46 protein-coding genes, 2 tRNA genes and 3 pseudogenes are annotated in these 55766 nt (G+C 47.1%); 26 read left to right on the top strand and 25 right to left on the bottom strand.

Annotation, left to right across the window (positions count from 1 at the left end):
• Nucleotides 1-281: 281 nt before the first annotated feature.
• From H528_RS0107300 to H528_RS0107250, 10 genes are all read left to right on the top strand, one after another.
• Nucleotides 282-1559, top strand: coding sequence for an NfeD family protein (locus H528_RS0107300; RefSeq protein ID WP_022853674.1), 1278 nt, complete (start codon nt 282-284; stop codon nt 1557-1559).
• A 2-nt stretch (nt 1560-1561) separates the two neighbouring features.
• Nucleotides 1562-2668, top strand: a complete 1107-nt coding sequence (locus H528_RS0107295; protein ID WP_022853673.1) for a radical SAM protein — start codon at nt 1562-1564, stop codon at nt 2666-2668.
• A gap of 417 nt (nt 2669-3085) precedes the next feature.
• Nucleotides 3086-4303: an ammonium transporter gene (locus H528_RS0107285; protein ID WP_022853671.1), complete on the top strand. Its 1218-nt coding sequence runs from the start codon at nt 3086-3088 to the stop codon at nt 4301-4303.
• 62 nt (nt 4304-4365) lie between these two features.
• Nucleotides 4366-5466, top strand: coding sequence for an SPL family radical SAM protein (locus tag H528_RS0107280; protein ID WP_022853670.1), 1101 nt, complete (start codon nt 4366-4368; stop codon nt 5464-5466).
• Nucleotides 5454-6785, top strand: a complete 1332-nt coding sequence (locus H528_RS0107275) for a cytochrome c3 family protein (protein WP_022853669.1) — start codon at nt 5454-5456, stop codon at nt 6783-6785. The genes H528_RS0107280 and H528_RS0107275 overlap by 13 nt, the downstream gene beginning before the upstream one ends.
• Nucleotides 6748-7902, top strand: coding sequence for a class I SAM-dependent rRNA methyltransferase (locus H528_RS0107270; protein WP_022853668.1), 1155 nt, complete (start codon nt 6748-6750; stop codon nt 7900-7902). Before H528_RS0107275 ends, H528_RS0107270 begins: the two co-directional genes overlap by 38 nt.
• 203 nt (nt 7903-8105) lie before the next feature.
• Nucleotides 8106-8540, top strand: coding sequence for a nucleotidyltransferase domain-containing protein (locus H528_RS0107265; protein WP_022853667.1), 435 nt, complete (start codon nt 8106-8108; stop codon nt 8538-8540).
• A 95-nt stretch (nt 8541-8635) separates the two neighbouring features.
• Nucleotides 8636-10375, top strand: coding sequence for a DNA polymerase/3'-5' exonuclease PolX (gene polX, locus H528_RS0107260; protein ID WP_022853666.1), 1740 nt, complete (start codon nt 8636-8638; stop codon nt 10373-10375).
• Nucleotides 10351-11193, top strand: coding sequence for an exosortase/archaeosortase family protein (locus H528_RS13095; RefSeq protein ID WP_022853665.1), 843 nt, complete (start codon nt 10351-10353; stop codon nt 11191-11193). Before polX ends, H528_RS13095 begins: the two co-directional genes overlap by 25 nt.
• A complete protein-coding gene (locus H528_RS0107250; RefSeq protein ID WP_022853664.1) occupies nt 11187-11804 on the top strand; it encodes an exosortase C-terminal domain/associated protein EpsI in 618 nt (205 codons plus the stop codon). Before H528_RS13095 ends, H528_RS0107250 begins: the two co-directional genes overlap by 7 nt.
• Here the strand turns inward: H528_RS0107250 and H528_RS0107245 are convergent.
• The 8 genes from H528_RS0107245 to H528_RS0107210 form a co-directional block, all read right to left on the bottom strand.
• Nucleotides 11801-12352, bottom strand: coding sequence for a DJ-1 family glyoxalase III (locus H528_RS0107245; RefSeq protein ID WP_022853663.1), 552 nt, complete (start codon nt 12350-12352; stop codon nt 11801-11803). The two genes, H528_RS0107250 and H528_RS0107245, sit on opposite strands and share 4 nt — an antisense overlap.
• A gap of 126 nt (nt 12353-12478) precedes the next feature.
• Complete coding sequence (locus H528_RS0107240; protein ID WP_022853662.1) at nt 12479-13156, bottom strand: uracil-DNA glycosylase; 678 nt, start codon at nt 13154-13156, stop codon at nt 12479-12481.
• A 45-nt stretch (nt 13157-13201) separates the two neighbouring features.
• Nucleotides 13202-16294: an efflux RND transporter permease subunit gene (locus tag H528_RS0107235; protein ID WP_022853661.1), complete on the bottom strand. Its 3093-nt coding sequence runs from the start codon at nt 16292-16294 to the stop codon at nt 13202-13204.
• Nucleotides 16295-16297: 3 nt separating this feature from the next.
• Nucleotides 16298-16612: a cupin domain-containing protein gene (locus H528_RS0107230; RefSeq protein WP_022853660.1), complete on the bottom strand. Its 315-nt coding sequence runs from the start codon at nt 16610-16612 to the stop codon at nt 16298-16300.
• Nucleotides 16599-17714 carry an efflux RND transporter periplasmic adaptor subunit gene (locus H528_RS0107225; protein WP_022853659.1) on the bottom strand — a complete coding sequence of 372 codons (1116 nt, stop codon included), beginning with the start codon at nt 17712-17714 and terminating at the stop codon, nt 16599-16601. Before H528_RS0107225 ends, H528_RS0107230 begins: the two co-directional genes overlap by 14 nt.
• Nucleotides 17701-19005: a TolC family protein gene (locus H528_RS0107220; protein ID WP_022853658.1), complete on the bottom strand. Its 1305-nt coding sequence runs from the start codon at nt 19003-19005 to the stop codon at nt 17701-17703. The genes H528_RS0107225 and H528_RS0107220 overlap by 14 nt, the downstream gene beginning before the upstream one ends.
• Nucleotides 19002-19643 (bottom strand): CerR family C-terminal domain-containing protein, encoded by a 642-nt coding sequence (locus H528_RS0107215; RefSeq protein WP_022853657.1) that lies wholly within the window; start codon nt 19641-19643, stop codon nt 19002-19004. Before H528_RS0107215 ends, H528_RS0107220 begins: the two co-directional genes overlap by 4 nt.
• A gap of 232 nt (nt 19644-19875) precedes the next feature.
• A complete protein-coding gene (locus H528_RS0107210; protein ID WP_022853656.1) occupies nt 19876-20784 on the bottom strand; it encodes a YfdX family protein in 909 nt (302 codons plus the stop codon).
• Between the two features lie 198 nt (nt 20785-20982).
• Here H528_RS0107210 and H528_RS0107205 point away from each other — a divergent pair.
• The 3 genes from H528_RS0107205 (at nt 20983) to H528_RS14065 (ending at nt 24034) form a co-directional block, all read left to right on the top strand.
• Nucleotides 20983-21058, top strand: a tRNA-Thr gene (locus H528_RS0107205).
• Between the two features lie 201 nt (nt 21059-21259).
• Nucleotides 21260-23164: an anaerobic carbon-monoxide dehydrogenase catalytic subunit gene (gene cooS, locus H528_RS0107200; RefSeq protein ID WP_022853655.1), complete on the top strand. Its 1905-nt coding sequence runs from the start codon at nt 21260-21262 to the stop codon at nt 23162-23164.
• 180 nt (nt 23165-23344) lie between these two features.
• Nucleotides 23345-24034, top strand: a complete 690-nt coding sequence (locus H528_RS14065) for a LytR/AlgR family response regulator transcription factor (RefSeq protein WP_022853654.1) — start codon at nt 23345-23347, stop codon at nt 24032-24034.
• Between the two features lie 167 nt (nt 24035-24201).
• On the opposite strand, the gene H528_RS0107190 is transcribed toward H528_RS14065, so the two are convergent.
• Nucleotides 24202-24288 (bottom strand) — tRNA-Leu (locus H528_RS0107190).
• Between the two features lie 80 nt (nt 24289-24368).
• Here H528_RS0107190 and H528_RS0107185 point away from each other — a divergent pair.
• Complete coding sequence (locus tag H528_RS0107185; protein WP_028845842.1) at nt 24369-24761, top strand: secondary thiamine-phosphate synthase enzyme YjbQ; 393 nt, start codon at nt 24369-24371, stop codon at nt 24759-24761.
• A gap of 24 nt (nt 24762-24785) precedes the next feature.
• Nucleotides 24786-25202 carry a single-stranded DNA-binding protein gene (locus H528_RS0107180; protein ID WP_022853652.1) on the top strand — a complete coding sequence of 139 codons (417 nt, stop codon included), beginning with the start codon at nt 24786-24788 and terminating at the stop codon, nt 25200-25202.
• Nucleotides 25203-25235: 33 nt separating this feature from the next.
• Here the strand turns inward: H528_RS0107180 and H528_RS14890 are convergent.
• From H528_RS14890 to H528_RS0107140, 8 genes and pseudogenes are all read right to left on the bottom strand, one after another.
• Nucleotides 25236-27005, bottom strand: a pseudogene (locus tag H528_RS14890) (ribonucleoside triphosphate reductase); the annotation flags it as partial.
• A gap of 228 nt (nt 27006-27233) precedes the next feature.
• Nucleotides 27234-28859, bottom strand: a pseudogene (gene nrdD, locus H528_RS14885) (anaerobic ribonucleoside-triphosphate reductase); the annotation flags it as partial.
• Between the two features lie 150 nt (nt 28860-29009).
• Nucleotides 29010-30542: an ASKHA domain-containing protein gene (locus H528_RS0107165; RefSeq protein WP_022853651.1), complete on the bottom strand. Its 1533-nt coding sequence runs from the start codon at nt 30540-30542 to the stop codon at nt 29010-29012.
• A gap of 40 nt (nt 30543-30582) precedes the next feature.
• Nucleotides 30583-31008, bottom strand: a complete 426-nt coding sequence (locus tag H528_RS0107160; protein ID WP_022853650.1) for an archease — start codon at nt 31006-31008, stop codon at nt 30583-30585.
• On the bottom strand, nt 31005-33389 hold the full coding sequence (locus H528_RS0107155) for a DNA internalization-related competence protein ComEC/Rec2 (protein WP_022853649.1): 2385 nt from the start codon (nt 33387-33389) through the stop codon (nt 31005-31007). The genes H528_RS0107160 and H528_RS0107155 overlap by 4 nt, the downstream gene beginning before the upstream one ends.
• The gene (locus H528_RS13080; RefSeq protein ID WP_022853648.1) at nt 33365-33667 is read right to left on the bottom strand and encodes a chaperone modulator CbpM; all 303 of its coding nucleotides are present in this window, start codon (nt 33665-33667) and stop codon (nt 33365-33367) included. Before H528_RS13080 ends, H528_RS0107155 begins: the two co-directional genes overlap by 25 nt.
• A 68-nt stretch (nt 33668-33735) precedes the next feature.
• Entirely contained in the window at nt 33736-34434 is a 699-nt protein-coding gene (locus H528_RS0107145) for a YggS family pyridoxal phosphate-dependent enzyme (RefSeq protein WP_022853647.1), read from the bottom strand.
• On the bottom strand, nt 34431-34832 hold the full coding sequence (locus tag H528_RS0107140; RefSeq protein WP_022853646.1) for a hypothetical protein: 402 nt from the start codon (nt 34830-34832) through the stop codon (nt 34431-34433). Before H528_RS0107140 ends, H528_RS0107145 begins: the two co-directional genes overlap by 4 nt.
• A gap of 375 nt (nt 34833-35207) precedes the next feature.
• Between H528_RS0107140 and H528_RS13075 the strand changes: the two genes are divergently transcribed.
• The 4 genes from H528_RS13075 (at nt 35208) to H528_RS0107120 (ending at nt 39225) form a co-directional block, all read left to right on the top strand.
• Nucleotides 35208-36620, top strand: coding sequence for a UDP-N-acetylmuramate--L-alanine ligase (locus H528_RS13075; RefSeq protein ID WP_022853645.1), 1413 nt, complete (start codon nt 35208-35210; stop codon nt 36618-36620).
• Complete coding sequence (locus H528_RS13070) at nt 36596-37276, top strand: endonuclease V (protein ID WP_022853644.1); 681 nt, start codon at nt 36596-36598, stop codon at nt 37274-37276. The genes H528_RS13075 and H528_RS13070 overlap by 25 nt, the downstream gene beginning before the upstream one ends.
• A complete protein-coding gene (gene ispD / locus H528_RS0107125; RefSeq protein WP_022853643.1) occupies nt 37236-37919 on the top strand; it encodes a 2-C-methyl-D-erythritol 4-phosphate cytidylyltransferase in 684 nt (227 codons plus the stop codon). The genes H528_RS13070 and ispD overlap by 41 nt, the downstream gene beginning before the upstream one ends.
• A 79-nt stretch (nt 37920-37998) precedes the next feature.
• Entirely contained in the window at nt 37999-39225 is a 1227-nt protein-coding gene (locus H528_RS0107120) for an aminotransferase class I/II-fold pyridoxal phosphate-dependent enzyme (RefSeq protein ID WP_022853642.1), read from the top strand.
• On the opposite strand, the gene H528_RS0107115 is transcribed toward H528_RS0107120, so the two are convergent.
• A complete protein-coding gene (locus tag H528_RS0107115; protein WP_022853641.1) occupies nt 39212-39919 on the bottom strand; it encodes a ubiquinone/menaquinone biosynthesis methyltransferase in 708 nt (235 codons plus the stop codon). The genes H528_RS0107120 and H528_RS0107115 overlap by 14 nt on opposite strands.
• Between H528_RS0107115 and H528_RS0107110 the strand changes: the two genes are divergently transcribed.
• Genes H528_RS0107110 through H528_RS0107100 form a run of 3 tightly spaced genes read left to right on the top strand, consistent with a single transcriptional unit; the run spans nt 39918 to nt 42525 of the window.
• On the top strand, nt 39918-40883 hold the full coding sequence (locus H528_RS0107110; protein ID WP_022853640.1) for an ADP-ribosylglycohydrolase family protein: 966 nt from the start codon (nt 39918-39920) through the stop codon (nt 40881-40883). The genes H528_RS0107115 and H528_RS0107110 overlap by 2 nt on opposite strands.
• Nucleotides 40880-42124, top strand: a complete 1245-nt coding sequence (locus tag H528_RS13065; RefSeq protein WP_022853639.1) for a cation:proton antiporter — start codon at nt 40880-40882, stop codon at nt 42122-42124. The genes H528_RS0107110 and H528_RS13065 overlap by 4 nt, the downstream gene beginning before the upstream one ends.
• The gene (locus H528_RS0107100) at nt 42082-42525 is read left to right on the top strand and encodes a hypothetical protein (protein ID WP_022853638.1); all 444 of its coding nucleotides are present in this window, start codon (nt 42082-42084) and stop codon (nt 42523-42525) included. Before H528_RS13065 ends, H528_RS0107100 begins: the two co-directional genes overlap by 43 nt.
• Here the strand turns inward: H528_RS0107100 and H528_RS0107095 are convergent.
• The 7 genes from H528_RS0107095 to H528_RS0107060 form a co-directional block, all read right to left on the bottom strand.
• Nucleotides 42522-43136, bottom strand: coding sequence for a P-loop NTPase family protein (locus H528_RS0107095; RefSeq protein WP_022853637.1), 615 nt, complete (start codon nt 43134-43136; stop codon nt 42522-42524). The genes H528_RS0107100 and H528_RS0107095 overlap by 4 nt on opposite strands.
• On the bottom strand, nt 43137-44024 hold the full coding sequence (locus tag H528_RS0107090) for a formate dehydrogenase subunit gamma (RefSeq protein ID WP_022853636.1): 888 nt from the start codon (nt 44022-44024) through the stop codon (nt 43137-43139). It abuts the gene before it with no gap.
• Nucleotides 44025-44099: 75 nt separating this feature from the next.
• Nucleotides 44100-44651 carry a formate dehydrogenase FDH3 subunit beta gene (fdh3B, locus tag H528_RS0107085; protein WP_022853635.1) on the bottom strand — a complete coding sequence of 184 codons (552 nt, stop codon included), beginning with the start codon at nt 44649-44651 and terminating at the stop codon, nt 44100-44102.
• A gap of 55 nt (nt 44652-44706) precedes the next feature.
• Nucleotides 44707-47466 carry a molybdopterin-dependent oxidoreductase gene (locus H528_RS0107080; RefSeq protein WP_084677675.1) on the bottom strand — a complete coding sequence of 920 codons (2760 nt, stop codon included), beginning with the start codon at nt 47464-47466 and terminating at the stop codon, nt 44707-44709.
• A gap of 14 nt (nt 47467-47480) precedes the next feature.
• A complete protein-coding gene (locus H528_RS0107070; RefSeq protein WP_022853634.1) occupies nt 47481-47663 on the bottom strand; it encodes a hypothetical protein in 183 nt (60 codons plus the stop codon).
• Nucleotides 47664-47684: 21 nt separating this feature from the next.
• A complete protein-coding gene (locus H528_RS0107065; RefSeq protein WP_022853633.1) occupies nt 47685-48296 on the bottom strand; it encodes a TorD/DmsD family molecular chaperone in 612 nt (203 codons plus the stop codon).
• Nucleotides 48296-50098, bottom strand: coding sequence for a 4Fe-4S binding protein (locus tag H528_RS0107060; protein ID WP_022853632.1), 1803 nt, complete (start codon nt 50096-50098; stop codon nt 48296-48298). Before H528_RS0107060 ends, H528_RS0107065 begins: the two co-directional genes overlap by 1 nt.
• Before the next feature lie 223 nt (nt 50099-50321).
• On the opposite strand from H528_RS0107060, the gene H528_RS0107055 reads away from it, so the two are divergent.
• From H528_RS0107055 to H528_RS13820, 4 genes and pseudogenes are all read left to right on the top strand, one after another.
• Nucleotides 50322-53552 (top strand): SNF2-related protein, encoded by a 3231-nt coding sequence (locus H528_RS0107055; RefSeq protein ID WP_022853631.1) that lies wholly within the window; start codon nt 50322-50324, stop codon nt 53550-53552.
• A 293-nt stretch (nt 53553-53845) separates the two neighbouring features.
• Nucleotides 53846-54088: an AbrB/MazE/SpoVT family DNA-binding domain-containing protein gene (locus H528_RS0107050; protein WP_022853630.1), complete on the top strand. Its 243-nt coding sequence runs from the start codon at nt 53846-53848 to the stop codon at nt 54086-54088.
• On the top strand, nt 54057-54470 hold the full coding sequence (locus H528_RS0107045; protein WP_022853629.1) for a type II toxin-antitoxin system VapC family toxin: 414 nt from the start codon (nt 54057-54059) through the stop codon (nt 54468-54470). The genes H528_RS0107050 and H528_RS0107045 overlap by 32 nt, the downstream gene beginning before the upstream one ends.
• A gap of 315 nt (nt 54471-54785) precedes the next feature.
• Nucleotides 54786-55766 (top strand): annotated as a pseudogene (locus tag H528_RS13820) (ATP-binding protein); the annotation flags it as partial.

Below are 55766 nucleotides of genomic sequence, written 5' to 3'. Positions count from 1 at the left end.
AGGGCCTAAGACGTTATGGCCTGGAAGGGCGGTGCGAGAGATGATGTGATAAGCAGCCTCTGGGTTTTTGATGAACTTTCTAGGTATACGCGCCATGATTAGCCTCCTTCCAAAATTTGCCTGTCCCTTTCATTTGGATCGGTTGAAAAGAAAGGGGACTTTAAAAAATTTTAACAATTTGCCTGTCCCTGTTAATTGTCTGCCCTGCAATGACAAAGAAAAAAGGTCTCATTTTGTTAAAAACCTGCTATGCTTTTTAAAGGCTCCCTGAGGAGGCGACCATGCTAAAAAAATTTGTGCTTCTTTTGGCAATTTTCTGTATAAGCGCAAGCCCTTGTCTTGCGGCAAAAGAAGCCCTGGTGCTTTCTATTCAGGAAGCCATCACACCTCTTGCAGCTTCAAAAATTAGCCTTGCCATCAAAGAAGCCGAAAGGAAAAAGGCCTCTTGCCTTATAATTGAGCTTGATACACCAGGAGGTCTTGTCAGCAGCACCCGCAAAATCGTAAAGCAAATACTTGCAGCCGAAGTCCCAGTAGTGGTTTACGTGTATCCCTCAGGGGCACGGGCAGCATCTGCTGGAACCTTCATCACCCTTGCCGCCCATGTAGCCGCTATGGCCCCTGGCACCAATATCGGCGCGGCCCATCCGGTAACCATGGGTGGTAAACAAGACAAAGAAATGATGAAAAAAGCGGCAAATGACCTGGCTGCCTTCGCCAGGTCCCTCGCCAAGCTGAGAGGAAGAAACGCTGACTGGGCGGAAAAGGCTGTGCGCGAAAGCGTTTCTGTCCCCGCAGAAGAAGCCCTTAAACTAAAAGTAATTGACGTTATCGCAGAAAATTTAAGCGACCTGTTGGCTAAAATAGATGGGCGCAAAGTTAAGCTGGCAGGGAATAAAGAAGTCACCTTGGAAACCAAAAACGCCAGGATTGTAGTGCTTAAAGAGGGCCTGCGTGACCGACTCCTGCGCTTTATCACTGACCCTAACATCGCCTACATCTTGCTCATGCTAGGCATGGCAGGTCTTTATTTTGAGCTTGCCAACCCCGGCACCGTGCTTCCCGGAGTGGTCGGGGCAATCTGCCTTATTCTTGCCTTCTATTCCATGCATATTCTACCGGTTAATTATGCCGGGCTTTTATTAATCGTGCTCTCAGGCATTCTCTTTTTCCTGGAAATCAAAATAACCAGCTACGGGCTTTTGAGTCTCGCAGGGCTTTTAAGCCTCATCTTAGGCTCCCTTATGCTTTTTGAAAAAAGCCCTGAAGGGCTTAAGCTTGCAAGGGAAGTTCTTTTCCCTGTGCTTGGGAGCATGGCCATCTTTTTCCTTGGCATAACTTATCTTGCGGCCAAAGCGGCTTTAAGCAAACCAACCACCGGAAGAGAAGGCCTTATCGGTGAGAAGGGAAAGACCCTCAGTAAAGTTGGCCCCAAAGGCGGGCAGGTGTTTGTCCACGGCGAGATCTGGCAGGCCGTAAGCGATGAAGAAATACCGCCTGAAACTGAAATTATCGTAACTGGCATAGAAGGTTTTAAGCTAAAGGTTAAAAAACTTTGATTATGGGTGTTTGTGGCCACTGTGGAAAAAGCGCCCCTACTATCTCTCAAAAAATCGGCTTTTGTGCTTCCTGCCTGCGCAAATACTGGGAAGAACTAAAAGAAGAGATACAAAAGATTCACGCGGCCACAAGAAAAGCTTTTGGTCTGCCTGAAGAGCCACCCAAAGCTAAAGAGGGCGTGCCCTGCAACTTGTGTTTTCATCGCTGCCGCATTCCCGAAGGGGCCTTTGGTTATTGTGGCGTTTGGCAAAATCAGGCTGGCCGCTTAAAAGGCCCAGGCCCAAAAGCTGCCCAGGTATCCTGGTATCTTGACCCCTTACCTACCAATTGCGTGGCTGATTTTGTTTGCCCTGGAGGCACCGGGGCGGGATACCCTGATTTTGCCTATGTGCCAGGGCCTGAAAGGGGCTATGCCAATCTTGCGGTTTTTTACGAGGCCTGCAATTTTAACTGCCTTTATTGCCAGAACTGGCACTTTAAAACCCGCAGCCTCAAACAACCGCCTATTCCTACAGAGAGAATGCTTGCCGACGTAAAAGACCACGTAAGCTGCATTTGTTATTTTGGGGGAGACCCAGGGCCGCGGGCCCCGCACGCTCTTTCCTTTGCCAAGGCTGCAAGAGCACAAAAAACTGGAAAAATTCTTCGCATCTGCTGGGAAACAAACGGCGCCGAAAATCCCCGCATTGCCCAGGCCATGATGCGTCTTTCCCTTGTCTCAGGAGGCTGTATCAAAATCGACCTCAAAGCCTACAGCCAACCCATTCATGAGAGCCTTTGCGGTGTGGGCAACGAACAGACACTTGCCAATTTCCGCATGCTAGCAAAGCTTGCAACTGCACGCCCAAATCCACCGGCCCTGGTGGCCTCGACACTTCTTGTGCCTGGCTATGTGGATGAAGAAGAACTAGAAGCCCTTGCCAGTTTTATCTCTTCGCTTTCGCCAGAGATCCCCTGGTCACTCCTTGCTTTTTATCCGACGTTTTATCTTGATGATCTTCCCTGCACCTCGCGACGCCATGCCCAAATGGCCCTAAGTATTGCCCAAAGCCACGGCCTTAAACACGTAAACCTTGGCAACCGGCATCTCCTTTCAGATGCTTATTAGCTTTTTACCTTCCGAGCGTCCTGCTTTTTTGAATCAAAGGGAGACCTTCCCTGTCTTGTCATCGCGTGAGCGTCCCTGCCCCGTCATTGCGAGCGAACAAAGTGCGAAGCAATCTCAGGGAGCAAACAAGGCAATCATGTGAGATTGCTTCGGAACTTTTCCCAAAAAACATACATTTGAGCTTTGCAAGACACCTGGGATCCGTTCCCATTTTTTGGAACGAAAAATAGGAACGGATCCTGAAATGGGCCTTAAGAGAAGGTATTTTGCAAAGGTCTCACATTTTTGTAAAAACCCTCCAGGGCAGCATCACATTTTTGTAAAAATTTTGAAATTTTTGTCTGTTTTTTAAGGAAAAGGCCTTGGCCTCTTTTTTGCTTTGCAGACAAGCCCAAATTTTAAAGCAGGAGGGGTAAAGTGATAAATGCCGCTGACACCGCTTTTTTGCTTGTAGCTGCAGCCTTGGTCCTTTTAATGACTCCCGCCCTTAGTGTTTTCTACGGCGGACTTGTGCGCCGCAAAAACGTCCTTGGTACCATCATGCAAAGCCTTATCTGTATTTTCCTCATCACGCTTGTTTGGATTTATCTGGGTTATTCTTTAGCCTTTGGGCCGGATATCATGGGCATTATCGGAAGCCTTAAGTACGCTGCCTTGCGCGGTGTAGGCCAAGCACCAAGTCCTGATTATGCACCAACTGTTCCACACATTGTTTTTATGATTTATCAGTGCATGTTTGCCATTATAACCCCTGCCCTTATCACCGGTGCCTTTGCAGAAAGGATGCGCTTTAGAACTTTTGTGGTCTTTGCGGTGCTCTGGTCTTTATTGGTTTACAGCCCAGTTTGTCACTGGATCTGGGGCGGTGGCTGGCTTGCCAAGCTTGGAGTACTTGATTTTGCAGGCGGACTAGTAGTGCACCTCACCTGTGGGATTGCAGCTCTGGTGGGAGCCATAGTCGTGGGCCCAAGACGTGGGTTTAGGCGCGAGGCCTTCATGCCCCACAACCTTCCCCTAACGGTAATTGGCACAGGACTTCTCTGGTTTGGTTGGTTTGGGTTCAATGGTGGCTCAGCCCTTGCGGTAAACGGCATTGCCGCCCAGGCCTTTATCAATACGCACATTGCCGGGGCCATGGGACTTGGAAGCTGGATACTCCTAGAATGGATACATCAGGGAAAACCAACAACCCTTGGCGCTTGTAGTGGCGCTATCGCAGGCCTTGCCACCATCACCCCGGCAGCAGGTTTTGTAGGCGCAAACAGCGCCGTGCTCATCGGGCTGCTAGCTGGTGCTATTTGCTACTGTGCCGTGCTCCTCAAGAACAAACTCGGTTACGACGATAGCCTTGATGTAGTTGGTATCCACGGAGTGGGTGGGTTGCTCGGAACTTTTTGCCTGGGGCTTTTGGCAAGCAAGGCCATTAACCCTGACGGAGCAAACGGTCTTCTCTTTGGCGGAAGCTCTTTCTTGGTGAGTCAGCTTATCGGGATCTTGGCCGTGGGAGTTTACACTTTTGTCATGACCTTTGTTATCTTCAAGGTCGTTTCCGTACTCGGCTTAAGGATTGAACCTGAAGAAGAAGTCGCCGGACTTGATGTTACTGAACATAGCGAAACCGCCTATAACATCTAGCCTTAAAGGGCAGGCAATACCCCTTTTGCCTGCCATTTTCTTTTGCAGTACATTTCCCTTTGATGTGGCCAGAAGTCAAAAATCTCTTTGTCTCAGAAGAAGTAAAAGATCATCCCTATACCCGGGAAATCATTGCCAGGCTTGGTATAAAGCCGGCAATCATCCCCGAAGGGCAAAAACCCGCTAAGCCCCTGGCTCCTTGGCCAGAGATCCTTTCCTGGGGAAAAAAGACCCTTTTCCTTACCCACTTTAAAGGACGCTTTTTTCGCCCCTGCCCGGGGACAAAGTCCTATCTTTGCTGCGGGTACCGAATTTTTCACATAGGGCAAGGGTGCCCCCTTGATTGCACTTATTGCATTCTTCAAGCTTACTTCAACGAACCCTGGCTTACCTTTTTTGTGAATGTGCTTGAAGACGGCTTAAAAGAACTAGAAGAAGCCTTTGTTAAGCGTGAGTTTTCCCGTATTGGCACCGGAGAATTTACCGATAGCATGGCCCTTGAACCCATAACTTCTCTTAATCCCAAATTAGTCACCTTTTTTGCCGCACGGGATAAGGCCGTGCTTGAACTCAAAACCAAAACCGTGCTAATTGATGACTTAGCAGGTCTTAAACACCGGAGACGCACGATTATCGCCTGGTCTTTAAACGCCAAAAGCATTGCCCGAAACGAAGAAAAAGGCGCTCCAAGCATTGACGAAAGGCTCCTGGCCGCAAAAAAAGTTTCATCTTGGGGCTACCCTGTAGCTTTTCACTTTGATCCTTTAATCCGCTTCCCTGGGTGGCAGGACGAATACCGCGAAGTGATAGAAAAGCTCTTTGCCCATGTGCCCTACGAAAACATCGCCTGGATAAGCCTTGGTAGTCTTCGTTTCATGCCCCAGCTTAAAGAAATAGCCTACGGGCGCTTTAAAGAGACGGCCATTTTTAGTGACGAGTTTATCACCGGCCTTGATGGAAAAAAGCGCTACTTTCGCCCACTAAGGGTAGAGCTTTATCGTTTCCTTTATCAGGAGATAAAAAAACATGCCCAAGAGGTGTGTGTTTATCTTTGCATGGAAAGCCCTGAGGTATGGCAAGAGGCCTTTGGCTTCACTCCACATGCTCACGGCGGGCTCCACAAAATGTTAGACAAGGCGGCTAAACGCGTATGTGGTTTTTAGCTATTTTTCTCTTGCTTACGTTAGTTTTGCCGGGCTTTGCCCAAAAAAAGCCGTCACAGTTTACCTGTGTTTCCTGCCACCCGTATGAGCTGGACGAAAAGCATAAGCTCCCCTGCACCCGTTGCCACCAAGGAAAAAGCCCTGCCCAAAATCAAAAAGAAGCCCACCAGGGCCTTATCAGGCATCCTGCTTCTCCTGAGAACTATCAAAAAACCTGCGGGACCTGCCACCCAAAGGAAATAAAAAAACTTTCCCAAAGCCCCCACCTGACCCTAAAAAACATGATAAATGGCGTGCTTACGGCCTTTGGACTTAAACCCGTTTCATCCATTGCAGAACTTCCTTCCCCTCAAAAAATCAAAACCAAAGAAGACCTGGTGATAGACCTTTTGCGTCGCAGATGTCTGAGGTGCCATCTTTACTACCAGGGCGATGATTATGAAGAAACCAAAAGAGGCCTGGGATGTGCCGCCTGTCATCTTTATTTTGCCCAAGGGGAAATGAAAACACACGAATTTTTAAAAACCCCGCCTGATAGGCTTTGCCTTCACTGTCATTATGGAAACAAAGTGGGCTTTGATTATTACGGCATGTTTGAGCACGACTACCCTTACCAGTTTCGCAGCCCTTTGATTGACGGCGAACTGCCGCCAAGGCCCTGGGGGGTTGAGTTTCACGAGATGAGTAAAGACGTGCACCTGAAAAACGGCATGCCTTGCATGGCTTGCCATACCGGTGAAGAACTGATGGCTGGAGGAAAAAGACCAAGTTGTCTTTCCTGCCACAAGCTTTCTGAAAAAGACTACTACCATCGGCAGGAAGTCCTTGCCAAAGCACGCTGCAGTGCCTGCCACGCGCGCTTTTCTTTCCAGGACAAGGACACCTACCTTATGCTTCAGGAAGACCCCGACTGGGATGACTGGATTGAATTTTACGTGCAAGGCTCATCAGAAATAGAAAAACTCATCGCCACCTATTACCTCAAAGGCGAAGCCAAAGCCCTGATGCTTGACAAAATCTCAAGTAAACTGCGGCCAGGGGTATGGTTTAAGGGCTTTGATAGCAGGCGCTTTGAGGAAATCCCCCTTGGGTTTGATGAAAACGGCAAGGTCTCGGTAATGCGTCCTGTTCTTGATCTTCATCTAAGCTACGTGGATGCCTATGACGAAGTGGTTTTTGACGATCTAACCCCGGATAAAACGAAAGTTTACCGGGCGTATAGCCCGCACACCATTGGTAGGGCCGATTATTTCCGCACCCAAAAAGTCTTAAAGATGATCTATGAAAACCGCTATCCTAAACCCAAAGGGCACCGCTAAGCTCCTCTCAGGGAAGCTCTGGCTCTTAAAGAAAAACTTCGCAAGGCTTCCTGACTTTGAGCCAGGAGAGATTGGCAAAATCGTGAGCGAAGAAGGCCTTTTCCTGGCAAAGGCGTACTTCAACCCGAAGAGCCGCATTTTGGCGCGTGTGCTCACCCGCGCAGACGAAGAAATTGACACGCGTTTCTTTGTGGCCCGTTTTAAAAAGGCCCTTTGCAGGCGGAAAGAGTTTTTCCGCGGAGAGACTTGTTTTCGGCTGATACACGGAGAAGGGGATCTTCTCCCCGGGCTTACCATCGATATTTTTGATAAAGTTGCCGTGCTCCAGCTTGCCACCCAGGGCATGGAAAGGCTCAAAAACTTTATACTGCCGGCGCTAAAGGAGACCTTGCCTGTAGCCGGCCTGGTGCTTAGGTGTGATCTTCCGGTACGCAAGGAAGAAGGCCTTGAGCTTTACGTAGCCCACGAAGGCAGCGTAGCGCCTTTTTGGGTAAAAATAGACGGGCTATATTTTCTCATTGACCCGCTTTCTGGGCAGAAAACCGGCTTTTTCCTTGACCAGCGCCTGAACAGGCGCAAAATCTCAGGCTTTACTCCTGACAAGATGGTCTTTGATCTTTTCTGTTATAACGGAGCCTTTGCCCTTTATGCTGCTAGCTCCGGGGCTAAAAAGGTTCTTGCAGTTGACCGCTCGAAAAAGGCCCTTGAGCTTGCAGAGGAAAACGCCCGCAAAAACAGGCTCCTTGACCGGATTACTTTTATCCAGGACGACGTGGAAAACTTTTTGCGCTATGCACCTGAGGCCGAGGTAGCTATTCTTGACCCCCCGGCCATTATCAAGCACGAAAAGGCCAAAAAGGCTGGACTTAAACGCTACGAAGCCTTAAACGTTAGGACCATTAAAAAGCTTGGCCGCGAAGGAGTTTTTCTATCTTGCTCGTGTTCGCAATTTTTAAGCCTTGAAGAACTCCTCACCATTACCCAAAGAGCTGCCCAGAAAAATAACCGTGCGGCCTTTCTCTTTGAGATCGGGCTTCAAGCCCCTGACCATCCGGTTTATCTTCCCATGCGCGAAACTCTTTACCTCAAGGCCGTATTCTTAAGGATTGAGGCTTGAAAAAAACTTTTCTCAAAGTTGGCTATCAGGATACGTTCTCAGTTGTCGAAACAAAAAGTTTTTGATCTTAAAACTATGTTATATTTTTTCCGAGACCTTTGCGAAATTGCCGAGATCAGTATTGCAAGTAAAAACATGGGATCCGTTCCTATTTTTCGGCAAAAAAAGTACTTTGCAAAGGTCTCTTTTTTTCCATAAAAGCTATGCAAAAGAAAATAAAAGCGCTTAACAAAATCAAAGACCTTGAAACACGCCTTATTGCCACGCTTCAAGGCATCCCAGAAATTGGGGCTGCCATTCTTTTCGGCTCTATACTGAAAGCGCCTGAGCTTGCTCGTGACGTAGACATTCTTTTAGTTCTCGCCCCAAAGGCAGATGTTGACGAAGTTCTTACAAAAACAGAACAAGCGCTAATAGAGGCTTTTCCTGAAGTATCAGTAGAAAAGTTCGATCTTGTTCCCTTTCTCCCTGGGCCGGTTGACCCCTATATCATCCTTGAGGCCACAAGACAAGGCAAAATCCTTTTTAATCGAAACAATGCCTATCAGAAAGCCCTTGAACGGTTATCACGATATTTTACTCTTAACGAAATAGTACTCAAACCCCAAGAAAGAGAACTTTATGGAATTGAACCGTAGATACCTAATTGGACATAATAAGCGAATTCCAAAAATTCCTGACTCTGATGGAACGTTTTATAACTTCTTCAAGAAACTAAAAAGAGAGTAGCGCTATGAAAAATAAAGAAGTGGCAGAGATATTTCGCAAAGTGGCCGCGCTTCTTGAAATAAAAGGCGACAATCCCTACCGCATCCGGGCTTACCAACGCGCCGCCCAAAACATCGAAGCCTTAACCGTAGATGTAGAAGAGCTTGCTGCTAAAGGTAAGCTTGAACGCATTCCGGGCATTGGTAAAGACCTTGCCCAAAAAATAAAAGAAATCCTTGAAACCGGCACACTTCAAAAATACGAAGAATTAAAGCGTGAAATCCCTCCAGAACTTCTAAAATTTTTAGAAATCCCGGGCTTTGGCCCGAAAAAAGCCAAAATCGTCTATGAAACGCTAGGCATAAAAACCATTGAAGAACTAGAACGGGCCTGCCTTGAACATCGGCTGGCACGCCTTCCTGGTTTTGGACCCAAGACCGAACAAAACATTTTAAAAGGAATCAAGCTCCTAAAACAAAAACGCGGGAGACTTCCCCTTGGGCTGGTGCTCCCCTGGGCCGAAGAAATAGTTGCCCTCCTCAAGAAAAAAAGCCCGGTTGAACGCATTGATATTGCAGGGAGCATCCGCCGCCGCCGGGAAACCGTTAAAGACATAGATATTCTGGTAACAGCCAAAGACCATCTCAAAGTAATGGATATGTTTGTGTCTCTTCCCATGGTGGACGAAGTGATTGCCAAGGGAGAGACCAAGACCAGTGTGCGCCTAAGCCAGGGGATTCAGGTTGATCTAAGAGTGGTTGATCCAGAATGCTATGGTGCGGCCCTTGCCTATTTCACAGGCTCAAAGGCCCATAACATCCGCATCCGCGAGCTAGGCGTTCAGCGTGGTCTAAAAATAAACGAATACGGCATATTTCGTGGGCAGGAACGCATTGGTGGCAAGGAAGAAGACGAAGTCTTTGCCGCGGTGGGGCTTCCCTGGATTCCCCCCGAGCTTCGTGAAGATCGCGGCGAGATCGAAGCCGCCCTTGAGGGAAAGCTCCCTAAACTTGTAGGGTATGACGAAATCCTTGGTGACTCCCACGTGCACTCCAAGTTCAGCGATGGAAGCTCCACTATCGAGGAAATTGCGGCCTACGCACGCAGGATTGGGCTTAAGTGGGTGGGGATATGTGACCATTCGCAAGGATTAAAGGTTGCCGGCGGTGTGCCGATGGAAAAAATAATAGAAAAGAAAAAAGCCATCGAAGCCTTTAATAAGCGCTCAAAAGATGTCAAACTTCTCTGTGGCACAGAAGTTGACATCTTGGGAGACGGAAGTCTTGATTATCCAGACGAAATTCTTAAGGAATTTGACCTGGTGATAGCCTCTATTCACAGCGGATTCAAACAAAGTGAAGAAAATTTAACCAGCCGTATTGTCGCGGCCATGAAAAATCCCTTTGTGCACTGTATAGGGCATCCTAGTGGCCGCTTACTAGGAGAACGAGAGCCCTACCCCCTGGACCTCGATAAAATCATCCAGGTTGCCAAAGAAACCCATACCGCCCTTGAAATAAACGCTTACTACAAAAGGCTTGATTTAAACGACGTTGGCGTGCGGGCTGCTAAAGAAGCAGGAGTTAAGCTTCTCATTGGAAGCGATGCCCATATCCTTGATCAAATGAACTTCTTACACCTGGGGGTGGCCACGGCAAGGCGTGGCTGGTGCGAAAAAAAAGACATTTTAAATACCCTTGATTACAAGGGCCTCAAAAAACACCTACAGGAAATCACCTCATGGAAACTAAAGCAAAAGGCCTAGCCCTTCCCAAGGAACTCCTTGCCGGCCTTTTCGTTTTTGCGGCCTCTCTTATCTATCTCTACTTTCCCGTGTTAAAAGGCCTTGTTTACGACTGGTGGCACGATGAAAACTACTCCCACGGTTTTCTTTTGGTGGCCTTTTCTGGCTATCTTATCTGGATAAAACGCGAAGAACTTGCCCAGACTGAAATCAAAACGAGCCTGTGGGGGGTAGGCGTTATTTTGGCCGGGCTTTTTCTCTTTTTGCTTGGCTGGGTGGCAGGCGAACAGTTTACCCAGCGTGTTTCTTTTCTTGTGGTGCTTTACGGAGGGCTCATCTTTTTGCTTGGCTGGCCCCTTGCCAAAAAACTTACCTTCCCGGTGTGGCTAAACATCCTGGCCATACCCATCCCCTACGTAATTTACAATGCGCTGACTTTTCCCCTGAAGCTTTTTGCCTCGAAAATCGCCACCGAGGCCCTTCAATTCTTTGGCTTTTCGGTTTATCGCGATGGTAACATCATCATCTTGCCCAACATGGTGCTTGAGGTGGTGGATGCCTGTAGCGGCATTCGCTCCCTTATCTCACTTCTTGCGGTGTGTAGCATCCTGGCCTACTTCATCCCCAAAAACCTCTACCGGGTTATCCTTGTTTTGTCGGCTATACCCATTGCCATCGGGGTAAATGTCTTGCGTGTTTTTGTAACGGGCATCCTCTCGTATAAGATCGGTCCCAAGGCGGCCCAGGGTTTTTTTCACACTTTTTCAGGGCTTTTGGTGTTCATGCTTTCTATTTTTTTGGTTTTTTTGGTGCATAGGATGGTGTCTAAACGATGCTAAAAAGGGCCATTTTCTTAGCCGTAGTTTTTGTTCTTTTTTCTTTTGTTTTAAGGGCTGTTAGCACCCAGCATCCGGTCCCCATCAAGAAAGACCTTATCTTCTTTCCAAGAGAGATCGCGGGCTTTAAAGCCGTACGGGACAACCAAATGCCTGAAAAGATCGTAAAGGTGCTGGGGGTTGATAACTACCTGATGAGGGATTACTGCAACAATCACCTTTGCATTGGGCTTTATATTGGTTTTTTCGAACAGCAGCAGGAAGGCGCCATGATCCATTCTCCCAAACATTGCATGCCCGGCGGGGGCTGGCTCCCAATCTCAGATAGTATTATCGAAATCAACACCCCCAAGGGTAAACTAAAATTAAACCGCTACGTACTCCAAAAAGAAGACGAAAAACTCCTTGTCTATTACTGGTACCAGGGGCGAGGGCGCAAGCTGGCCAGCGAATTTGAAGACCGACTTTATCTCCTTCTTGACCGCTTGCTAAAAAGGCGCTCAGACGGAGCCCTGGTGCGTCTCACGGTGCCTCTTAAAAATGGCTCTGAAAAAGAATTAAAAGAATTCACCAGGGCCCTTGTGCCTATTCTTGATGAATTTCTCCCATCTTAGGGCCAGTTAATAAGCATGGCCTTGGCAACTTCTTTGGCATTTTCTTCTCCTGCCAGAAGCTCAAGGAGTTTGAAAGCAAAGGCAATGGCGGTGCCAGGCCCTTGGCTGGTGATGATGTTTTCATCCACCACCACTGGTGCGTCGATAGGAGTAGCGTCTTTTAATTCAGACTTAAGCGAGGGATAAATCGTGGCCTGCCTGCCTTTTAGCAAACCAAAGGCTGCAAGGGCCCCTGGCGCCGCACAAATCGCTGCACACTTTTTGCCCTTTTCCTGCATCTTGGTAAGAAGCTCCTTTACCCGGGGGTCTTTTTTCAGGTTCTCTACCCCAGGAAGCCCGCCGGGCAAAATCACGAGCTCAAGCTCTTCGGGGTTAAGTTTGTCAACCGTGGTGTCCGGGACGATTTTCACGTTTCTGGCACTGGGAATGGGCGCGTCTTCAAGACCGGCAATGATAAGATCAACACCCCCACGCCTTAAAACGTCGATAACGGTAACAGCCTCAAGCTCTTCGTAGCCCGGGGCAAGCAAAATTGCTACCTTTGCCATATTCTCCTCCTGGTTGGGTTTTATTACCGGGAACATTTTATTACTGCTCCCCGGGATCCGCTCCCATTTTTCCTTCCGAAAATAAACCGGTTGCTTAACAACGTCGGGTTTTTAATGTCCCCATTACTAATTTCCCAACTCATCATAAAGTTTTTTTAGCAGTTTAAGGTCTTCAAAGGCCTTTCTCTTGTTAACAGGAAAACGTAGCAAAAAAGCAGGATGATAAGTTACCACCACTTTTATGCCGTCAACTTCATGAATCTTCCCCCTAAGCTCAGCAAGGGGGCTTTGGGTAGCAAGGACGGTTTGCGCTGCAATTAGCCCTAAAGTACAAATAATGGCAGGCCTTATGAGTTTGATTTGTTTGGTGAGATAAGGAAGGCAGGCTTCGATTTCATCTGGTTCCGGGTTACGGTTTCCCGGAGGGCGGCATTTTACCACGTTGGTGATATAGACCTCGCTTCTTTTGATGTCTATAGCAGCAAGCATTTGGTCAAGAAGTTTGCCAGCCCTACCCACAAAGGGTTTGCCCTCAAGGTCTTCGTCCCTGCCGGGGGCTTCACCTACAAACATAAGCCTTGCGTTTTCAGGGCCATCTCCCAGGACGATGTTATTCCGCATGCGGCTTAACTTGCAGCGCTTGCAATCTTTTATCTCTACGTAAATGTCATCAAGGGATTTAGGCGGTGGAGTGAGGTCAAGTTCAAGGAAACGCTTGATATTTTTGGTTTTTGGCAAGGCATTTACCCCCAAGATTCTAAGAAAATGAAGATAGCTTTCAAGTTCATCCCAAAAGTTCGTCATCAGGTTTCAACTTTTAACCAGAAGCACTTTTTCCGCAAGGTGAATTTAGCTTTTCTTGGCAAAAAGCCCGCGGAGTTTTTCAAGGAGCACGTAAAAAAGTGGTACGTAAACCAGGGTTAAGACCGTGCCTACCAAAAGCCCGCCAATGGCCACTACCGCCAGAGGCGAAAGCCGCTCAAGCCCGATGGCCCTCTCCATGGCAATGGGAAGCATGCCTGCCATGGTAGAAAGGGCCGTCATGAGAATGGGGCGCGTCCTGGCGCGGATGGCCCCTTCTATGGCCTGGTAAATGTTTTGCCCGGCCTTGCGGGCCCGTTCGATAAAATCAAGCAAAAGGATAGAATTGTTCACCACCACCCCTGAGAGAAGAATCATGCCCATGGAGGCAGGCATGCAAAAGTGTCTGCCCACTATAAGAAGCCCCCAGATGGCGCCGATAAGGGCAAGCGGTATGGCTACCATAATGGTCAGCGGGTGTCTGAAAGACCGAAAAGTCGGTACCAGCGAAAAATAAAGCAGGATAAGCGAGAGGATAAGGGCGTTTTTCAAGCGCCCAAAGGACTCCTTCATGGGCTTTATCTCGCCTTCCTGGGATATTTTGACCCCTTCCGGGATGGCAAGGCCTTTAAGGGATTTTTCCACCCCTGCCATAATGTGGCTAATGGCGGCCTTGCGGCGGTACCCCAGGACATCGATAACGGGATTTAAATCCTGGCGCACAATTACGCTTCGCACAAAGTCTTCTTTTACGTGGGCCACTTCCCTTAAAGGCACAGGCCCTTTGGGCGAAGGGATAAGATAGTCCAGGAGGTCTTTTAGTAAGGCGCGCTCATAAGGGGCAAAACGCACGGTGATGGCGTAAGGGTGTTCTTCAGGGATGCGCCAGAGCGAGGCCTTACTTCCGGCAAAGGCCGCAGAAAGCTCCCGGGCTACCACCGCAGGAGTTAGCCCCCATCTGGCAAGCTTTTCGTGATCAAGAAAGAGATGAAATTCTTCCCGGTCAAAATCCCAGGTATGAGAGACACTGGCAAGCCCGCGCACGTGGTAAAGGCGGTTTTCGATTTCTAAGGCAAGCTGATGAATGAGCCGTGGGTCTTTGCCAGAGACCATTACGTCCACCGGGGCGGCGATAGAAGAAAGGGGCGTGGCCCCAAACTCAAAGACATGAAGGGTCTTGATCCCGGGGATCTTCAAAAACTTGGCATAGATTTCGTCTTCCATTTGCCAGATAGTCTTTTTACGGTGAAAGCGGTCCACAAAATGCACGGTGATCACTCCCTGCCGGGGGGTACGGTCAGCCCCAAAGCTTATCACCCCGGGCTCAGAGCCCATGACTGTGGCCATGCGGATAAACCCTTCGGTCTTTAAGAGCTCTTTTTCCATGCGGGAAATAATGCTTTCAGCTGCTTCCACCGGAGTGTTGGGGCTAAGCTCAAAGGAGACTTTCATGATGCCGGTGTCCATGGGAGGCATGAGGTCGCGGCCGGCAAGGGGCATGATTTTTTTTGCACTAAAGGCAAGGAGCATGATGGCCGGCATAATGAGCAGCACTTTATAGCGTACGCCAAACCGAAAAAGGGCCACGTAAAAGTTGCGTAAATACTCCAAAAAGCCATCGCTTAAGCGAAAAAGGACCTTTTCCACCCGCGAATTGCTCTTGCTCCTTAGCACGTAGGGCGCAAGAAGGGGAATAATGGTGACCGAGACCACGTAGGAAGCCGAAAGAGCCATGGTGAGCACTACGGCAAGCTCGCGCAGGATCTTTTCCACGTATCCACCCACAAACATGATAGGAATTAACACAAGGATCGTGGTAAAGGTGCCTGAGAGATCAGCAAGCATGATCTCTTGCGTGCCTGAAATAGCTGCCTCTTTGGGAGAAAGCCCTTTTTCGCGCAGGTGGCGTTCGATATTTTCCGCCACCACAATGGAATCATCTACCAGCAGACCAACTGCCAGAATGACCGCCGTCATGGTGACGATGTTTAGCTCCATGTGAAAGAGCTTCATGAGGAAAAAGGTAAGAAAGTAGGTGACCGGGATGGAAACCGCTGCCAGCAAAGTAGCCCGCACCCTGGCCATGAGCAGAAAGATCACCGCCACCGTGAGGATGATGGCGTCTCTTAAGGCCCCGATGAGGTTTGAGACCGAGGTCTTGATTATGTTTTCCTGGGTATCCACAATGGCAAAGGAAAGCTCAGGATACCTGCTGGTAAGTTTTTGCAGGGCTTCCTTGGCGGCCCTGATGGTTTGCATGACATTTCCGTTTTCCGGCCTAAGGATGTTAAGGGCAATGGCGGGTTTTCCGTTGCCGTGAAAAAGGCTTTGTGGGTCTTTGCTCCCCACGGTGATACGGGCAAGGTCTCCCAGACGCAAAGTGGTTCCATGGTAGGGGATGGTTATCTGGGAGAGCTTTTCTGGCTCAACGATCTCCCCGGGGATCTTGATAAAGATTTCGTGTTTGCTGGTGCGCACGATGCCGGCGGGAAAGTTATTGTTCTGGGAGGCAAGGGCCGCCACGATATCTGCAAGACTCAATTTGTAGCGTGCAAGGGCATCGCGGTCTATTTCAAGGCGCACTTCTGGGGTGTGCCCGCCAAAGACCTCTGCATCCCCGATGTCAGGGATGTTTAAAAAATAAGGCTTTAAGTATTCTTCAGCCAGACGCCGCACTTCCATCAGGCTTAAGTTTGAGCCCTCCCTAGGGCGAACGGCAATGGTCATGACGGGGTTGGTGGCATCACTTATCTTAAAGATCCGCGGCGGGGAAGTGCCTTTGGGTAAAGCCCCGGAGATGCGGTCTAAGGCCTGGGAGACATCTACCTGGGCGGCAGAAAGCCCTTTTTCATATTCAAACTCCGTGGAAAAAACCGCTACCCCGTCACGCGAGACCGAACGCACCTTGCGCACCAGGGAAAGGGTAGCCAGTTCTTTTTCCACGGGAAGGGCCACCTGGCGCTCAACGTCTTTGGCCGAAGCCCCGGGATACTCAATCACCACCACAATGGTGGGATAATTGGCATCCGGAAAAAGATTAAGCGGAAGCTCCCGAAAACTTTTAATCCCGAGCACCACTCCCAAGATGAGCAGCGCAAGGATTAAGTGCGGAAACTTAAGATAGCGTTCCACAAAACCCATGGCTTATAGCGGCGGGGCAATGGTAACTAGGATGCGCATGTTAGTCTTGGCCCGCATACCATGAGGCTCATCAATGCGGCAGATAAATATGTCGCCGGCCTTGGCTGGCGTTGCTGCTTCCTCGCCCCCAAGGAACTCGCCCTCGCCTTCAAGCACCAGGATGCTTAATTCACCTTCTACAGGATGCGAGTGCACCGGAAATACTTCGCCTGCTTTGATGTTGAAGTTGATAATGCGAAAATAGGCGGAGTCGTGTACCAAAAACTTGTTTAAATCCCTTTCGAAAATGTTTGTCTCGTTTAAATCAAATACTTTCATTGGTCTTACCTCCTTTGGCCATGATTACTTTTTGGCCGGGCTTAAGCCTTAAAAGAAGCCCAGGGTCTCCCACTACCACGGGCATGTTTTCGCCAAGCTTCCCGGTGACCAGGGCCTTATCTTTGCCTATGGCAAGCACCGTTACCGGAAAGAATACAAGCTTATCTTCCTTAACCACGAAAAGGCCTTTGGTTTTGCCTGGCACAAGCGCGTTAAGGGGCACGAGGAAGCCTTTTCTTTCGGAAAATACCAAGTTTGTCCCGATTTGGGCCCCTGAGGGAAGGCCAAAGGGCCGCCTGGGTGTTCGTATTTCTACCAGGGCCAGGGCATTCGGCCCGACCGCTGGATAGACCTTATAGACCTGGCAGGTCTTTTGCTGGCTGCCGAAAATCAGATAGGCCTTAGCTTTCGAGGGCAACGAAGCAGCCTTTTCCTGAGGAATTTTAACGAGGATTTTGTAGCCTTTTGCGGGATTTTCTATGGTGAGAAGTGGTGCCCCTGGCATGGCCAAATCCCCGGGGTTTTTAAAGCGCTTGGTCACCACACCGTTAAAAGGAGCCTTTATCAAGGCATAGGAGAGGTCTTTTTCCGTGGCGCTTATTTCTTGTTTGAGCTGTTTTACCCGGGCAAGAGCGTTTGCCAACGCACTTTTGGAAAGCTCAAAGGCCTCTTGGGAGATGGCCTCGTGTTTAAGAAGGACCTTGTTGCGCTCAAAAATACTTTTTCGGGTGAGGTATTCGGTTTGGGCCGCAGAAAGAGCAGCTTTCAGCGATGCAAGCTTGGTATAAAGGGCCTTGGCTTCTATTTCCACCAGTAGCTCGCCCTCTTTCACCTCATCGCCTTCGTATTTGGTAACGCGCAGAATGTATCCAGAAAGCCTGGTTGAGAGATTTGCTTCTTCCACGGGAAGGATGGTGCCCAGGTAGTGTTCAGAGATCTCAAGGGTCCCGTAATGCACCAGGGCTGTTTTTACCGGAAGGGGTGCTTTTTGGGGAGTAGGGGCCTTTTTTAAGACCTCTTTTTTGCTTTTTACCAGGCGGATAGCCCCAAAAACCAAAAGGGCCACTGCCACGATGATTAAAACGGGTTTAATCTTTTTCATCTAAAAACCCCTTGGAGATGGTTCCTGTTGCCAGTTCAAAGGCGACCTCAGCGCTTTTTAAGTCGTAGTAGGCCTTAAGCAGCCCGGCCTTGATGCGCAACCAGGCCTCTTGCGTCTGGAGGAGTTCGGTAATAGTGCCTGCACCTGTTTGATAGCGGACAGCTTCGCGTTCATAGGCGCTGCGGGCGTATTCCTCCGCAGCTTTATATTTTTCGATTTGTTCACGGGCGGTTTTGACCCTGGTCAGGGCAGAGGTGATTTCCTGGCGCGCCTTGAGCCGGGTGGCTAAAAGATTTTCTTTAGCCGCAAGGAAAAGCGACTTTTTTTCGCGAAGCCTCTCACGCCTTACCCCGGAATCAAAGAGACGCAGGTCAAGCCTTAAGCCTGCCACCCAGATCTCTTCGTCATGGTGAAATCCGCTTCCGGCTTGTCTGCCGTAAGAAGAAAAGGCCGAAACCTGGGGGTAGTAGTCTTTTTTTATGCGGGCCATGGCGGCCTCGGCCTTTTTAACGTTCAAAAGGGCAAGGCGTACGTCAGGGCGCTGGTTAACCAGGGTTTCTATCTTTAGATCCTTGGGGTACGTGGTGCCTTTAAGGCTTCCGGTGACTTCGAATCGGGCTTTATCTTCGCCCATAAGAAGTGCCAGGAGGCGCTTGGCCAGGGCCAGGTTTTCGCGGGTGGTAAAAAGACTTGCCTCTTGCTCTTGCAAGGCCCTTTGGAAGTGCAGGAGATCAAGCCTAGGAATCTTTCCCAGTTGGTACTTTAACTTGGCCTCGTCGTAAAGCTTGCGCAAAAGATTGGTGATTTCTTGGTCTGCCTGGTAGAGCTCTTTTAAGAACAATATTTGCAAATAAAGTTGTTTGACATTGGCAATGAGGTCTTCTGCTGATTGCCGCAAAAGGCTTTTAGCCATTTGGCCTTCAAGTTTTTTAAGCCTAACTTCTTGGGCCACGCGACCACCTTCGTACAGAGGAAGCGTAAAGTTTAGCTGCCAGGAGTAGAGATCCCGACTAAAAGGCGGGAAAAGCCCAGGGCCTTTGAGAGGGGTGACTGTTACCGGATCACTGTGGCGCGTGTACTGGGCGGCAAAATCAACCTTAAGCCAGCGGTTAGCCCTGGCGGCCTTGCGCGCATAAGAGGCGGCTTCGATGTTTTCCTTACGGGCCTTAAGGGCAGGATGAGTGTCTAAAGCCTTACGAATAGCAGCGTTAAGGGTAAGTGTTTCTGTGGCAAAGGAAAGGCCAGTCAAAAGGCAAAACAGGGCTACCAGGCTTATAAAAAACACCCTCATGGCCAAAGCCCCTTAAGCCCTTTTAAAGAAAAGAGAACAATGTGTTCCACAAGCTCTTTTTTGAAGGAGTGGTCGTAGGTGCGCTCTGTACTTGCTTCGATTTTGGGCCGGGCGAAGTTGAAATAAAGCACCTGGGCAAAGATGCTTAAGACAGCAAGCCTTAACCTTTGAGGCGGGACATCCTTGAAATGCGGCCTTAAGGCCTCTTCTACCAGGGCGACAAAGGGTCTTATGCCCTCTTTAACGATGAGGTCAAAGGCCTTGGTGGGGGAGGTGATTTCCCGCACCAGGAGATGATAATGGATAAGGCGCTCTTCCTCAGAAAGCGGCCCCAAGATTACCGCCTCGGCAAGGGCCCTGATGATGTTTTCCGGAGAAGGATCGTAAGCCTTAAGACGCTGGGTAAAGGCGTCTTGCAAGCGTCTTGCCCTTTCCAGGAAACGCGTCTGATAAACCGCAAGGTAAAGCCCCTCTTTTGAACCGAAGTGATAATTTACAGCGGAGAGATGGGTGTGCGCGGCGTTGGTAATTTCGCGTACACTAACGCCATTAAAACCCTTTTCGGCAAAGAGCTTTTCGGCAGCCTTGATAAGCCTTTCCCTAGCGTCGGCATTTTCCGCGATTGAGCCATCTCTCATACGAACATTTGTATCAAACATTTGTTCGAATAGCAAGAATAAAAAAGAGGCGGGTAAAGTCCGCCTCTTTTTATCCGTCCGACAAAGTATCTCGCGAGGCGACTAGCGCCCGCGCGATCCCAGCTACACCGTCATCACTTCGGCGTGCTATGGCACGCCGAAGTGATCTCTTGAGATTGCTTCGTGCCTCGCAATGACAATGTTCAAAATGTCATCTGTTTCAAGCTACTGGTTATTTCTTTTCGTTAGGCTCGAAGTGTTTGCGAAACGCCTTGATTTTTTCGAGAAGATCTTCAAACATCTTCTTGCTCTCGTTTTTACCTTTGATTTCTTTCTTAAGCGCTTCAATACGCTTTAAAAGATCTTCGTATTCAGCGCCATATTCTTTTCCGTAGCCCAAGAGTTTAGCTACTTTTAGCTGTTTTTCCGCACGGTTTAAAAGTTCAATTGCCTTTTCTTTTTCGGTTTTGGCAATCTTAGAAGCAGCCTGAATGAGTATATCAGCCCTTACAATAGGTAGGGGAATGACAATAACATCCTGGACAATGGATGAGAGGGCGGCAGAAAGGATAGCTTTTGCTTCTTCGATCTTTCCGTTAGCAATGTATTTAACCGCTAACTTGATGCTATCAGGATAAGTAGCCAAGGGAAGTTTTTCAACGATTATGTCTATTTCTGACTGTAAGGTATTGAGCAATCTACGAGCGTCTTGAACCCTTCCTTCGTCAAGGAGTTTTTTAACCTCTTTGAGGGTCTTTTTAATGGTATCAGGTTCGGCAACCAGATCAAAGGCCACGGTGGAAACATTTATGGGCACGTAGGCGAGATCAGGATTTGCGCTTAAAACGACTTCTAGCTTTCCTATGGCGTCCTGCAAAACTTTGACTGCTTCATCCACTTTTCCTTGATCAAGTAACGTTAGAGCTTTATGAGTGTCGGCAACAGCTTCAATGGCTTCCTGACTGAGCTTAGCTTGGATGTCTTGGGCTGTCTGTTTAGCTGAAGCAACCGCGCCTCGTTTAATTTCGCCAGCAGTTGGAGCCTTTTCACCTGCCAAAGTAAGGCTTGGCACAAAAACTAAACAAGTAAGCAACCACAACACCGCAACTTTGCCAACAAACTTTCTCGTAATCCCGTACATCTTAAACCTCCTTTAACTTTTTTGTTTTGAGATTGTTTACAAAAATGTCTAAATCTGAAAGGAAAGTAAGTTTTGAAAGCGACGTTTCAAGTCTTGAAATTGTTTTAAAAAAGTCTTATCTGATTAAGATTTCATTTCCCTTGCAAAAATCACGGTAGATGGTTAGACTTCTTTTCTACCAGACACTTCAGCCATATAGCCGGCGTAGCTCAACCGGCAGAGCACGGGATTTGTAATCCCGGGGTTGAGGGTTCGACTCCCTCCGCCGGCTCCAGTTTTCTCAGCCGGGCTCAAGGTGCCGACCTTCCCCCAAGAGATGTTTTTTGGTGCTGAACGGTTAAGTTTTTTTGAACTATTTCATTTGAATATTTGACTATTCATCCGCAAATAGGCCCCTTCGTCATTTTCTTCCCCTAAAGCCTTAAAAGATATTCTAGCATTTTGATAAGAAATTATTCATCAAAGGAGGGGCAAAATGGCTCGCAAAGAGATCCCTATCGAAGAATTAAGTATTGATCCAGCCGTAATAGATGTTCTGAAACTGGCCAAGGAAAAAGAATATGAAACTGTTTGGGACCGCCTTAAGCGTCAGTCTCCTCATTGTAAGTTTGGGGTCCAGGGTGTTTGTTGTCGCAACTGCATTATGGGGCCCTGCCGTATCACAGAAAAAACCCCAAGAGGTGTTTGCGGGGCAGATGCTTCGGTCATTGTTTCTCGTAACTTGATAAGGGCCTTGGCCGCAGGAGCTGCAGCACATTCCGATCACGGACGAGCGGTAGCCGTCCTTTTTAACGAAGTGGCTCATGAGGAAAACCAGGACTACCGCATTACCGACGAAGCTAAACTAAAAGCTGTTGCCAAGCGTTTGGGCGTTGATACCGAAAAACCAATTTTAGAGATTGCCAAAGAAGTTGCCGCACAGGCCTTAGCAGACTTTGGCAAACAAGACGAAAAGGCCCTTAATTTTTTAAAAGCCTATGCTCCTTCTAAAAGAAAGGAGACCTGGCAAAAGTTAGAAGAAGCCCTTTTTTCACAAACAGGCAAGAAAATGGGGGTTTTGCCCCGAAATATTGACCGAGAAGTGACTGAATGCATGCACCGTACCACCATGGGGGTTGATAACGATGCGGTGTCACTCCTTATCCACGGAGTAAGAACAGCTCTTGCTGACGGCTGGGGTGGCTCTCTCATCGCCACCGAACTTCAGGACGTTCTTTTTGGAACCCCGAATAAAAAGACCATCCGCGCCAACCTTGGGGTACTTTCTAAAGACAAAGTAAACATCATCGTCCACGGCCACGAACCCATTCTTTCGGAACAGGTCGTCGAAGCCGCTATGAGTGAAGAGATGCAACAAAAGGCCAAGCAAGCAGGGGCCAAGGGTATAAACGTGGCAGGCATTTGCTGCACCGCTAACGAAGTCCTTATGCGGCGAGGGGTTCCTGTGGCTGGCAATATGATTCATCAGGAGCTAGCTATTATGACTGGCGCGGTAGAAGCTATGGTAGTAGATGTCCAGTGTATTTTCCCTGCTTTAGGCAGACTTGCTAAGTGTTTTCATACCCAGTTCATTTCAACTAGCGACAGGGCCCGCTTCCCAGGAGCCGTGCACATTCAGTTTGATGAGAAACGGGCTCGTGAGACTGCCAGAAAAATTGTTGAGACCGCCATTGAAGCCTTCCCAAAAAGAGACAAGAGCAAAGTTCATATACCCGGGGTGGTGGCAGAGGCCGTAGTGGGCTTTAGCGTGGAAGAGATCCTCAACATGCTTGGTGGTTCTCCTAAGCCCTTGGTTGACGCCATCCTTGAGGGCAAGATAAAAGGGGTGGTTGGTATTGTAGGATGTAATAATCCCAAGGTAAAACACGATTCTTTTCATATTGCGCTTACCAAAGAACTCATCAAGCGGGATATTTTAGTGATTGGCACGGGATGTTGGGCGATAGCAGCAGCCAAAGCAGGGCTTATGCAGCTTCAAACACAAGAGCTTGCCGGCGAGGGTCTTAAAGCTGTTTGCAAGCTTTTAGAGATACCACCTGTGCTTCATATGGGTTCATGTGTTGATTGTTCGCGTATGTTGGTGCTTGCCGGGGCGCTTGCCGATTATTTAAAAGTAGACATTTCCGATTTGCCTTTGGTTGGTTCTGCCCCTGAGTGGATGACGGAAAAAGCTGTCTCTATCGGGACTTATTTCGTAGCTTCTGGGGTTCCTGTGCACCTGTGGCCTGCTCCTCCCATTGGCGGGAGCCCAGAAGTTGGCCATATTCTTACCGAGACTATTAAAGACTTACTTGGCGGTTATTTCTTTGTGGAAGAAGATCCCCAAAAGACGGCTGAAATTATGGAAAATATTATTCTTGAAAAGAGAAAAGCGTTTTAGCTATTTAATGAGGGAGTGAAAATCCTGACGTTATTAAGGATCCGTTCCCATTTTTCGTTCCGAAAAATAGGAACGGATCCCGAAGAAAAATGTTGACTGAAAAAGCTCTTATTAATAAGTATTCCAAAAGGGCTGAGGAAATGTTATGTTTGGAAAAATATTTTCTCAGCCTTGGCAACAATGATTCAACTATTTCTCGATTTATGGCGCAAATTCGAAATAGGTCTGGTTATTTTCGACGAAGATTACAATATCCTTTGTACTAACAAGTTTGTTTTAAATGAGTTTGCTCTTCCGCGTAACACTTCACTAAATTTATTAACACTTCATGGCAAAGATGCTGCTAAAAAGATAGAAAAGATGGTTGATGAAGCCCGTTTATACGGGCAAAGTCATAGCTATATTCTCAAGATAGTACACCAGAAAAGTAAAAAGGATCATATTCTCCTTGGCAAAGTTTTTGTTTTAGAAGGAGAATGTAGCGCAAGATTTTTAGCAGTACTTTTTGATATAACTTCTCTTACTGTGGAAGGGCAAACTAAACTTGTTAAAATTCCTGTCTATGATGGCGATTCTCTTTTGTTTCTTTCTGTTGAAGAAATAGAATTTTTTAAAGCTGCTGGCAATTATACGGAAATTTTCCATAAGCATAAGCTTTATTTGTGTCCTCTTTCTTTAGCAAAGATTGAAAAATTTTTAGATGATAAATTTTTCTTTCGAGTACACCGGAGCTTTATTGTAAATCTTTCCAAAATCAAAAAGCTTCTCAAAGAAGAAAGCCAGCATCTTCTTTATATGGAAAGCAGACAAATTATCCCAATTAGCAAGGCCAGAGTAAGGCCTTTTTTGGAAAAATTTGGCTTAAAGTAAATTTTCTGGAGAAAAAACCCCTAGTTTGAGATTAAGGATAGGATCCGTTCCCATTTTTCGATACGAAAAACGCGACCGATCCCTTGCGCTTTCAACTTTTATCTCGGTAGTTTTGCAAAGGTCAGTATAAGCAAATGGAAATGTAGATGTAGATTGAACGGAAAAGATGGTGCCGAGGGCGGGACTCGAACCCGCACGGGCTTACGCCCACTGCCCCCTCAAGACAGCGTGTCTACCAATTCCACCACCTCGGCAGCACCTACTTATTTAAAGCCTCTTCCCGATTTCGTCAAGATGTGCCAAAATATCTTTTTAATCAAACCAAGGGAGGAGCCTGGTGAAAGTTATCACCGTAAAAACCAATCGCCAAACCGAGCTTGTAGATATTACCCCCAAGGTGGCTGAGGCTATCTCAGGAGTTCAAGAAGGAATTTGTTTTATTTATTGCCCTCATACCACGGCTGGGATTATCATAAACGAAGGCGCAGACCCAGCAGTGGCTGAAGACATCCTTTCTGTCTTTAATCATGTTATCCCCTGGAAGTTTTCCTACAAGCACCTTGAAGGCAACTCTCCGGCACATGTGAAAGCCTCTCTTACTGGCCCGGAGACTTTTGTCTTTATAGAAGATGGCCGCCTTAAATTAGGCACCTGGCAGCGCATCTTTTTTGCTGAATATGACGGCCCGCGTACCAGAAAAGTCTACGTGAAGGTTATCGCGGGCTAATCCTAAAGAAAGGAGTCCGAACTGATGAGTGTTAATAAAGTTATTTTGATCGGAAGGCTGGGAGCAGACCCTGAGATTCGCTACACTGCTGATGGTCAGCCAGTGGCTACTTTTCGTATTGCCACCTCTGAGCGCTGGACAGATAAGGCTGGTAACCGCCAAGAGCGCACTGAGTGGCACCGCATTGTGGCCTTTGGAAGGCTTGCAGAGATTTGCGGGGAATATCTTTCCAAAGGGCGCCAGGTGTATATCGAAGGTCGCCTGCAAACAAGGTCTTATGAAGACCGTGATGGTGTAAAACGCTATGTTACCGAAATCATTGCGCAAAGTATGCAGATGTTAGGAAGCAGAAACGATATAGCAGATCGGCCGGCGCAAGGCCCTTCTCAAGAGCCTGATTTCGTTGACGAACCCCCACCAGAAGAAGACTTGCCCTTCTAAATACGAAAAAGGGGCCATTCGGCCCCTTTTTCTTTAACGGCAGCAGCCAGAAATCTTACTAAACGGGATGTGTTTACGGTCACTGAATTCCTGTTGTTTTCCTTTGTTCCAGTTTTGAACCGGACGAAAGTATCCCACCACCCGGGAATAGACCTCTACCGGAACAGCCTTTACTTTTACCTTGGGCATTTGGGGAGTTTTTTCCATGGGTTTCCTCCTCACTTAGTTTAGTTTGCGATAGGCGTTTTCCGCCAAAGTCGCTAGATCAAGTTCGTTAAGTTCCACTTCGCGCCCGAAACGGGCAAGGTCTTCATCGCTATGGGGATAAGGACAGACCACGTGTTTGCCAGGAATGTAGCCATGGACCGGACATACTGAAAAAGTAGGTGTTAGGGAAAAATAAGGAAGCCTGAAGCGGTTCACAATGGTGCGCACCAGTTGCTTTACAATGCCGGTATCAGGGATTTCTTCACCAATGAAAAGATGCACCACCGTGCCGCCGGTAAAAAGGATTTGTAAGTCATCCTGATGGGAAAGGATTTCAAAGATGTCGTCGGTATAGTTCACTGGAAGATGCACGGAGTTGGTGTAATAGGGAACGTCTTTAGTGCCTGAGGCAATAATGCGGCTGAATTTGGCTTTGTCTATCTTGGCAAGACGATAGCTTGCCCCTTCAGCAGGGGTGGCCTCAAGATTATAGAGGTTCCCTGTTTCTTCCTGGAATTCCATGATTTTTTCTCTCATGAAAAGAAGGACTTTTTTGGCCCATTCTTTTCCGGCTTCGGTATAGATGGGCTCGCCAAGGAAATTAAGGCAGGCTTCGTTCATGCCTATTATGCCAATAGTGGCAAAATGGTTGGTCCAGTATGAGCCTGTTTGCTCTTTAACGCCGGCAAGGTAAACCCGAGAATAAGGGTAAAGCCCTTTTTCGGTGAAATCTTCAATGACCTTGCGCTTTATTTCCAAGGAGACCTTGGCAAGTTCCATAAGCCTTACCAGGCGGTCGAAGAAATCTTCCTCACAGGTTGCCAGATAAGCAATACGGGGAAGATTCAGGGTTACCACGCCAATTGAGCCAGTAAGTGGGGCAGAGCCAAAAAGCCCACCAAGCCTTTTGCGTAACTCGCGGTTATCAAGCCGTAGGCGGCAACACATGGAACGGGCGTCACTGGGATCCATGTCAGAGTTAACGAAGTTTGCAAAGTAAGGGATGCCGTATTTTCTGGTCATCTCCCAGAGGGGTTCTAGGTTCTCATTTTCCCAGTCAAAATCAGCGGTGATGTTATACGTGGGAATGGGGAAGGTAAAAATGCGCCCCTTGGCATCGCCTTCCATCATGAGCTCGCAAAAGGCACGGTTTAGCATGTCCATTTCCGGCTGGAATTCCCCGTAAGTTTCCTTTTGGAGTTTTCCTCCAATTACCACGGCCTGGTCTTTAAAGGTCTCAGGGACTTTGAGATCCATGGTGAGGTTGGTGAAAGGGGTTTGAAAGCCCACGCGGGTGGGGACGTTTACGTTAAAGAGAAATTCTTGAAGGGCTTGTTTTACTTCGCGGTAAGAGAGCTTGTCGTAGCGGATAAAAGGCGCAAGCAAGGTGTCAAAATTTGAAAAGGCCTGGGCCCCTGCAGCTTCGCCCTGAAGGGTGTAGAAGAAGTTTACAATCTGGCCAAGGGCAGTGCGAAAGTGTTTGGCAGGGGTTGATTCCACTTTGCCTGGCACTCCGCCAAACCCGCGCAAAAGAAGATCATAAAGATCCCAACCAACGCAATTATGATTCCACATCCCGTTTACTACCAGAGTATGGGTTTCAGTAGTTATGTCGTAGATGTATTCGTCTGGTATTTCTACAGGATCGTTATTCAGAACCTTGTGCCAGGCACTGCGGTCTTCATCATGCCAGGCCTTCGAAGAATTTTCTGCTGCTTGATATTTCTTAGAAGGCAAATCAAGACCTTCTATCTTGCGAAAGGACAAACCATAAATGGGGTATCTTTGCTGAATTTTACGTCCCTTGTAAAAACGCGTTTGTCCCTGACCTTCAAGAGCTCGATCACGTGGAGTAAAGCCCAGAAGCGATAACACCGTAGCCAGAGATTGAAGCATGCTACGAGATGCAATGCGGATGGTGATGGTAGTTTTGTTTGAGTCAATACTTCCATCTCCGTCAATAAGTCCTGCTACCAGTCCTTTCACAAAGTCGCGGCTATAGTGGAGGATTTCAAGGGGTAAGCTTTTTTGTCGAGCACCTGGAGTTATACCAAAGATGCTTTCAAAAACAAACCTTAAGAAGGGATTCCTTACACGAAGTTCAAAAAAGCGGCCTTTAGGGGCAATACAGCCAAAAAATCCAATTTTACGCAATTTTTCATTAAGAGTTATAAGGGGTTCGATCTCTGATTGGACGACAGAGATGAAGCGGGAGTTTTCATCATCGTAAGAAAGATAACCTTCTGCTAGTACAAAACCTACAAAATAGCCAAAATTTTCGTCAAGCACAAGGTATCTTGGAGCTGCAAAACTTAAGGTATGAATAAGTCCGTCTTCAGGGGTATTCCAAAAAGTAGTTTTTATTCCCATGTTACCGCAAGAGAGGTTTATTCCAGATAGATATCCTGCACATTGATGCTTGCCTTGCAAGAAGACGATAGGCGGGACGGCTTCTTTAGAAAAAATGGGAAGCCCGTTAAAATATACTTGTTCCTTAAAAGGCCAGCCTCTTTGCTTTATTTCTTCCAAAAGATCAAGCTTTTCCAAGCTGAATAAGTTTTCGTGTGCCAGGAGATTAACAAGATCTACCGTATAAAGATAGTCTTCTTGAGATACCTTCAAGGCTTCTTTTTCGCCCCTTTTGGTAATCATAGGATGGTCTTCGGTAACGATAACACTTCTTCCCCCGCGGTTTTTAATAAAACGCATCGGCTTGTCTTTTTTCTTGCGGACTAGACGCGTTACTTTGGTCCAACCATTTTTATCCAAGACGAAGAGATTCTCAGGTATTTTGGCAAAGGCACATACCTTCTGATTAAGCACAAATTCGTTTTCTTCCACCAAGTTGTAAAGGCTCTCAAATGAGGTGAGAATGATTTTATTTTTATATCTGGCTATAATCGTCTCTTTTCCAAAATAGGTATATGGGCCAAGTATTCCCAGGTCGTGAATATGAAAATCCCCCTCCCGATGACCCTCTCCGATTTCAGCAGGATAAAGCTTGGTAAGCCAATAGCGGGCTACCACTGAAGATGAGATGTGGAAGTTAAGGCCCTGCAAAGAATAATTCATGTTTGAGTTTTCCTGCACCCGCCAGTCTTCCTGGGTGAGGTAGTCCTCAATAAGGTTTATGCCATCTACAATGGCCTTTCCGATTTCGCGGGCCTGTTTGCGCTTTTCACGATAAAGGATGTAGGCCTTGGCAATGTCGCCATGCCCATGGGCAATAAGGGTGTCTTCGATGAGGTCCTGAATCTGCTCAACATGGGGAACGTTTCCGTACTTGAAAAAACTACGGTAAAGCTTAAGGGCAACCTCGTCGGCTACTTCTTCGGCGATCTTGCGATCGTCTTTTCCTACGGCCTTTACCGCCTTAAAAACAGCGTTGGCAATGCGCCGCCTGTCAAAGGGCACAAAGCTTCCGTCTCGTTTGCGCACTAAAGGTTCCATTTAAGACCTCCTCACGGCTTTTCCCTCGCCACCATAATTACCCCATCTTCTTGGGGGTGTCAAACACAAATAGCACAATATCTTGTGTTCCTTGGCGTCTAAAGGGTTTACGATGCATGGATAAGTTGGGAGTCATTTTTTAAGTTGCGCTTAAGAAGCTGTCAATTTTTGGGCAACATTTGGAAAAAGAGAAAGATTTGTATGGGGCAGGAAAAGGGCCCCTGTCAAGAGTTGCATGAACTCAGGCCTTACGTTCATTTCAAGGTAAGTCAGGCTTTCAAGGATATTTTTAAGTTCGCTAAAAGAATTTTTATTTTTAAGGAAAACGATAGTTCCCTTGCCCGCAGCGTTTCCCAGGGGCACAAAGCGTTCAAGGGGCCCATCAGGGAGCATGCCGATGGTAATAGCCATTTCCGGGTCAATGTAGTTGCCAAAGCTTCCTGCAATAAAAAAATGGGCGATATCATCAAAGCTTAAGCCCACACTCTGGCAAAGCACGGTGAGAATCGTGTACATGGCTCCTTTTGAACGCACAATGCTTTTCACCTCTCCCTGGGTAACGTAAATAGGGCTTCCCGTAGCGCTTTTTTCTCCCGGGACTAGGATAAAGGCAAGTTCTCCGTCAATAGTTTGAAAACGTTCAGGGAGTTTTTCAGGCACGAATTTCCCGCGCGGATCAATAAGGCCTGCCAGAAACATCTGGGCCAAGAAGTCAATCACCCCTGAGCCGCATATCCCTTTCGGCTTCTCACCTCCAATAGTTTTGAGTTCAATGGTAAGGCTTTGGGGGTCAATCCGTACTCGTTCGATGGCCCCTGGAGCTGCCTGCATGCCACAGGAAAGAATACCTCCTTCAAGGGCAGGGCCTGCGGCGCCTGCGGTTGCCAGCAAAAATTCTTGGTTCCCAAGCACCACTTCGGCATTGGTGCCCACGTCAATGAGTATACTTATCTCTTCCTGACGGTGAAGCCCTGAGGCCAGGATGCCTGCCAATAGGTCTCCGCCAAAATAAGCACCCCGGTTGGGAAACACGAAAAGAAGCCCCTCGGAATGGCCAGGGAGCCCAAGATCTTTAAGGTGCAAGGTGTCAATCCAGTTAACCGCAGGAATGTATGGTTCCCGATAAAGGTAGCGTGTTTCAAGGTTCAGCAAGAAATGGACCATGGTAGTGTTCCCGCAGAGGGCCACGTAATAAATGCTATCTTCAGGAAGGCCTGCAAGGAGTTTTTTTATCTCCTGCTGAAAGGCGCTTATGGTTACCTCGTGAAGTTTTTGGCGCTTTTCAGGTTTGTCAGCAAAGTGCAGGCGGTTGAGAATATCTTCCCCAAAGGGGATTTGCGGGTTTTTGAAATGATGCTCTTTAACTACTTCTCCGCTGTGAAAATCAAGGAGATAGATAACAACGCCGGTGCTTCCCAAATCAATACCAAGGCCCAAAAAGGGCTTTTCATCATCAGGGGATAAAATATCTGCCAGGATCCAGTCTTTCCCATCAAAAAGCACCCGGGCCTTAATTTTAAAATTAGTATCGCGCAAAAGCCGCGGGGCTTTACGCAGGGTGGAAATAGGGACTTTGGGCTCTTTTTCCAAAATTTCTTCGAGTTTTTGCCTTATTCTTGCTTCGTCTGCGCGTTGGTCATCAAGGGAAGGTAAAGGCAGTTCAAGGAGTATTTCTTCAGCCACAAAACCCTTTAGCATTTAAGAAAGAAAACCCTAAATAAGCTTAAACGTCAACCACGCATTGGGCCACCCAGAGTTCGCCAACCTTTTCAACTTTTAGCATGGTGAAAGTGGCGCCTTTTACTTCTTCGCCAAGCTCATGGCGGTTTTCGTCAATGCGCTCTCCCGCAGCAAAGCCTTTAAGCGTACATTTTTTTTGATCTATTTCACAGCCGAATTCGCTAAAGACAAGATTTTCCATGCCAGCTTCTGAAAGCAGCTTGTTAAGCCACTCGATAAAAAGTTCCTCAAGGGTTTCAGCATAAGCCTCTATAGAAACTTTTACTTCAGGGCGTACATCTTCAAGGTTTAAGACCATCAGGCTAAAAAGGGCCTTGGCCGCGTTGATAAAGGCCTCTTCAAGGGTTTTTCCAATGCCGCGGATGCCGATATCAGCGCCGTGTTCAAAAGTCTCGTAACCTGGTTTCATAGGTCAACCTCCGTGCAACCTGTTTTTACAAAGGGCCATAGGCTTCTTAAAAGAAGCGGTGCTTTGCGACGTTTTGTTTCCAGGCAAAGCCAGGCTTTTTCATCGTCTATTAAAACAGTTAAGGCTCCATTTGCCTTGGTGCCATAGTGAGGAACTTTAAATTTTTCAAGACGGGTGAGCACTTTTTTACTCGGATGTATTTCCCAGCGTGAAGAAGAAAGTGCAAGATGAGGGTTTACGCGTCTTAAAAAAGAAGGCCCTGTTGAGGTACTTGAGCCGTGGTGCGCGAGGATAAGAACCTCTGCGGAAATATTTTCTTTTAACAAGAATTTTTCCCGTTTGCAGGTGATGTCGCCTGGGAAAAGAAAACTTTTTTCGCGCAGTTTAAGTTTGGCCACCAGGCTGGCATCGTTTTCAGAAAAGATTCCGTTAGCTGAGAAGAGAAAAAGCTCAAAATAAGAATCTTTAAGCACTTGTTGCGAGGGAATGCGCTCAGGGGATATTACTCGAATTTCCGGATAGGTTTTTAGGATTGATTGAAACCCTCCGGCATGATCCGCCTGGAAATGCGAAATCAAGATAGCTTCAGGCTTAAGACCCATTTTGCGTAAAAAGGGAATTATGCTGAAATGGGCGCTGTCGTATGGCCCTCGCGCTGGTCCTGCGTCAAAAAGAAGTGCGCAACGGGCGGCAACCTTGGCCACTGCAGCACTCCCCTGGCCTACGTCAAGAATCGTCACGTAGCGAAGCCCGTTATTTATGGCGTAAAAATAAGCGCTAAAGGCCAGTACAAGACTTAAAAAGATTATTGGAGTTAAACGCCCGACAGCGAGGGTCCCATCCCCAAAAGATACTCCCAGTCCTGTGAAAATGTTTTTGGGATGACAGGCCAGGGAGACTTTCCCCGCGACGCCTTTTTCATGTTTTCGTTGTAAGCAATCACTGACAGTTAATAGAAGTTTACGTTTGCACCAGAAAAAGACTGACAGAGCAAAAAGCAAAAGCACCCACAGGAAGGCGCCGAGAGGAAAGGGGCAACTTATTTGCGGAAGCGGAAACGTCTTTATGGAAACACATTTTGCGGCAAGCTCAGCGGGGATCTTCGCCATTTGCGGGCTAAAAAAAGAAAGCCATGCCGCCAGAAACTCAAGTGGAAGCACGAGAAACCCAAAAACAGGTATTGCCAATAGGTTAGTAAATGGCCCCCAGGGCGAAACACTTCCCTTAAGCCACAGGATAAAAGGAGAAGTAGCTAAAGAAGCAAAAAACGAATAGACAAACCCTTTAATCAAATATTTTTTGATGCGCCCTTCTGGGAGAGAGATGTTTTTAAGTATTCGGTGGGCCAGGATAAGGGCGGCTACTGCGGTTACCGAAAGCCTGAAGGAAAGGCTCCCAATGCTTTCCGGGCTTATGACCAGGATGAAAAGCACCGTAGCTGAAAGCACGTCAAAGCCCTTTATCTCGCGAAAGAGAAGAAGCGCAACTCCCCAGAGGGCAAACATTACAAAGGCCCTTTCTGCGGAAGGACTCGGCCCGGAGATCAGCGTATAAGCAAGAAGCAAAGGCATGGCCACCACAAAATTCCACTGCTCAGCGGTCAGCTTGTTTAAAAGCTCAGGTCTTACCCTAAAAACTGGCTTAACCAGGGTCCTTATCAGGAAGAAGAGAAGCCCGATATGGAGCCCTGAAACTGCCAGGAGATGTAATAGCCCTGCTTTTTCGTAAGCTTTGCGAAAATCCTGAGGCAGATTTCTTTTCTCCCCCAGAATCAGGGCTTCGAAGAGCCCCTGGGCCCTTGGAGAGAGATTTTCTGAAAAAGAAAAGAGCCTTTCGCGTATGCTTTGAATGGGTTTAAAAGAACCTTTTTCAGGTAGGACTTTTACTTTGCGCGCGTAACCAATGAATTTTATTCCGCGGGCCTTAAGCTCGCGGGCATAATCTCCTGAGAAGGGATTAAGGCTTCCCCGCGGCGGCTTAAGGGTCAGATCGGCTTGAAAGATGGTCCCTGGAGAAAGCGCAACTTTTTTAGGCACATAGATTATGACTTTTTCGTTGCTGGAAAGAAGGGTTGCTTCAGCTTTTTTGAAGATTTTTCCTGGCACCAGGGCTTTCTCCAGCCGAAAGGTGAAAACGCCTTTTTGCCTTTTTGCTTCCGGAATGGTCGGAGAAGGGAAAAGTTTAAGCCCCAGGAGAAATGCCCCCAGGAAAATAAACATGAAGATGAAGTTTTTGCGCTTAAAAGCTATGCAAATAAGAAAAATTACAGGGAAAATCAGGTAGGCCCTTTCCCAGGCCAGGAAAAGACCACCTGCCCAGGCAAGGGCGGTTTTTTGAAGCGGGCTTTCTGGAAACTTTAAACTAAAAGGTTTGGAGGACAAGTTTTACCAAGGGCTTTTTTAAGCCTCTCCACCTCCTCTTGGAGTTCGGTTATCCGGTCAAGGAGCTGGAGGATGATATCTATCCCAGCGAGGTTTACTCCTAGCTCATCACGAAGGCGTCTGATGAGAAGAAGCCTTTTAAGGTCTTCTTCAGCAAACACATAACGACGGCCTTCGCGTTTGGGTTCGAGAAGGCCTTCTTCAATCCACACCCGTAAGGTTTTGGGGGAGAGCCCTACTTTTTCGCAAATTACTTTCATTTCATAGTATATCGCCATTTTTTGCCTCCAGTTTAATTTGGCTACCCAAAGAAATATTAAGAACAAATTTTTATTCGTTAAGGGGGTTAGGCCTTTTTAGGCCGCGGGCCGAAAAGGGCGGTGCCCACGCGTACGATGGTGGCCCCTTCTTCAATGGCTATGTGAAAATCATGGCTCATACCCATGGAAAGCTCTTTGAGATCTGCCTCAGGGAATTTTTCCTGCATTGCATCGCGAAGTTCTCTTAAACGGGCAAAAAATGGCCTTACTTCTTCAGGATCCTCGCGGTAGGGTGGAATGGTCATAAGGCCTGAGAGCTTAAGTTCTTTAAGGGATAAAACGTGCTCAATAAGAAACGGGAGGTCTTCAGGCAAGACCCCTGCCTTGGTTTCTTCGCCGCCGACATTTACTTCAATGAGCACGGGAAGAGTTTTGCCGAGTTTTTGGACCCTTTTGGCAAGCTCAGAAGCAATGACCTTGCGGTCAATGGTTTCTATCATGTGGAAAATTTTGACAGCGTCTTTGGCTTTGTTGCGCTGAAGATAACCTATAAGATGCCAGGTTATGGGAAGGTCTTTAAGGGCCTCTTTTTTCTTTTTGGCTTCTTGCACGTAATTTTCGCCAAAAAGGGAAAGCCCGGCTTCAAATGCCTCGCGGATTTTTTCTGGCGGTTGGGTTTTTGAGGCCCCAAGAAGTTTGATTTCTTCAGGGGCTCTTCCTGCTTTCTGTGCTGCCTTTTCGATTTTTTCTCGTATTTGAGTAAGCCTTTCTTTGATGGTCATCATCTAAACCTCAGCCAAAGATCCCAGAAAATAGCAGCAAGAGAAAAAACAAAAATTACCACGTAATTCCATCTTTCTTTGGATACTTTTATGCTTGATACCAGATAACGCAAGGCCTCGAAGTCTTCGTCTGAAAGCTTTTCTTTTTTTTCTAGTTTTTCAAGGAGACGCAGTTCTTCAATAGTTTTCTTGCGGCGGGCGGTGACATAGGCCCGAAACATAAAGAAGATCATGTTGCCGCATACCCCTAAATACCAAAAAAGGGTGATGAGATCAGGACGATTGTAGGCTTTGGCAATGAGGATAAGACGAAGGGAAATGGCACCGCAGATACCGATGAGAAAGGCAGCCCAAGGCACCCAGCTAGGAAAACGATGCGGCACATGATACGACTCAGCCATTTAAACACATCCTTTCACGATTTTCTGAAAATTGCCTTGCTAAAAATAAACCTTTTCATTTTTTCGGCAAGTTTTCCAGAAAGCCTTTGGCAAAATTGCCAAGTTCATGGTTGCAAGCGGGGATCCGTTCCCATTTTTCGAAACGAAAAAACGGAAGTGTTGCTCTTCATACGTCGGGGGGCAAGTATTGTTTTGTCCATCCATTACTAGAGAGCTTAGAGAGCAAAGTTTATCTCAAAAGGAGCTGGGTCGGGCGTTGCCAACCTTGGAAAGACTTTACGCGCGAGTGGGATTAATTATTTCCCACACGGGCTATCAAGTGGGATTACGTAAAATTTTACGTGTAAAAATTTTTGGTCGTGTTAATTTAGCGGCATGAAGTTGCCGAAACGCGTATATCTCATAGGTATCGGGGGCGTGGGGATGGGAGCCCTAGCAGGGCTTTTCAAAAAAGCAGGAGCAGAAGTTTACGGCTCAGAGGCCCAAAAGATCTACCGTCCCATGAGTGAGCTCTTAAAAGAAATAGGCGCACAGGTCTTTTTAGGCTTTAACCCAGAGAACTTAGTCAAGGTTTCCCCTGAGCTAGTTATTATTGGAAATGTGGCCCGCTACGATAATCCCGAAGTAAAATACGTCCTTTCAGAAAAGATCCCGTATCTTTCTTTACCAGAAGCCCTTTTTGCCTTTTTTATCATGCACCGAAAAAGTCTCGTGGTTGCTGGCACCCACGGCAAAACCACTACTTCAGCGCTACTTGCCCACGCCCTTAGGGTCCTTGGTGAAAGCCCGACCTTTTTCCTGGGTGGTATGCTTAGGGATCTGGCACGTAATTTTGAACTTGGCCAGGGGAAATACGTTGTCCTTGAAGGAGACGAATACGATAGCGCCTTTTTTGACAAACGCCCGAAGTTTATACATTACGCCCCCTTGGGAGCAATACTTACAAGCTTAGAGTTTGACCACGCTGATATATACGAAGATTTTTCTGCCTTAGAAAGCGCTTTTGGCTATTTTGTCTCCCTTATTCCCTCGTACGGCAGCTTAGTTTATTTTGCTGATAAAAACGTGGCGAAGGTTGCCCAAATATCTTCTGCGAAAAAACTTTCTTACGGCCCAGAAGGCGAGCTTAAATTAGTGAGCCGTGAAGTGTCTCAGAGGCCAATCGGCCAGTGGGTCAATTACCAATTAGATGGCAAAGTTGGTCGCTTTTTCTTGCCGCTTATTGGTGAACACAACGCCTTAAATGCCCTGGGAGTCCTTGGCTTACTTAAGTCCCTTGGTTTTTCGGAAAAAACAATTGAAAAGGCCTTTGCAAGCTTCCCTGGCACCAAAAGACGCCAGGAAGTTCTGCTTGAAGATCCATGTTTGGTGATTGATGATTTTGCCCATCATCCCACCGCGGTTTCTGTTACCATTGCTGCGGTTAGAGAGACCTGGCCCAAGAAGCGTCTTATCGCATGCTTTGAACCGCGCACTAACACCAGCAGGCGCAAGATCTTTCAGGAAGATTATGCCAAAGCCCTCAGTACTGCTGACGTAGTCTTTCTTAAAAACCCGCCAAATCCTGAAAAAGTCCCCAAAGAAGAGCGTTTGGACCTTATAAAACTTGTCAAAGACATTATTGCTTGCGGCAAAGAAGCCTATGTGGCAGAAGACGGAGAGGCTCTTTTTGTAAAACTAAAGAAAAAAATTAAGCCTGGTGACGTGGTACTTTTCATGTCAAACGGGCCTTTTGATAATCTGACCGAGAAACTGGTGGCGTTTTGCCGTCAAAACTTGAAGAGCTAAAAAGTATCCAGCAAGAGCTTGCCAAGAAAGTAAAGCTTTGCCCGCTTAAGCGAAAGCCTCGTCTGGTAGCAGGGGCTGATGTTTCTTACGTCATTTCTTCTCAAGAAAGCATCGGCGTTTTCGTGGTTTACGACCTTAAAGAAAAAAAGATGGTGGCCAAGGCCTTTGCCAGGCTAAAAACTACTTTCCCATACATTCCGGGGTTTCTTTCCTTTCGAGAAGTCCCGGTTTTAAAAGAAGCCTTTAAGGGTCTTTCAGTTATGCCAGATGTTTTGCTTGTTGATGGCCAGGGGATCCTTCACCCCAGGGGACTTGGGCTTGCTTCTCACCTAGGCCTTGAGCTAAAGCTCCCTACCATTGGGGTGGCCAAGAAGCCTTTGGTGGGTGAATTTGAAATACCTCCTCAAGAACCGGGTTCCTTTACTCCGATTTATTTAAACGGTGAGGTAAAGGGAGTGTGCTTACGCACGCGCAAAGGAGTTAAGCCGGTTTATGTTTCTCCCGGACACCTTATAACCCTTGAAGAGGCCCTAGAAGTGGTAAAAGCTTCGCTTTCAGGGTACCGTATTCCCGAACCTTTACGCCAGGCACACATATTTTCTCAGAGGTTGCGGCATGAATGCGGTGATAATTCCAGCAGGCGGGATAGGAAGTAGGCTTGGGGCAGAAATTCCCAAGCAGTTTTTAGAAATTGCCGGAAAACCCCTTATCTGGCATACTATCTCTGTTTTTGAAGCCCTACCAGAGGTTGACTTAATCGTTATCCCAGTTGTCAAGGCCTGGGAAGAAAAGCTAAAAAGCCTTTTAGTAGGCTTTGCTAAAGCAATAAAAATTGTCCCTGGAGGCGCCACCCGCCAGGATTCTGTGGCAAATGGCCTTTTGGCATTGCCAGAAGAAACAGAAATCGTTCTGGTGCATGATGCCTGTCGGCCCTTTGTAACACAGGACCTGGTGCGCCAGGTGATTGCCAAGATCAAAGCAAAAGGTGCTGCCCTGGTAGCACTTCCTTCGCGGGATACGGTAAAAGAAATAGAAAATGGCCTGGTTTTGCGCACCCTCCCACGAGAACGCATCTATCTTGCCCAGACCCCGCAAGGGGCGCGCTTTGCCCTCTTGAAAAAGGCCTTTTTACATGCACAGGAAAAGGGCCTTCTCGCCACTGATGAAGCCGCACTCCTTGAAGCTTGCGGTATTCCTGTTTACGTTGTTTGTGGCAATTTTTTAAACTTTAAAATAACTACCAGGGAAGACCTGGAAATTGCCCGGGCAATCCTTTCTTTTTCCAAAGAACTAGCTTAAAATTCAGTCTTATTGACACTCTAACGAAAGAGCGTCATTATCATAGTTTGACATTTTAATTATTGGGTGAAGAGGCAAAATGAAAAAAGATTTTGAGCCCATTAAACCTGCCAAACGCACTGAAAAGATCGAATACGCAGTGCGCGACATTGTCCTGGTGGCGGAAGAAGCCCGCCGCAAGGGCAAAGAGCTTCTCTTTTTAAACATCGGAGATCCCGTTCAATATGACTTTCGCACCCCCGAGCCCCTGATAGAAGCCACCTATCAGGCCATGTGCGAAAACTTAACTGGCTATTCCGCCTCAGAGGGGGTTGACGAGGCTATCTGTGCGATTCGCAAGGAAGCCGAAAAAAAGGGCATAAAGCCTGTAGATATTTTTATCACCACAGGTGCCAGCGAAGCCATTGATTTTGCACTAACCGCCCTGGTAAACGAAGGAGAAAACGTCCTTGTCCCCTACCCCGGGTATCCTCTTTACACGGCTATTTTGGCCAAACTGTGTGCCTTTCCTAATCCCTATTACCTTGACGAAGAAAACGCCTGGCAACCTGACCTTGCTGATATCGAAGCCAAGGTTAACGACAAAACCCGCGCTATTGTCATCATTAACCCCAACAACCCTACTGGAGCGGTCTATTCTGAAGAAACCCTAAGGGGCATCATTGAGATTGCCCGCAAGCATCAGCTTGTAATTTTTGCAGATGAAATCTACGATAAGCTAGTTTTTGACGGCAAAAAACATATTTCCATCGCGGCCCTTGATCCCGAAGTCCCGGTGGTAACTTTTAATGGGCTTTCAAAGTGTTATCTTGCCCCCGGCTTTAGGATTGGTTGGGGGATTGTTTCAGGCCCGTGGGAGGTAGTAAAAGATTTCACAGAGGCGATTCATAAACTTGCACGTGCAAGACTTTCTACTAGTCATCCCAAGCAATACGCCATCCCCGTAGCCTTAAATGGCAACCAGGTCCATATAGACGAAGCTATTAAAAAACTTGAACGCCGCCGGGATCTCACCGTAAAGATGCTAAACGAAATCCCGGGGATCTCTTGCGTTAAACCTGAAGGCGCGTTTTATGCGTTTCCGCGTATAGATGTCCCGGGAGTCTCTGACATCGAATTCGTCAAAGAGTTGATCGCAGAAACAGGCGTAGTAGTAGTCCACGGAAGTGGCTTTGGCCAAAAGCCCGGCACTGCTCATTTCAGGGTAGTGTTTCTGCCGCCTGAAGATATACTTGAAAAGGCCTACGAACGCATCAAGGATTTTATGCAAAAGTTCCTTGCTAAACGCGGGCTTAAAGCGGCTTGACTCCCGTATATACCGTTACAATACCAAATGTTAACGGATAAAACTTTATCTCTTTAAACCCTGCTCTTTGCATCATTCGGGCAAATTCTTCTGGAGCAGGGAATTTAGCAATAGACTTAGCCAGGTATTGATAGGCCTCTTCATCTCCGGTAAGAGTCCCTCCCAGAAGCGGCATAAAGTGGTTGAGATACAAATGGTAAACTTGCTTAAATATGGGAACTTTTGGGCGAGAAAATTCTAATACTGCAAGCTTGCCTCTTGGTTTAAGCACCCGGATTATCTCCGCGAGTCCCTTTTCAGGATTGGCAAGATTTCTAATACCAAAGGCCACACTAGCCCCCCAGAAGGAATCATCTTTAAAGGGTAAGGACTCTGCGTCTCCTGCCACTTGTGTGATAAAACTAAGGGCTGGGTGCCTTGCCAGGCGCACTTTGCCATAGGCAAGCATTTCGTAGGTGATGTCAAGGGCAACTACCTGGCGCGGACGCTGGCGGACTATTTCCTTGGCAAGGGTGAGGGTGCCTGCGCACAGATCAAGTATTGGCCCGGGAAGTCTTTTTAGTTCTTTGATAGTGCGATAGCGCCACCAATGGTCTATGCCAAAACTTCCTAAGGTGTTCACCAAATCATAGCGGCGGGTTACCCGGGAGAACTTTTCTTTTACGTAAACTTTTTTATTTTTTATCTCATCCATGGCGCAAAGCTTAGTTAAGAAGAAAAATCCTGACAAGATAGCGCAAAAATTATTTGCCGCGGAAATGGGCCTTGCCATTGGAGACGCCTTGGGATTTCCTTTCGAGGGAAAAGCCAGAGAGGAACTAAAACATATCAATCTCTCTTGCTATCACGCTGGCTTGTTTCCACCTGGTACGTGGTCAGATGACACGTCGCTTACTTTTATAACTATAGAAAGCCTCAGGCGTTGCCAGGGACTTAATTTAGCTGATCTAGCGCAAAGTTTTTTGCGCTGGCTAAAGGAAGGTTATCTTACCCCTTTTGGCCAGGCGATAGGGGTAGGGCGCGCCACCAAAGAGGCGCTTTTGCGCATTGAAAAAGGGGTTTTACCTGAAAAGGCCGGCGGCACTGATGAAAGAGACAACGGCAACGGAAGTCTCATGCGCATCTTGCCTGTAGTGCTCCGGTATCGCCGTGAACCCGAGTTAGTAATGCTTGAGAAGGTTCACCTGGCTTCAAGTATCACCCACGCGCATCCAAGGGCAAAAATAGCCTGCGGCCTTTACGCCCTTCTTTGCCGCGGGCTAATAGAAACGGAATTTGATAAGGCCCTTGGCTACGCCCTTGATTTTGGAAGAAAGTTTTATCAAAAAGCACCTTTTAGCGCGGAGCTAAGGTATTTTGAACCTCTTTTTGACGGAAGCCTTTTTACCTGGCCTCAGGAAAAAATTAGCACCAGTGGATATGTGGTGCATACCCTTCTTGCTGCCTGTTGGATTCTAAAACGAACAAAAAGCTATCACGAAGCGGTGACTCTTGCGGTGCGTTTAGGAGGAGATACAGACACCACTGCCGCTGTTGTTGGAGGAGCAGCAGGGCTTTGTTATGGTTATGAATCTTTACCTGCAAATTTGTTAAATGAACTGGTAAAAGGCGAAATGCTCAAAAATATAGCCTGGGTCTTTGCGCTGGAGGCGATGTGAAAGCAGAAATACATAGCCTTTTTTTAGACCTTGCCTTAATTCTTTTTTTGGCGCGCCTTTTTGGAAGCATTTTTCAGAGATTTGGGGTGCCAGCTGTTCTGGGAGAAATTTTTACCGGTCTTGCTTTAGGTCCTAGTCTTCTAGGGTTAGTGGAGCCCAACGTTATCCTTAAGCTCCTTGCTGAAATCGGAATAATTCTTCTTCTTTTTCAAATAGGTCTTGAGGTTGATATTGACCAGGTGAAAAAGACCGGGTTTCAATCCTTGGCCGTAGCTTTAATAGGTGCCTTTTTGCCCATTGGACTGGGAACCTTTATCGGTCACTATTTTATGAATCTAAATGTTACGGCTTCGTTATTTATCGGAGGGACCCTTGCCGCAACTAGCATAGGCATAACCGTAAGGATTTTAAGGGATTTTAAGGTTATTGAAACACGAGCGGCACAAATTGTTCTTGCCGCAGCGGTGATAGACGACATTTTAGGGGTTCTTTTACTGACCGTTCTTTTTGAATTTGCTCAAACTGGAACTTTCCAATTCTTCTCAACCTTTACCTACATATTTTACATTTTAACTTTTTTTCTTTTGGCACCTTTAGCAGCACACACTATAGCATTGATGATTGACTTTTTGGCTCGCAAGCTAAAGACATATGAATTCATCCCTTCAACTATCCTATCGCTAATCTTCTTTTTAGCTTATTTTGCCCAGCGTTTTGGAGCCCCTGAAATTTTAGGCGCTTTCACCGGAGGGATTGCTTTTTCCCGTCGTTTTGTGGTTCCATTTGCAGCAAGCTTAAGAGTTTCAACCGCCACGGTGACAAGCGTCAAAAGTGTTATTGATCCTCTTATTTTCATTTTTACCCCCCTGTTTTTTGTTTACGTAGGTTTAGAGATAAACTTGAAGGCCTTGGAACTGAGTTTTTATCTTTTACTCTATTTTCTTATTTTTTCTTTGGTAGCTCTAGTTAGTAAGGGTGTTGCGGGATTTGTCATCAAAGGAACCTTTGCAGAAAGGCTTTTTGTAGGCCTAGCCATGGTTCCAAGGGGTGAAGTAGGGATAATATTTGCTGAATTTGGCCGCATAAGTGGTATATTTGATCAAAACGTTTATACGGTAATGATTGCGGTAGTAGCTTTTACCACTTTAATTGCTCCGTTTATGTTGAAATATTACTTTAAAAAAGACGGAGATGGCCTATGCTTAAACCAAAAGTCCCTAAAAAGTGGCTTTATTTTGTAGCAGGTAGCTTGTGGATGGCCGTAGGACTGATGCTTTCCTTACGTGCCACTTTTGCCGCAATTAAATTAAATAAACTCTGGGCCTGGAGCCTTTGGTCTGTTGCTTATGTTTCTTCCTATTTCTTCGGAAAACGTATCCTTTCAAGGATTGCCTTTCGCAATATCAAACGGCTTGATGATCGGGATGCTAGCCACCTCTGCCTTTTTGCCTTCCAGCCCTGGAAGAGCTATCTCATTATCACCATTATGATTTGCCTTGGGGTTTTTATTAGGAAGCACCCTCTCCCTTATTGGGAATACATCGTCGTATACGGTCTTATGGGGGGAGCGCTAATTACTGCTAGTCTTAAATACTTTCAGGCAGGCAGACAAAGAATAAGCAATAACCGCCAAAGCGCTTAACTAAGCCTTATTTTTACAGAAATGTCTCTTGCATTTTCGGTCATTTTAAGGCGGCTTACAAAGCCTTCAATCACACCAGCCAGAGTCTCCCGAACATATTTTTTCAAAGGAACACGTCTTCCGTTAACAAACAAAACGGCATTTATCTGGAGAGTGGGTTTTATGATATGTTCTTCCATAAAATCAACTATCTCGCCAATATTCTCTAAACTAAAATTTTTGCCGTTTTTTACTTCGTAATCTGAAATGGATGCCAGAACTCCGGAAACCTTCCCTTTAAGAGATTTTTCAAAAATGCCCTTTTTAAGAATTTCCATTTTGGGAATTCTTTCTACATGTGCAAAACCATCTGCCAAGACAATGTCAAATCCTTCGAAAATTCGCATCAAAAGGTGCTCAAATTCTTCGTTCTCAAAGTCTTGCTTAAGATAGAGGCGACCAAATGCAAGCTCGGCAACCGCCGCAACCTCAAGAGGCTCTTGGGTATTCTTTGCAAGAGAAACTTCTTTTATATGGCCTACTTTATATCCTCGCCTCCTGAGCTCGGCGGTTACCGCACGGAAAACATCGTCGCGATCTTCACAACCTATAAATGCAACTACAGGGATCATTTACTTAGAACCTTGTTTAATTTTTTCGTAATATTTGCTGTGAAGAATAGATACTTCGTCAGCAGACTTATGTCCGTAAATCATGCTCCAAATGGCACCCTTAATGGCAAAAAGGGACATGTAAACATGGGTGAAAAAGAGTGCCACAATAGCAAGGCCAAGCACCATGTGAAACAGCGTAAAATAGCGCAAGTTAGTCACAGAGGTATTGAAAAGATAGAGATAAAAACCTGTTAAGAGCATTAAGCCACCACCTAACGTTGAAAGCCAGAACCACATCTTTTGGCCGGCGTTATATTTACCCGCAGGGATAGGACGTTTCTTTTTGCTGAGATACCCGCCCAGGATGAGGAACCAGTCGATATCATAAGGTGCAGGAAGCATGTCTTTCACCCACATGAGAAACATCGGGACAACGGTGATACCAAAACCAAAGGCAGAGATAAGGTGCACGTAGCGGCAAAACCTAACGAAGGCTCCGCCTCCAAGGTAATCAGCAAAAACAATAATTAGACCGGTAAAAACCAGCAAAGTGAAGAAAAGAGCTGCAGCCCAGTGGATGATGCGGGCAAAAACGCCGTAATAATGAATTTGTTCTCCCTCGTGAGAGAATTTTTTCGGACCAATGATTACATAATGTAAAAAGAATACTCCTGGTACTGCTACAACTACCAAAAGAAATAAGGGCTTAAGTAGCGGGACATATTTGATAAAGAAAGGCCCTGAGTTCGCCCAATCTCCCACAACGGCCGCGTAAAACTCCCGCCAAAGATCAATATAGTAGCCAGTATTAAAAGGTACGTTTAAGGCCAAGGCCAGCCCCCCTCCTATTAAAAGGAACATCGCTACCGCAAAGAAGCAGATGACTTCGTTAGCTAACCTTCTCATCGCAAACACCCCTTAACAAGAAAATTGGGGGCATAATGCCCCCTTTCTAAAATCATTTATGCCATCAAAAGAACATTACATGACACCGCCGCCACGGCGTGCAACCCTCTCGGTATAGATTTTAGAAATAACCGATGCCTCTCCACCAAGAAGGGCCTTGGTAGCACACATCCCGGCACAAAGTGGTGGCTTCCCCTCTGCAATACGGTTCTGGCCGTAAAGGCGTTTTTCTTCTTCACTAAACGTAGGAGCCGGACCACCCGCGCAAAAAGTACATTTGTCCATCACCCCACGTGCTCCAAAAGGTCCGGTCTTGGGAAACTGAGGCGCGCCAAAAGGGCAAGCCATAAGGCAGTAACCACAGCCAATGCACTTGGTTTTGTCGTGAAGCACAATCCCGTCTTCGCGCTTATAAATACATTTTGTGGGGCAAACTGCCATACATGGCGGATCGGCACAATGCATACAGGCAATTGAGATATTCTTTTCTCCGGGTTTTCCTTCATTGATAGTTACCACCCGGCGACGATTGACTCCTACTGGCACGTGGTGGCCCTCTTTACAGGCAACCACACAGCCGTAGCAAGCAATGCAACGGTCAGTATCACAAATAAATTTCATGGCCATGTCTGTTCCTCCTCATAAAAACTTGTAGAGGAGGGAAAAATTCCCTCCTCTTTATTTACGCCTTTTTAATACGGCAGAGACATTCCTTGGTCCCCTGGATCTGGGTCTTGATATCATAGCCGTAGTTCGTCACCACGTTTGCAGACTCACCGATAGCGTAGGGGACAAGCCCTTCGGGATAATTTCCGACCATAGAGCGTCCCATGAACATTCCGGCAAAGCTATACGGAATGAACACGGTCTTTTCGTCCACACGGTCAGTAATCTTGGCCTTTATTTTGATACGGCCACCCTCAGGAGACTCTATCCAGATCATCTCGCCATCACGAATGCCGTAATCATTAGCAAGCTTGGGATTAATTTCCACGTAAACTTCAGGCATGAGCTCTGCAAGGTATTTGTTACTGCGGGTCTCATCACCACCACCCATGTGCTGGACCACACGCCCTGTAATGAGCACAATCGGGAACTCTTTGGCGAGCTCTGGTTTTTGCTCACTCTTAAAACGCGTGTAAACACGGTAATGATCCGGTTTGTCCGGATAGGTGGGATATTTGGCGATAAGATCCGGACGCGGAGAATGCAAGGGTTCACGGTGTTTGGGAACAGGATCAGGGAAATTCCAGCAATAGCAACGGGCACGAGCATTACCAAAAGGCGCCATGCCGCGTTTAATGGCCTGTTTGATAACGTTTTTATCGGTCTTCCAGCCTGGGAACTCGGGATAGCCGCCCATGATTTCACTGCCAGGATTGGCTACACCCTCTGCGGCAAGTAGATTTTCGGTGCGGCCATCAGGATAAGTATATTCCGTCCCAAAGCGGGCCCTGAAGGGAAGCCCACCCTTGGCAACTGGCTTGGAAATATCATAGAGAATCGGGGTACCAGGATGCTCCTCAGTCCAGCATGGCCAGGGAAGCCCATAGTATTCACCGTCACACGGGCCTCCTTTAGCCTGAAGGGTGTCGATATCAAAGGTGTGCCAGTTGTCAGTGTGTTTTTTGATGCGTTCTGGCAACCAGCCACAAAGACCAATGGTCAAGCAGCCGTTGGCTATCTCGCGGGTAACATCATCGGGGATTTTTTTGATGTTCTTGAAGAATTTGTCCTCAAAGCCAAAGCGCTTTACGAATTCCTGAAGGATCTCGTAGTCGGTCTTGCTGTCGTACATAGGATCAACGACCTTGTAACGCCACTGGGCCTGACGGCAGCTGCTGGTCACCGAGCCTTCGGTTTCGTACTGTGAGGTAGAAGGAAGCACATAGACGTTGTCTTTTTCACACATCGCTGCGGTGGTATTGAAAAACGGATCAATTACCACCACGAGGTCAAGCTTATCAAAGGCCTTTTTAACCTTGTGATACTGGGACTGGGACTGTGAGGAAATACCCCAGAAAACCACCGCTTTAAGCGGGGTATATTGGGTGATTTTGTCTTCCTGAATTACGCCCTCATACCAGCGGGCCAGGGTAAAACCAGGTTTATTCATGTATTTTTTGTTGTAAAAGCGAGATTTCATCCATTCGTAATCCACACCCCAGACCTTGCACCAGTGCTTCCAGGCCTTGTCAGAAAGGCCGTAGTAGCCAGGAAGTGAATGAGAAAGCACGCACATATCAGTTGCACCCTGGACGTTATCGTGGCCACGGAAGATGTTTGTTCCACCACCAGAGACACCCATGTTACCTAGCATAAGCTGGAGGATACAGCAGGCACGGGTATTAGAGCTTCCGATGTGATGCTGGGTAATACCCATGCACCAGACAACTGTTCCAGGACGATGGTCAGCAAGAAGTTTGGCAATGCGGACCACTTCCTTTGCAGGAACCCCGGTGATATCTTCAACGACTTCGGGGGTGTAATGGGCAGCTTCTTTTTTGAGTTCTTCAAATCCAGCTACTCTCGTGCGCACAAATTCTTTGTCATACCACTCATTCTGGATAAGCTGGTTAATCAAGCCCATGAGAAAAGCAGTATCTGTACCTGGGCGGATTCTGATGTAGTCAGTAGCTTTAGCAGCAAGCTTGGTAAAACGCGGATCAACTACGATCACCGGCGCGTTGTGAACTTCTTTGGCGTAAAAAACATATTGCATGGCCACCGGATGGGCCTCGGCAGCGTTAGAACCAATAAAGAAGAAAAGTTTGGAATGACGCATGTCGTTAAAGTTGTTGGTCATAGCACCATAGCCCCATGTGTTGGCGACACCTGCCACCGTAGTGGAGTGTCATATACGGGCCTGGTGGTCTATGTTGTTTGTCCCCCAGAAGGCAGCTAGTTTGCGCTGAAGGTAGGCCATCTCTGTGGAGACCTTGGCGCTACCATTCCAGTGTACGGCGTCAGGGCCATATTTTTTGCGGATTTCAAGGAGTTTGCCGCAGATTTCGTCGAAGGCCTGCTCCCAGGAAATCTTCTTCCAGCGTCCGTTTTCGCGCTTAAGGGGATACTTCAGGCGCTTTTCGCTGTTGACCATGTCAATGGCACCGGCACCCTTGCAGCAATGCCCACCGCGAGACACGGGGTGATCCTGGGCGATTTCCTGGCGTACCCAGACGCCGTTTTCTACCTCGGCATAAATACCGCAGGCAACAGAACAATAGGTGCAGATGGTGCGAACGGTTTTGGACTGGCTGTAAGGAAACTTAGGGCTTTTAGCCTCAGCGGTTTGGCTCAAACGACCGCTTAAAGCAAGCCCGGTCAAAGCTGTGGTAGCTGCGGCGATTTTCAAAAAGGAACGCCGTGCTACCTTAGGGTTTACCGTAAACTTCTTACCAGAACGCGGGGCCTTTTTAGAAATTAATTTGCTGGCCGCCATGAAAACACCTCCTCTTATCTTTTCAAAGTTTCGTAATACTTACGGAAGGCCTCGGTTTCCCGATAAAGGATCTCGCCTTTGGCCGGGGCAGCTTCTTTCTTGGCACGGGCCTTTGCCCCGCCAAGCACAAGGGCTGCGCCAGCCACCACCATTGCCTTTTTGATAAAAGAGCGCTTTTCCCCGTCAATCTTTGCCATAATGACCTCCTTCGGGGTGTATTATGATATTCCTTCGGCAAAAAGCCTTTCTTCCAAAAGCAAAAACCCTTGAAGCATCTCGGCACATTTCTTGTAAAAGTTGGCTTTGGGATGGTTTTCTAAGGTTTTCTTAACCCCTGCGGCACATGGCTTAAGAAAGTTTTCAAAAATTTTTTCCTGATACCTGTTGTCTTTATAGACTTTCTTTTCAAGATTCTCAATTAAAATAGCCATTAAATCCAAGATAAAAACTAGGGAATCTTCGTTTTCTTTAAAATTTTCAGCACGTTTTATCCCCATTTCGCCTAAAATTTTGCGCAATCTAGCAAGAGTGGGGCCAACGGCTTTACCATCCAGATAGTAAGACGCTGTCAGGACAAGTGGCTTCTCAACAGCCGGATTTACAAAAAGTTCGTAATATTCATCCTGGAGATCAGAGACTTCGGCATTTTCAAGATGATTGCGCAGCTCCCGAATTGCCTTATCAAGGGGTTCGAATTCTGTCCCCTTTTCTAAAACTGCAAGAGCCTTGAGCCATTTTTCTTTAGTCTCGTTGGTAGGTTCCTCTAAAAAAAGCGACTTAATAAAGTCGTACATAAAAATACGGGCCTGGGCTAGTTCTGAAAGCGCCATTAGATATTCCCCTTCTCTAGCATTTTAATGGTGCGGCAATCTTCACAATAATCAAAGAGGTCTTCTATTTCTGCAAAACGTCCTTGTGCTTTGAGGATTTGTCTAACCTTTTCCACACTTTTGCGTGTGCCAAAGATCTTGCCACACTCCTTACAACGGGCAGGCTCTGTCTGAGAAAGGGCCTTGGGTTCAAGGAAATCTCTCGAAAGTCTAAGCCCTGCTTTTAGTTCCAAGGCCTTTTCCGGACAAATGGCCACACAGGCCCCGCATTGAATACAATAAACAGGTGTAAAAACAAGGGTATAGGTTTTTTCATCGCCCTTTAGCGCACCCGTCTGGCAAACATTTAGGCACGCCGCACAAAGGCTACATTTTTCCGCATCGCAAAAAACTTCCCCAAAATCAGGAGAAGCAATAATCTCTCCTTGAGAAGCATTAGTGCTTTCCCAGGCAAAAGAAAGAAGCTCTTTTAACAGCTTTCTCCTGTTATTAAAACTCTTAAAAGAAAAAGTTTCTTTAAGGGGATTTTTACCTTCCGTCTCGTTAGCGAGAGTTAAAAACTCTTCAGCGGAAATTCTTTTAAAAGGTAAAGTTTGCCAGAAATGCTTGGTTATTTCATTGGCAAGAAGCACTTCCTTGGCAAGGGAGTCGTTTTCTTCGGTAACCAGAATAACTTCTTTCGCACCACGGCACCAAAGATAAAGCAGGTGAACAGCAGTAAGCGCGTTGGGTCTGCCGTACTCCAAAAAGAAGGTCTTGGGAAATTTTTGGTTATTGCGCCACCACCAGAAATTCAAGAGATCGGACTCCTGTGCGATAATTATCCGCAAGTCGGTAAGAGGTATCTCGGAAAAGTATTCAAAAAAGCTTTGGTCGGAAAAGGGAGAAAACTCAAAGGCTCCAGAGGGACATGTTGCACAGCTTCCGCATCCTTCGCACTTGAAATGGTCAATGGAAATGCCTTCTTCTTTTCCAGTTATGGCCAAAGCTTTGCACGTCTCAATACATTTGGAACATCCAGCACCAAGGCGCCCGAAATGCTGACAAAGCCCGGGCCTTATCCTGATGAGTTCTTCTACCAGGTGCTCGCCCTGCAGGGTAAGAAGCTTGTCAAGCTCAGTAAGCGTAAAGATTTGTTCCCTCTCTTCTGGAAGTTCGATGGCAGGGTCTTCCAGAAAAAGAAGATAAGGGGCCTCAAGTTCAAGACTTTCATAGCGATGTAAGTCAATGGCCCCCTCCGGGCAGGCTGACACGCATTCGTTACATAAAGAGCAACGTTCAAAATCAATGTAAAGCTCAGGAAAGATTGCCCCTTCAGGACAAAGAGCCCCACACACGCCACAGTAGCTACATTTTTCTGGATCAATGGGAAGGCGCCTGGCAACTTCTACCAGGTAAACATCGCCTTTTTTGGCTACACGGACATCTTCAGCAACAAGGTGGTCAAGGGTTTTCGCACCAAGGGAAATGGTAAAAAGCTCAAGTAAGCCGCCGTATATTTCCTCAAACCTGGAAAGTTTTTTGGGGTCCTTGGAAAAAACAATAATCTTGCCGCGTTTATCAAGGGTGTATGTCTTTACAATATTTTCATTAAAGCGTCTTTTCTCAAGGAGGGCTATTTTTTCAAGAATAGTATGGTCAAAATCACCAAGAGTGGCATTAACCTTAAGAGTGGGGGAAAAAAGGGCTGTTTCATCCTGAATTTCGTTAGAAAACGCGGCTAAAAGGACGGCTTCTTCAGGAAACTCTTCTGCTGTTTTTAGCTTAAGCCCCGCCCCTTCTTTAGCCAGAAAAATTTTCATATTACAATTCTATATATTCTCAACTTTTTATAAAAACAAGCTATTATTTTTCAAAAAAATCTATGTATATCAAATAGAAAATTGAAAATATTTATAGAGACCTTGGCAAAACATCTTTTCTTAAGGCCCTTGCGGCTGTACTTGCAATACTGATCTCGGCAATTTTGCAAAGGTCTCTTAAAATGTGTCATCAACTTTGCCAACAAATCTTAAGGGATTAACCTTGAAACAGGTCTCTCTTTTCGAAAGAAAGCTTAAAAAGCTCTGGCCCGCCCAGGAAAGATTCCCCTTGAACACCGACCAGGGAAGCATCGAAGAGATCCTGCGGGAAGATATCCTTGCTTCGGGAAAGTTTACCATTATCACCGGCTACAGCTCCCTGGAACACCTCATCGCCTTTTTTGGCACCGAGATGTTTCCCAACCGGATTATCAAGATCGTGCTAGGCCACGAGCTTGACCTCCCGGAAAAGGAGCTCACCACTGCTTGGCCCAGGATAAATCTTGCGCAGGAGCTTCGAAACTACTGGCTTTCGCAGGGCATAAGCATCACCCTCTCCGGGGCCTTGATTAACTTCCTTACCGAACTAAAAGAAGACCGCATTCACTTTTACCTGGGTGAAAAACTTCATGCCAAAATCTACCTTGGAGAAACGCACGCCATCCTTGGTTCAAGCAATTTTTCCCGGGCCGGGCTCAAATTCCAGAAAGAGGCCAACTGTCGTTTTGCCAAAGATGACCCGCGGTATGCGGAAGTCTCCCTGATCGTGGAAAATTTTTTACGGGAAAGCCGTGACTATCAGCGTGAGATCATAGCGCTTCTGGAAGAACTCCTTAGGCCTACCACCTGGCAGGAAGCCCTGTGCTGGGCCATCTTGAAAATCCTTGAAGACAACTGGCTTAAGGAATACGAGGGTCTTTCCCAGGTGCTCAATAATTTGAAGCTGTGGCCTTCCCAGCGACAGGCCATAGCCCAGGCCCTCTGGGTTATTGACGAACACGGAAGCGTTCTCATCGCTGATCCCACCGGAGCCGGAAAGACCAAAGTAGGCATTGGGCTACTTGCGGTGCTTCAGGCGCGCTTTCTCCTGCGCCAGGAATATCACAAGGCCAAAAGCTTGATCATCTGCCCTCCTGGGGTGCGGGATTTCTGGGAAGAAGAGGCCTCTTACGAAGGCTTTTCTTTTCCGGTGGAAACAGTCTCCCACGGCCTTCTTAGCGTAGCCCATGGAGAAGGCGCAAGGCGGGCCCTTGCGCGCATGCGCCAGGCGGGCATCCTGCTCATTGATGAGGCCCACAACTATCTTTCGCGTTCTTCGCGGCGTTCACAGGCCGTGCAACTAAACAGCCAGGCCGAACACGTAATCCTTATGACCGCCACGCCCCTTAACCGCGGGGTAGAAGACCTTCTGCGCCTTATGGAAGTGCTCGGCCTTGATAACCTTTCAGACGAAGCCATTAACGCCTATCTTGAGATACGCCGCGAGCTTGAAAGGGGAAAAAGACTCAGTGCCGAACAATTCCGGCGCCTTAAGCGCTACGTACAGGTCTTTACCGTGCGTCGCACCAGAGAAGAACTAAACCGCCTGATAGAAAAGGAAAAAGAGGCCTATACCGACCGCTTTGGCCGCCCCTGCCGTTTCCCCAGGGAAAAGAGCATCCTTTACGCCACCGGTGAAACGGAAAAAGACCGCCAAATTGCCCTTGAGATAGAAAAACTGGCCCGGAATCTCGTGGGCTTTATCTGGCTTAAAAAGACTCTTGAAGACCTCTGGCAGGAAAAGTCCCCCTTTGACCCGGCCCAGTTAAACCCCCGTCTTACCGCGGCAAGTGCCCTTGCGCTTTTTAACGTAAAGGCCATGCTGCGCTCCTCAAGGGCCGCCCTCATCGAACACCTGGAAGGAACAGAAGCAGCCCTTAAAGAGTTCGACATAAAGGCCAAGTTTAAAGACCCCACCGGAGACCTTATTGCCCGCCTAAAAGCCATGAAAAACCAGTTTGAAGAGCGTTTTAGGCCCCTTCCCTCAGAAGAAGCCCCGGAGTTTTTAAGGGAAAAGCGGGGCTTTTTAGAGGCCCTTGAAAGGGAAATCGAAACCTACCAGGAGATAACCGCCTTATGCCGCAAGCTTTCCCCGGCAAGAGAAGAGGCCAAAGTTAAACTCATCAAAAGTCTTTTTGGGCGCCATGAGCTCATTTTGGCCTATGACAGCCGTCTTATCACCCTGGCCTATTTTGAAAAGCTCCTTGGGGAGAAGTTCCCTGAAATAACCACTATTTTTGTTACCGGCGGGCGGCCCAAGGAACGCCGCCTGCTTAAAAAGCTCTTTTGCCTGGGCTCACCAGCTAAAGGCGTGGTGGCCCTTTGCTCTGATGCCCTGTCTGAAGGGGTAAATTTGCAGCAGGCCTCAGCAGTGGTGTTCTTTGACCTGCCCTCGGTGATACGCATTGCCGAGCAACGCATCGGACGTATTGAGCGCCTGGACAGCCCCCATGAGGTGGTTGAAGTTTACTGGCCTGATGATTCCCCGGAATTTTGCGTTTCTACAGACAAGCGCCTGGTGGAAAGACATCTCATGGTGGAAAACATCCTGGGCTCAAACATCAGTATTCCCAAGGAATTTTTAAAGATCGTCCCGGGATGGCAAGAAGAACGCATCTCAGGGGAACTCATGCTTGAGCTCTACGAGCGGGAAAAAGAACGCGCGGAAAAGAGCTTTCGCGACGAGCTCGCCGATGTCTTTAAGCCGGTAAAGGATCTAGTTTATGGAAAAGAGCCCCTTGTCCCTGAAGAAGTGCTTGACTTACTCAAAGGAGTGCCAGATAAAACCGCGCTTATCAGTGCGGTGGCCGCCGAAAGCCCCTGGTGTTTTCTCTGCGTGCGGGGAAGTGAAAACGAAGTGCTGGCCCCGCGCTGGATCTTTGTAGAAGAAGGAAAAAGCCCTCTTACCGACATGCAACTAATATGCGCCAGGCTTCGCGAAAAACTAAAAGACGACCCTCCGCCTTTGGCCTGGACCAGGCAGGCTGACGAAGCCCTGGCTTCGTTTCTTTACCAGATAAAACGGGCAGAGTTTGACCTCCTGCCCATGAAGAGCAGAAGGGCCCTACTCCTTCTTAAAGATGTCCTTGAGTTTTACCTCAAAAAGGAAAGCAAAGATGAAGGCCGGCGCAAAGTCCTTGCGCAACTGAAAAGCGTACTTGATGATTACGCCCAGGAAAACCTTGACTTAAGGCAGCTTACCCGCAAGTGGCTTGAGACTATTTCGCCTATTTTGAAAGAGCTTGCCCAGGATCCAAGGCGCAAGACCCCACCGCTTTTGAAGGACGTAAGGAGATACCTGCGCAAACATCCCCTGGAAACCGAAGCCTTTGCCAGGCTCCTTAAAGAGGTGCGCACCGTAACTCCTTTAGAGAAGCGCATTTTTTCCTGCATCCTTGGGCTTAAGCAAAAATAGTCTTTGTAGTCCAGGCCATATTTTGAATAGTCATGTTGGGGGTACGAAGCGCCCCAAGCACACCTCTAAGTTGTTATTCTAAAGAAGCGAGAGCCACTGAAGAATCCTCTACCCAACACCGGGGCGAATACCCGAAGCATGAAAAGAGGGCTCCTTCAACATAAATGCTTTAAAGATCCCTTACGGCACGAAAGAAGGGGGCCAGACTTTAAAGTTCATGGAAGACCAATATGTTGACTTTATATCTCCTTTCTCCTACACTGTACGAAAGTAATACAACTGGAGAATGTAATATGTTTATCGTAAAAATTACCTCTAAAGGTCAGATTACAATTCCGGCGGGATTAAGAAAAAGGCTAGGAAGTGAACTTTTAGAAGTGGATATGGTAGGTGAGGAGATAATAATGCGACCTATCAAAAAACCCGGCGGAGCCTTAAAAAAGTATGCCCTAAAAGATAAGAGCATAGATGAAATAATGAGAATGGAAGAAGACGTTGCAAAAAATGAATTTTCCAAAAAACATAACGATTATTGATGCCAATATCGTACTTAGGTATCTCTTAAAGGACCATGAAGAATTTTATAGAGAAGCTGAAGCTCTGTTTGACAAGGTTTTTTCTGGTAAAAAGAAGGTTCTTTTACTTGATGCTGTTATTGCTGAAGTAGTTTATGTACTATCCGGGCTCTATAACGTCAAAAGGCACGAGATAGCCCAGGTGCTTAAAGAGCTTCTTATGGCAAAAGGCATAAATGCGGCGGATAAAGATATTCTTTTTGATGCCCTGAAAATGTTTGCAGAAAAGAATCTAGACTTTGTAGATTGTCTCATATGTGCTTATGGTAGCAGATATCCAGTGATGTCCTTTGACAAAAAAGTCAAAAAGTGCATAGATGAAACAAACAGGAACGAATCCTGAGGGGGAATTCTCTCTCCCCAGTGAGCTATCCTGGCCATTCTCCATCAATAAAAGTTACAACCTCAGAGACCTTTGAAAAAATGGGAAGATCGGTGTTGCAAGCACAACCGATCCTTGACTGGACCTTAAAAAATGTTTTGCAAAGGTCTCCTATGGAACTTCTATCAGCGGTGAAAGGATAATTGGGATATACAAACCGCCCAAAAATGGGATCCGTTCCTATTTTTAGGGGGAAAGTTGCCATGGAACCAGAACCTAGGCTAAAAAGTGATTAAGCCGTATAACAAACCGTAAATCCTTCTAGGAGCAAAAATAATGAAAAAGCTTCCCGTAGGAATTCAAAGTTTTGTGGAAATCCGCACAGAAAACTATTAATACGTAGATAAAACTCCCTTCGTGAAAAAACTCGTTGAAGAAGGAAAGTACTTTTTTCTTTCGCGCCCAAGGCGTTTTGGGAAGAGCCTTTTTCTTGATACCCTGCGCCAGGCCTTCTTGGGAAAACGCGAGCTCTTCCGCGGGCTTTTTCTGGAAAATAACTGGGACTGGTCTAAGAAGTATCCAGTGGTCTATATCTCCTTCGGGTCGGGAGTAATCAGGTCTCAAGATGAGCTTGTGGAGACCTTTTTTTCTATCTTGAGACGCCATGCTGAGAAATATCAAATATCGTACCAGGAAAAACTTCCGAATAAGCGCTTTGAGGAACTTATTTTGCGCCTTAATGAAAAGCACAACCAAAAGGTCGTGGTACTTATCGACGAATACGACAAGCCCATCCTTGACAACATTCACAAACCGGAGCTCGCGAAAGAGATCCGCGAGGAATTGAAAAATTTCTACTCCGTGCTCAAAGACGCAGACCCGTATCTCAAGTTTTGCTTCCTCACTGGCGTTACCAAGTTTTCCAAGGTTTCGATTTTTTCAGGACTGAATAACCTCAAGGACATTACCATCCATCCCGGCTATGCCACCATCTGTGGCTACACTCAGGAAGAATTTAAAAACACTTTCGCCGACCGCCTGGAAGGCATTGATCTTTCTGAGGTGCGCCGCTGGTATAACGGCTACTCCTGGCTGGGAGAACCTGTTTACAATCCCTTCGATATTCTGCTCTTTCTTGATGCCAGGGAGTTCCGTCCTTACTGGTTTGAAACAGGTACGCCTACTTTTTTGATAAAGCTTCTCACTGAGAGGAAGTTTTTTGTCCCTGAGCTTGAGCACCTTGAGGTAGGCGAAGAACTGGTAGAAAGCTTTGAGATAGAAACCATTAAGCCTGAGACCATTTTATTTCAGACGGGT

Origin of the sequence: Thermodesulfatator atlanticus DSM 21156 (assembly GCF_000421585.1) — a bacterium.
GTDB classification, from domain to species: Bacteria; Desulfobacterota; Thermodesulfobacteria; order Thermodesulfobacteriales; family Thermodesulfatatoraceae; genus Thermodesulfatator; species Thermodesulfatator atlanticus.
The sequence above is the reverse complement of the archived record's forward strand: the minus strand, read 5'-3'. Positions and strand labels throughout refer to the sequence as shown.

Excerpts from the sequence above, each read along its gene's own strand:
- H528_RS0107280 (WP_022853670.1), top strand. The coding sequence starts at position 4,366 with ATGTGGCCAGAAGTCAAAAATCTCTTTGTCTCAGAAGAAGTAAAAGAT.
- H528_RS0107110 (WP_022853640.1), top strand. The coding sequence starts at position 39,918 with ATGGCGCAAAGCTTAGTTAAGAAGAAAAATCCTGACAAGATAGCGCAA.
- H528_RS0107045 (WP_022853629.1), top strand. The coding sequence starts at position 54,057 with ATGAATTTTCCAAAAAACATAACGATTATTGATGCCAATATCGTACTT.
- H528_RS13075 (WP_022853645.1), top strand. The coding sequence starts at position 35,208 with ATGAAGTTGCCGAAACGCGTATATCTCATAGGTATCGGGGGCGTGGGG.
- H528_RS13080 (WP_022853648.1), bottom strand. The coding sequence starts at position 33,667 with ATGGCGATATACTATGAAATGAAAGTAATTTGCGAAAAAGTAGGGCTC.
- H528_RS0107070 (WP_022853634.1), bottom strand. The coding sequence starts at position 47,663 with ATGGCAAAGATTGACGGGGAAAAGCGCTCTTTTATCAAAAAGGCAATG.
- H528_RS0107295 (WP_022853673.1), top strand. The coding sequence starts at position 1,562 with ATGGGTGTTTGTGGCCACTGTGGAAAAAGCGCCCCTACTATCTCTCAA.
- H528_RS0107140 (WP_022853646.1), bottom strand. The coding sequence starts at position 34,832 with ATGGCTGAGTCGTATCATGTGCCGCATCGTTTTCCTAGCTGGGTGCCT.
- H528_RS14065 (WP_022853654.1), top strand. The coding sequence starts at position 23,345 with ATGATTCAACTATTTCTCGATTTATGGCGCAAATTCGAAATAGGTCTG.
- H528_RS0107210 (WP_022853656.1), bottom strand. The coding sequence starts at position 20,784 with ATGTACGGGATTACGAGAAAGTTTGTTGGCAAAGTTGCGGTGTTGTGG.
- fdh3B (WP_022853635.1), bottom strand. The coding sequence starts at position 44,651 with ATGGCCATGAAATTTATTTGTGATACTGACCGTTGCATTGCTTGCTAC.
- H528_RS0107100 (WP_022853638.1), top strand. The coding sequence starts at position 42,082 with ATGCTTAAACCAAAAGTCCCTAAAAAGTGGCTTTATTTTGTAGCAGGT.
- H528_RS0107225 (WP_022853659.1), bottom strand. The coding sequence starts at position 17,714 with ATGAAAAAGATTAAACCCGTTTTAATCATCGTGGCAGTGGCCCTTTTG.
- H528_RS0107065 (WP_022853633.1), bottom strand. The coding sequence starts at position 48,296 with ATGGCGCTTTCAGAACTAGCCCAGGCCCGTATTTTTATGTACGACTTT.
- H528_RS0107120 (WP_022853642.1), top strand. The coding sequence starts at position 37,999 with ATGAAAAAAGATTTTGAGCCCATTAAACCTGCCAAACGCACTGAAAAG.
- H528_RS0107240 (WP_022853662.1), bottom strand. The coding sequence starts at position 13,156 with ATGACGAACTTTTGGGATGAACTTGAAAGCTATCTTCATTTTCTTAGA.
- H528_RS0107090 (WP_022853636.1), bottom strand. The coding sequence starts at position 44,024 with ATGAGAAGGTTAGCTAACGAAGTCATCTGCTTCTTTGCGGTAGCGATG.
- H528_RS0107235 (WP_022853661.1), bottom strand. The coding sequence starts at position 16,294 with ATGGGTTTTGTGGAACGCTATCTTAAGTTTCCGCACTTAATCCTTGCG.
- H528_RS0107060 (WP_022853632.1), bottom strand. The coding sequence starts at position 50,098 with ATGAAAATTTTTCTGGCTAAAGAAGGGGCGGGGCTTAAGCTAAAAACA.
- H528_RS0107050 (WP_022853630.1), top strand. The coding sequence starts at position 53,846 with ATGTTTATCGTAAAAATTACCTCTAAAGGTCAGATTACAATTCCGGCG.
- H528_RS0107245 (WP_022853663.1), bottom strand. The coding sequence starts at position 12,352 with ATGGCAAAGGTAGCAATTTTGCTTGCCCCGGGCTACGAAGAGCTTGAG.
- polX (WP_022853666.1), top strand. The coding sequence starts at position 8,636 with ATGAAAAATAAAGAAGTGGCAGAGATATTTCGCAAAGTGGCCGCGCTT.
- H528_RS0107270 (WP_022853668.1), top strand. The coding sequence starts at position 6,748 with ATGAAAACCGCTATCCTAAACCCAAAGGGCACCGCTAAGCTCCTCTCA.
- H528_RS0107300 (WP_022853674.1), top strand. The coding sequence starts at position 282 with ATGCTAAAAAAATTTGTGCTTCTTTTGGCAATTTTCTGTATAAGCGCA.
- H528_RS0107145 (WP_022853647.1), bottom strand. The coding sequence starts at position 34,434 with ATGATGACCATCAAAGAAAGGCTTACTCAAATACGAGAAAAAATCGAA.
- H528_RS0107230 (WP_022853660.1), bottom strand. The coding sequence starts at position 16,612 with ATGAAAGTATTTGATTTAAACGAGACAAACATTTTCGAAAGGGATTTA.
- H528_RS13095 (WP_022853665.1), top strand. The coding sequence starts at position 10,351 with ATGGAAACTAAAGCAAAAGGCCTAGCCCTTCCCAAGGAACTCCTTGCC.
- cooS (WP_022853655.1), top strand. The coding sequence starts at position 21,260 with ATGGCTCGCAAAGAGATCCCTATCGAAGAATTAAGTATTGATCCAGCC.
- H528_RS0107215 (WP_022853657.1), bottom strand. The coding sequence starts at position 19,643 with ATGAGAGATGGCTCAATCGCGGAAAATGCCGACGCTAGGGAAAGGCTT.
- H528_RS0107220 (WP_022853658.1), bottom strand. The coding sequence starts at position 19,005 with ATGAGGGTGTTTTTTATAAGCCTGGTAGCCCTGTTTTGCCTTTTGACT.
- H528_RS0107180 (WP_022853652.1), top strand. The coding sequence starts at position 24,786 with ATGAGTGTTAATAAAGTTATTTTGATCGGAAGGCTGGGAGCAGACCCT.
- H528_RS0107275 (WP_022853669.1), top strand. The coding sequence starts at position 5,454 with ATGTGGTTTTTAGCTATTTTTCTCTTGCTTACGTTAGTTTTGCCGGGC.
- H528_RS0107160 (WP_022853650.1), bottom strand. The coding sequence starts at position 31,008 with ATGAAACCAGGTTACGAGACTTTTGAACACGGCGCTGATATCGGCATC.
- H528_RS0107095 (WP_022853637.1), bottom strand. The coding sequence starts at position 43,136 with ATGATCCCTGTAGTTGCATTTATAGGTTGTGAAGATCGCGACGATGTT.
- H528_RS0107115 (WP_022853641.1), bottom strand. The coding sequence starts at position 39,919 with ATGGATGAGATAAAAAATAAAAAAGTTTACGTAAAAGAAAAGTTCTCC.
- ispD (WP_022853643.1), top strand. The coding sequence starts at position 37,236 with ATGAATGCGGTGATAATTCCAGCAGGCGGGATAGGAAGTAGGCTTGGG.
- H528_RS0107265 (WP_022853667.1), top strand. The coding sequence starts at position 8,106 with ATGCAAAAGAAAATAAAAGCGCTTAACAAAATCAAAGACCTTGAAACA.
- H528_RS0107250 (WP_022853664.1), top strand. The coding sequence starts at position 11,187 with ATGCTAAAAAGGGCCATTTTCTTAGCCGTAGTTTTTGTTCTTTTTTCT.